Origin of the sequence: Mycobacterium tuberculosis complex sp. N0072, assembly GCF_030323725.1 — a bacterium.
GTDB classification, from domain to species: domain Bacteria; phylum Actinomycetota; class Actinomycetes; order Mycobacteriales; family Mycobacteriaceae; genus Mycobacterium; species Mycobacterium tuberculosis.
Genome location: NZ_CP040689.1, coordinates 4,251,215 through 4,308,885, shown reverse-complemented (window position 1 = coordinate 4,308,885; position 57,671 = coordinate 4,251,215). Strand labels below are relative to the sequence as shown.

The window sequence follows — 57,671 nt, the reverse complement described above, 5'->3', positions numbered from 1 at the left end:
ATGTTGTCCCCGACCGGACGTTGTCGCGCGTTCGATGTCGCGGCTGACGGGTTCGTGTCAGGCGAGGGTTGTGCCGTGGTGGTGCTCAAGCGGTTGCCGGATGCATTGGCCGACGGTGACCGGATCCTGGCGGTAATTCGTGGCACGTCCGCAAATCAGGATGGCCACACGGTCAATATCGCGACGCCTTCGCAGCCCGCACAGGTTGCGGCTTATCGAGCGGCGTTGGCTGCCGGTGGCGTGGACGCCGCGACGGTCGGCATGGTCGAAGCGCACGGCCCCGGCACCCCGATCGGTGACCCCATTGAATATGCAAGTGTCTCCGAGGTGTATGGGGTCGACGGCCCGTGCGCACTCGCATCGGTGAAGACCAACTTCGGACACACCCAGTCGACCGCCGGGGTGCTAGGGCTAATCAAGGTGGTTCTCGCTCTGAAACATGGTGTGGTTCCACGTAATCTGCACTTCACTCGGCTGCCCGATGAGATTGCTGGCATCACCACCAACCTCTTCGTGCCCGAGGTGACCACACCGTGGCCCACCAACGGTCGTCAGGTGCCCCGGCGGGCGGCAGTGTCGTCTTATGGGTTCTCGGGAACGAACGTGCACGCTGTTGTGGAGCAAGCTCCGCAAACCGAAGCCCAGCCCCACGCGGCGAGCACCCCCCCGACCGGCACCCCTGCCTTGTTCACGCTGTCCGCTTCCTCGGCCGACGCGCTGCGGCAGACTGCTCAGCGGTTGACCGACTGGATACAGCAGCACGCCGACTCCCTGGTGCTCTCGGATCTTGCGTACACGCTGGCGCGGCGGCGTACGCACCGGTCGGTGCGCACGGCGGTCATCGCGAGCAGCGTCGACGAGCTGATTGCCGGCTTGGGCGAGGTCGCCGACGGTGACACCGTTTACCAGCCCGCGGTGGGGCAGGATGACCGCGGGCCGGTCTGGTTATTCTCCGGGCAAGGGTCGCAGTGGGCAGCGATGGGCGCCGATCTGCTGACGAACGAATCGGTGTTCGCCGCGACCGTTGCGGAGCTAGAGCCATTGATCGCCGCGGAGTCCGGGTTCTCGGTCACCGAGGCGATGACGGCGCCCGAGACCGTGACTGGCATCGACAGAGTTCAGCCGACCATCTTCGCGATGCAGGTCGCGTTGGCAGCCACGATGGCGGCATACGGAGTGCGCCCGGGCGCCGTGATCGGCCACTCAATGGGTGAGTCGGCCGCGGCTGTGGTCGCAGGAGTGCTGTCAGCCGAAGATGGGGTACGCGTCATCTGCCGACGATCAAAACTGATGGCGACGATCGCCGGTTCCGCGGCGATGGCGTCGGTGGAGTTGCCTGCCTTAGCTGTGCAGTCGGAATTGACCGCTCTAGGCATCGACGATGTGGTGGTCGCCGTGGTGACCGCGCCGCAGTCCACCGTGATCGCCGGAGGCACCGAGTCGGTGCGCAAGCTGGTCGACATATGGGAGCGGCGAGACGTGCTGGCGCGGGCGGTGGCCGTCGACGTGGCTTCGCATTCGCCGCAGGTGGATCCGATCCTCGACGAGTTGATAGCTGCGCTGGCCGACCTGAATCCGAAAGCTCCTGAGATTCCCTACTATTCGGCGACGCTTTTCGACCCGCGCGAAGCGCCGGCGTGCGACGCGCGTTACTGGGCCGACAATTTGCGCCACACCGTGCGGTTCTCCGCTGCGGTGCGCTCGGCGCTCGACGACGGGTACCGAGTCTTCGCCGAGCTTTCGCCGCACCCGCTGCTGACCCACGCGGTCGATCAGATTGCCGGCAGTGTAGGCATGCCGGTTGCCGCGCTGGCCGGTATGCGGCGGGAGCAGCCATTGCCGCTGGGGCTCCGTCGCCTGCTGACGGATCTGCACAACGCTGGTGCGGCAGTGGACTTCTCGGTGCTCTGTCCCCAAGGCCGCTTGGTCGATGCTCCGCTGCCGGCGTGGTCGCACCGGTTCCTGTTCTATGACCGCGAAGGCGTTGACAATCGGTCGCCGGGTGGCTCCACGGTAGCCGTGCACCCGTTGTTGGGCGCACACGTGCGATTGCCCGAAGAGCCGGAACGCCACGCCTGGCAGGCCGATGTTGGTACCGCAACCTTGCCCTGGTTGGGCGATCACCGGATACACAACGTGGCTGCTCTTCCAGGGGCCGCCTACTGCGAGATGGCGTTGTCTGCGGCCCGTGCCGTCCTCGGCGAGCAGTCCGAAGTACGCGACATGCGCTTTGAGGCGATGCTGCTGCTGGATGACCAGACCCCGGTGTCCACCGTGGCAACGGTGACCTCGCCCGGTGTCGTCGACTTCGCCGTCGAGGCCTTGCAGGAAGGCGTTGGGCATCACTTGCGGCGTGCGTCGGCGGTGCTGCAGCAGGTATCCGGCGAATGCGAGCCGCCGGCGTACGACATGGCCTCCTTATTGGAAGCCCACCCTTGCCGCGTGGACGGTGAGGATCTGCGCCGGCAATTCGACAAGCACGGTGTGCAATATGGTCCGGCCTTCACAGGCCTGGCCGTGGCCTATGTCGCGGAGGATGCGACCGCCACAATGCTGGCCGAAGTCGCGCTGCCCGGCTCGATTCGTTCGCAGCAGGGCCTGTACGCAATCCACCCGGCCCTCCTGGATGCCTGTTTCCAGTCGGTCGGCGCGCATCCCGATAGCCAGTCGGTAGGTAGCGGCCTATTGGTGCCGTTGGGGGTGCGCCGAGTCCGTGCCTATGCTCCGGTGCGTACCGCTCGCTATTGCTACACGCGGGTGACCAAAGTCGAGTTGGTCGGCGTCGAGGCCGATATCGACGTGCTGGACGCGCACGGCACGGTGTTGCTGGCCGTGTGCGGACTGCGAATCGGTACGGGAGTGTCCGAGCGCGATAAACACAATCGGGTGCTGAATGAGCGCTTACTCACCATCGAATGGCACCAGCGTGAGCTGCCCGAGATGGACCCCTCTGGCGCTGGAAAATGGCTGCTGATCAGTGACTGCGCTGCCTCTGATGTGACCGCTACCCGGCTAGCGGACGCGTTTAGGGAACACAGCGCGGCGTGCACGACGATGCGGTGGCCACTGCACGACGACCAGTTGGCCGCCGCCGACCAGCTACGCGATCAAGTTGGTAGCGACGAGTTTAGCGGCGTGGTCGTGCTCACCGGGTCGAACACCGGTACGCCGCATCAGGGGAGCGCGGATCGCGGCGCTGAGTACGTTCGCCGGCTGGTGGGTATCGCTCGCGAATTGTCAGACCTTCCCGGGGCGGTGCCGCGCATGTACGTCGTGACGCGGGGTGCCCAGCGGGTGCTGGCCGACGACTGCGTCAATCTTGAGCAGGGCGGGCTGCGTGGTCTACTGCGGACGATCGGCGCCGAGCACCCTCACCTGCGTGCCACCCAGATCGACGTGGACGAACAGACCGGTGTCGAGCAGCTGGCACGCCAATTGCTGGCCACGTCGGAAGAAGACGAGACCGCCTGGCGAGACAACGAGTGGTACGTGGCGCGCTTGTGTCCGACCCCGTTGCGTCCTCAGGAGCGGCGCACCATCGTCGCGGATCATCAGCAGAGCGGCATGCGCCTGCAGATCCGTACCCCCGGCGATATGCAAACGATAGAGCTGGCCGCGTTTCACCGCGTTCCACCAGGACCAGGACAGATCGAGGTTGCGGTCCGTGCGTCCAGCGTCAACTTTGCCGATGTACTCATCGCTTTCGGTCGCTACCCCAGCTTCGAGGGACACCTGCCCCAGCTGGGCACGGATTTCGCCGGCGTGGTGACCGCGGTCGGACCAGGCGTCACTGACCACAAGGTTGGTGACCATGTTGGTGGCATGTCGCCTAACGGCTGCTGGGGCACATTCGTCACGTGTGACGCTCGGCTGGCCGCGACGCTGCCACCGGGCCTGGGTGACGCACAGGCCGCTGCGGTGACCACCGCGCACGCCACCGCCTGGTACGGACTGCATGAGCTCGCCCGGATTAGGGCGGGTGACACGGTGCTAATTCACTCCGGCACCGGCGGGGTCGGACAAGCGGCGATCGCTATAGCCCGCGCGGCGGGCGCTGAGATCTTCGCCACCGCCGGTACCCCACAGCGTCGAGAGCTATTGCGCAACATGGGTATTGAGCATGTCTATGACTCGCGCAGCATCGAGTTCGCCGAGCAGATTCGGCGGGACACTAACGGCCGGGGTGTCGATGTCGTGCTCAACTCGGTGACCGGCGCCGCGCAACTTGCCGGGCTGAAACTGCTCGCCTTCCGGGGACGGTTCGTCGAGATTGGCAAGCGCGACATCTATGGTGACACCAAGCTGGGGCTCTTTCCCTTCCGGCGCAACCTGTCCTTCTACGCCGTAGACCTGGGGTTGCTGTCTGCGACACACCCAGAAGAGCTGCGCGACCTGCTCGGCACGGTCTATCGCTTGACCGCAGCCGGCGAGTTGCCGATGCCGCAGAGCACCCATTACCCCCTCGTCGAGGCGGCCACCGCCATCCGTGTGATGGGCAACGCCGAGCACACCGGCAAACTCGTCCTCCACATCCCACAGACCGGAAAAAGCCTCGTTACCCTGCCTCCGGAACAAGCTCAGGTGTTCCGTCCCGACGGCTCCTACATCATCACCGGCGGCCTCGGTGGGCTAGGGCTGTTCCTGGCCGAGAAGATGGCCGCGGCCGGTTGCGGCCGGATCGTGCTGAATTCCCGCACCCAGCCGACGCAAAAGATGAGGGAAACGATCGAGGCCATCGCGGCGATGGGCTCTGAAGTCGTGGTGGAATGCGGTGACATCGCCCAACCGGGTACCGCGGAGCGGTTGGTGGCGACCGCTGTGGCCACCGGGCTTCCGGTACGAGGCGTGCTACACGCGGCCGCGGTGGTCGAGGACGCCACCTTGGCCAATATCACCGACGAGTTGCTGGCGCGCGACTGGGCGCCAAAGGTTCACGGTGCCTGGGAGTTGCATGAAGCAACCAGCGGACAGCCGCTTGACTGGTTCTGCTTGTTTTCGTCGGCGGCAGCTCTCACCGGCTCGCCGGGACAGAGTGCCTACTCAGCGGCCAACAGCTGGCTGGACGCCTTCGCGCATTGGCGGCAAGCTCAGGGCCTGCCGGCTACCGCGATCGCGTGGGGAGCCTGGTCGGATATCGGCCAGTTGGGGTGGTGGTCGGCATCGCCCGCGCGGGCTTCGGCATTGGAGGAAAGCAACTACACGGCGATCACTCCCGACGAAGGTGCTTACGCGTTCGAGGCGCTATTGCGCCACAACCGCGTCTATACCGGCTATGCCCCGGTCATCGGAGCCCCGTGGCTGGTCGCCTTCGCAGAGCGCAGCCGGTTTTTCGAAGTGTTCTCCAGCAGCAACGGTTCGGGCACAAGCAAATTCCGCGTCGAGCTGAACGAGCTGCCACGCGACGAGTGGCCGGCGCGGCTTCGGCAGCTGGTCGCCGAGCAGGTCAGCCTGATTCTGCGGCGCACCGTCGACCCTGACCGCCCGCTACCCGAGTATGGACTTGATTCGTTGGGCGCACTAGAGCTGCGCACTCGGATCGAGACCGAGACCGGAATCCGGTTGGCACCCAAGAACGTCAGCGCCACGGTGCGGGGCTTAGCGGATCACTTGTATGAACAGCTGGCGCCCGACGACGCTCCTGCTGCCGCGCTGTCGTCACAGTAAGAACGTTTCGCCGCATACGTATTCCGCACGCGCTGAAATAGGAGCTATTAGTGCGAATAGGACCAGTAGAGTTGTCAGCGGTCAAAGACTGGGACCCAGCGCCCGGCGTGTTAGTTTCGTGGCACCCAACACCTGCCTCGTGCGCGAAAGCCCTTGCAGCGCCGGTGAGTGCTGTGCCTCCCAGTTATGTACAAGCCAGACAAATTCGGAGCTTTTCTGAGCAGGCTGCCCGGGGGCTCGATCACTCGCGGCTGCTCATTGCGTCCGTTGAGGTGTTTGGTCACTGCGATCTGCGCGCCATGACCTATGTCATCAATGCGCACCTTCGTCGGCACGATACATACCGCAGCTGGTTCGAGCTTCGAGATACCGACCACATCGTTCGGCACAGCATCGCCGATCCGGCGGATATCGAATTTGTTCCGACCACACATGGCGAGATGACGAGCGCGGACCTGCGACAGCACATCGTGGCGACACCGGATTCGCTTCATTGGGACTGCTTCAGCTTCGGAGTCATTCAGCGAGCAGACTCCTTCACGTTCTATGCCAGCATCGATCATCTGCATGCGGACGGTCAGTTCGTAGGAGTCGGACTCATGGAGTTCCAGTCGATGTACACCGCGCTGATAATGGGTGAGCCACCGATTGGGTTATCGGAGGCTGGCAGCTATGTGGACTTCTGCGTCAGGCAGCACGAGTACACCTCGGCGTTGACCGTCGATTCCCCGGAGGTGCGCGCGTGGATCGACTTCGCCGAAATCAATAACGGAACTTTCCCGGAATTTCCGCTGCCCCTCGGAGATCCGTCTGTACGCTGCGGCGGCGACCTGCTCAGCATGATGCTAATGGACGAGCAGCAAACACAGCGATTCGAATCCGCCTGCATGGCGGCGAACGCTCGTTTCATTGGTGGCATGCTGGCTTGCATCGCCATCGCGATACACGAGTTGACCGGCGCCGATACCTATTTTGGAATTACTCCCAAAGATATCCGCACACCAGCCGACCTTATGACGCAGGGGTGGTTCACCGGGCAGATCCCGGTGACCGTTCCAGTCGCCGGATTGTCCTTTAACGAGATTGCACGAATCGCGCAGACCTCCTTCGATACTGGTGCGGATCTGGCGAAAGTGCCGTTCGAACGGGTCGTCGAATTGTCGCCGTCGCTGCGCAGGCCCCAACCGCTTTTTTCCCTGGTGAACTTTTTCGACGCACAAGTGGGACCGCTCTCGGCGGTGACGAAACTGTTCGAGGGCCTCAACGTTGGTACCTACAGCGACGGGAGGGTCACCTATCCGCTAAGTACGATGGTCGGTCGTTTCGACGAGACCGCGGCGAGCGTGCTATTCCCAGATAATCCGGTCGCTCGCGAATCCGTTACCGCATATCTGAGGGCAATTAGATCGGTGTGTATGCGCATTGCCAACGGTGGGACGGCGGAACGTGTAGGCAACGTCGTTGCGCTTTCCCCAGGCCGGCGAAATAACATCGAAAGGATGACATGGCGGTCTTGTCGCGCGGGTGATTTTATCGATATCTGCAATCTAAAGGTTGCGAATGTGACGGTAGATAGAGAAGCTTAGTGGTTGCGCACGTAAATTCGTCAGGTGACCGATCCCCTGCTGTCTCACTCGCCTCACAGCGACCACCACGGCTGGCGCTCAAGGCGGGCACGTGCGGAGCAGATGAGGAATGTGCGACGTCTTGATGCAGCCTGTCAGAACACCGAGACCCTCGACGAACTTACGATCGAAACCGCTTAGGCCAACCGGTGACGGGGGTGTCTTTCCGCGGCTAGGGCGCCTTATCGTCCGAAGGCCGTGGGTGGTGATCGCCTTCTGGGTCGCGCTTGCGGGTCTGCTTGCGCCGACGGTGCCGTCCCTGGACGCGATCTCCCAGCGGCATCCAGTGGCGATTCTGCCATCGGACGCCCCGGTGTTGGTCTCGACCCGGCAGATGACCGCGGCATTTCGTGAAGCCGGGTTGCAGAGCGTTGCGGTGGTGGTGCTCAGCGATGCCAAAGGGCTCGGCGCGGCCGATGAACGCAGCTACAAAGAGCTGGTTGACGCCCTGCGACGCGATACTCGAGACGTCGTGATGCTCCAGGACTTCGTCACCACACCGCCCCTGCGGGAGCTCATGACCAGCAAAGACAATCAGGCCTGGATCCTGCCGGTCGGCCTTCCCGGCGACCTGGGTTCGACCCAGTCCAAGCAGGCGTACGCCCGCGTCGCTGACATCGTCGAACACCAGGTCGCAGGCTCGACACTGACGGCTAACCTGACCGGGCCCGCGGCCACCGTCGCCGATCTGAACCTCACCGGGCAACGGGACCGCAGTCGCATCGAGTTTGCGATCACGATCCTGTTGTTGGTCATTTTGCTGATCATCTACCGGAATCCGATCACCATGGTGTTGCCATTGATAACAATTGGCATGTCCGTGGTGGTTGCACAGCGCCTCGTTGCAATAGCCGGCTTGGCGGGCCTCGGTATTGCTAACCAGAGCATTATTTTTATGAGCGGGATGATGGTCGGTGCGGGAACGGATTACGCGGTATTTCTGATTAGTCGATATCACGACTATTTACGGCAGGGCGCGGATTCGGATCAAGCCGTCAAGAAGGCATTGACATCCATCGGTAAGGTGATCGCCGCATCCGCGGCTACCGTAGCAATCACCTTTCTCGGGATGGTGTTTACCCAACTGGGAATTCTCAAAACGGTTGGTCCGATGTTGGGAATCTCGGTAGCCGTGGTCTTCTTCGCAGCTGTCACACTGCTACCCGCCCTGATGGTGCTGACCGGGCGTCGCGGTTGGATCGCGCCGCGCCGTGACCTCACCCGGCGCTTTTGGCGGAGTTCGGGGGTGCACATCGTGCGTCGGCCCAAGACTCATCTGCTCGCCAGCGCGCTGGTGCTGGTTATTCTGGCCGGCTGCGCAGGACTGGCCCGGTACAACTACGACGATCGCAAGACGCTTCCGGCTTCCGTCGAGAGTTCGATCGGGTATGCCGCGTTGGACAAGCATTTCCCGTCTAACCTGATCATTCCCGAGTACCTGTTCATCCAATCCTCGACGGATCTGCGCACGCCGAAGGCTCTCGCCGACCTAGAGCAGATGGTGCAGCGGGTGAGCCAAGTGCCGGGTGTCGCGATGGTCAGGGGCATTACCCGACCCGCTGGACGGTCGCTGGAGCAGGCCCGGACGTCCTGGCAGGCTGGCGAAGTCGGCAGCAAGCTGGATGAGGGTTCCAAGCAGATCGCTGCGCACACCGGCGACATCGACAAACTGGCCGGTGGAGCCAACCTGATGGCGAGCAAACTCGGCGACGTACGGGCCCAAGTTAACCGGGCCATATCCACGGTCGGCGGCCTCATCGACGCGCTGGCGTACCTTCAGGACCTGCTCGGGGGCAACAGGGTTCTCGGCGAACTGGAAGGCGCGGAGAAGCTGATCGGCAGCATGCGGGCACTCGGTGACACCATTGACGCGGATGCGAGCTTTGTAGCGAACAACACCGAGTGGGCAAGCCCGGTGCTGGGGGCGCTGGATAGCAGCCCGATGTGCACTGCCGATCCGGCTTGTGCCAGTGCGCGCACCGAACTGCAGCGTTTGGTCACAGCGCGCGACGACGGAACGCTGGCAAAGATATCTGAGTTGGCTCGACAGCTGCAGGCCACGCGCGCAGTGCAGACCCTGGCAGCCACCGTGTCCGGATTACGCGGGGCGCTGGCCACCGTCATCAGGGCGATGGGTTCACTGGGGATGAGCAGTCCTGGTGGTGTGCGATCCAAGATCAACCTGGTGAACAAGGGGGTCAATGATCTCGCCGACGGGAGCCGGCAACTGGCTGAGGGCGTGCAGTTGTTGGTCGACCAGGTGAAGAAGATGGGTTTCGGGTTGGGCGAGGCCTCGGCGTTCCTATTGGCAATGAAGGACACCGCGACCACGCCGGCGATGGCGGGGTTCTATATTCCCCCGGAGTTGTTGTCGTATGCCACCGGTGAGAGCGTCAAAGCCGAGACGATGCCGTCAGAGTATCGGGATCTGCTAGGCGGGCTGAATGTAGACCAACTCAAAAAAGTCGCGGCGGCCTTCATTTCACCCGACGGCCACTCAATACGGTATTTGATACAAACCGACCTGAATCCATTCAGCACTGCTGCCATGGACCAAATTGACGCGATCACGGCGGCCGCTCGAGGGGCGCAACCAAATACCGCACTGGCCGATGCCAAGGTGTCTGTCGTCGGATTGCCCGTCGTTCTCAAGGACACGCGCGACTACTCCGATCACGACCTCCGATTGATCATCGCCATGACCGTCTGCATCGTTCTGCTCATATTGATCGTTTTGCTGCGTGCGATTGTGGCACCGCTGTATCTGATCGGCTCGGTTATCGTATCGTACCTGGCGGCGCTCGGTATTGGCGTTATCGTGTTCCAATTTTTACTCGGTCAGGAAATGCATTGGAGCATTCCGGGATTGACCTTCGTTATATTGGTCGCGGTGGGCGCAGATTACAATATGCTGCTTATTTCTAGGCTGCGTGAAGAGGCCGTCTTGGGGGTGCGTTCCGGTGTCATCCGGACCGTGGCCTCAACAGGTGGTGTGATCACTGCGGCGGGTTTGATCATGGCTGCCTCGATGTACGGTCTGGTATTCGCCAGCTTGGGTAGCGTGGTTCAAGGTGCGTTCGTCCTAGGGACCGGGCTTTTGCTGGATACCTTCTTGGTGCGTACCGTTACCGTGCCCGCCATTGCCGTGTTGGTTGGGCAGGCGAACTGGTGGTTGCCGTCAAGCTGGCGGCCGGCAACCTGGTGGCCCCTTGGCCGACGCCGTGGCCGTGCCCAACGAACCAAACGTAAGCCGTTGTTGCCCAAGGAAGAAGAAGAGCAATCACCGCCCGACGACGACGATCTGATCGGTCTTTGGTTACACGACGGGCTCAGGCTTTAGGATCTCTTCGCAGTTGAGGGTGTGAGGTAGTCGGCGCGTCGTTGCCGGGGTAGGGGTCGAGGTCTTTCGATGATGGGCGGTTCCACGCTGCCCAAAAGGAAGACCTCGGCGTGTCTGCCCGAGGTCCGCCCTCAGTTCACGCTCGACGACGGGCGCCAACGGGCTGCCCCTCCGGGCGCACCAAGACGCCACCCAGGGCCTTCCCGATGGATTGGCGTCAGCAGCAACGGATTGGTGGGCCAGCAGCAACCGCCATCGTCGAAGACCTCAACCCCCTTTACACCCCCAACTGCGAAACGCCACCGTAGGTCGTGGACTTTATGGCTAGTGCTTCTTCCCTTTGGGTAGCAAACCCCGGACCATCGACAACGCCTTGTTGGCGCCCGGGCCCACGTTGGCCCCGCGGAGCGCATTTGTTGCTGCTGCCGTGGCGGCAGCGGTGCTGGTGGCGGCACTGGCCCCGGTGGTGCTGCCGATAGGGATGGCGATGGCAGGGGCGATGGCGGGGATACCGCGGATGCCCTGGACCAAATCACGCGGGTTCACAGCGGGTGCTGGTCCGGGCTGATAAGCCCTGTCAATTATGGGCCGCAGTGCGGCATCAACTGTTCCCGCCGCCTGCGGGGGCAGGCCCGCCATGTCCACCAGCGCCCGCACCAGAGGTAGCTGATCGGTCCGGATGAAGTAGGTCGTGGTCGTCGCACCCAAACTGTTCGTTGTCGTCGTAATGTCCCTAGGCGCAACGCGAGCTGGGTCCGAGAATGCGGTGGCGCTGTGGCCGTAGTATCCGCCCGCGGCAATCGCATTGAGGTCAGCGAGTAGGTTGCCCGGACGATTAGGCGGGTCAGAAAAAATGTCGTACTGGCCCACGATATTGATTGTGTCGTACTGGCTTTCCACTGGGGCCGGAACGGTGTAGTCGATGATCGGCACGTGGGTTCCCGGCCTAAACGCCCGCCAAAGAAGATTGTTAGGGTCGCCGGCCTTGATGAATGTGAGTTGCCCAGGGGGAGGAGCCGTCGGGTCATTCGCTAACCGTGCCTGCTCGCGGTCAAGCACGAGCGTGCCCTGTGATAACCCGGCCACGAAGATTGGCCCGTCAGTGCTGCGGATCGCCGCATCGAGATTGTTCGTCCCGGCACTGACAGAACTGCCGACGGTGGGCGAATTCAAGCCTGTGACAGGCCAAAAGCTGCCTGGATATGAAACGACGTGGCGGGTAGCGGTGGGGTTGTAGTAATTCGCGCCGATCTGAGGCTGCATCGCGGGATTGAAATGATAGAGCGACCTGAGTGGCCCGTACGGGGACGGTGCGGTACCGGGTACTATCAACGCAGTATCGGCCGAAGCGATTCCGTCGCCCAATATAGCTGCGCAAGCTAGCATTCCGCCCGCGATGGCCCCGACGAGCAGTTTGGTCACAGCGTCCCCTTTGTGTAGCGGCGGTACAGCGGCCGACCAACGCAAACCAGCAGCAATAGCAAACACGTTATCGTGCCTTACGGTCGCAACGCAGTCGGAGACGCCTGGACATTTCATGTGAGAGCTCTGCGTTAGGCAAGCCCGCCGCCGCCTACAGGTTGCTCAGGCCTAGCGTGAGCATCAGGCAACCTCCGGCGGCCACCAGCAACGCGGCGTCGCGGCGGCTACGGGACCGCAGCCATGATTGCAGCGCAGCCATGAACGCGCGGGTCTTACGCGGTGCTGCCAGGTAGCTGACGAGGGGGACTTCGGCCACTGTGAATGCCACCACGTTGAACGTAACGACAGCCAGTGCCTGTGTTGCCGGCGTAGCGCCGGAGGCAAGAATGGCGGCCATCGCGCCCATGTAGTTGGCCGAAGGCAGTGCGGCTCCTAGGCCACTCACCCCGGCGACATACAGCGAATCGCCCTGCAGAAAACAACGTGCACGCACAGCCAGCTTATGCGCACCACTTGGCGGTACCGACTCCCGTAGGACCCTGCCACCGTCGTCTCCGACGCGGGCGTGGGTAGCTCGCCGGACATGCTTGCCTATGACATTTGTGGTCAGCGCAAACGCGATAAGCAAGGCAATCAGCCCGGTCCCGATCTGTACCTCGGCCACACTGAAATGTCCGGCCAGCGGAGTGGCCCCGAGGACCACAAGCGTCACCATGGCCACGCCACCAGCCATCGTGTAACCACCGCACAAGAATGTGAGCAAATGGAGCAGCGGGCGGCGCCTGTTGAGCATGAGGACCACCAAACCGATCCGTACCGGCTCGCAGATCACCGAGAGCGCCAAGACCAGCACGGTGGACCACATGGTGAGCAACCGTACTCCGCCGCTGACGATTGTGGTCTGCGGAGCGTCGTCGGAGGAAATTACGCCCGCCGGTTTGAGTGTCACACCGTCTGGCCGTAGCTTACTTGCGTGCCCTGGCGGGGCTCGGTCCGAGTGCAGGAGGAATGAGTGTTTAGCATTACAACGCTCCGCGACTGGACGCCGGACCCAGGTTCGATTATCTGTTGGCACGCATCACCGACGGCGAAGGCGAAAGCCCGGCAAGCGCCGATAAGTGAGGTGCCGCCCAGCTATCAACAAGCTCAACACCTTCGACGTTATCGCGATCATGTAGCGCGCGGTCTCGATATGTCGCGCCTGATGATCTTCACCTGGGATCTACCTGGCCGGTGCAACATCCGCGCCATGAATTATCCGATCAACGCACACCTTCGCCGCCACGACACCTACCACAGTTGGTTTGAGTTCGACAATGCCGAACACATCGTTCGGCATACCATCGCTGACCCTGCAGATATCGAAGTCGTCCAAGCTGAGCATCAGAACATGACGTCGGCGGAGCTGCGCCACCACATTGCAACGCCGCAGCCGTTGCAGTGGGACTGCTTCTTGTTCGGGATTATTCAGAGTGACGATCACTTCACCTTCTATGCGAGTATCGCTCATCTCTGTGTCGATCCGATGATTGTGGGCGTCCTTTTCATCGAGATCCATATGATGTACTCCGCATTGGTGGGAGGCGACCCGCCGATCGAGCTCCCGCCGGCGGGCCGCTACGACGACCACTGTGTCCGACAGTACGCCGACACGGCCGCCTTGACGTTGGACTCCGCCCGGGTGCGCCGTTGGGTCGAATTCGCTGCCAACAACGACGGAACCCTGCCGCACTTCCCGTTGCCGCTCGGCGATCTATCGGTGCCCCATACCGGAAAGCTGCTTACCGAAACGCTGATGGACGAGCAACAGGGCGAGCGATTCGAAGCCGCCTGCGTCGCTGCGGGCGCCCGTTTTAGCGGTGGCGTTTTCGCCTGCGCCGCCCTCGCTGAGCGCGAGTTGACCAACTGTGAAACGTTTGACGTGGTAACGACGACTGATACACGTAGGACGCCGACAGAACTCAGAACGACGGGCTGGTTTACCGGGTTGGTGCCGATCACCGTGCCGGTCGCCTCAGGACTTTTCGATAGCGCCGCCCGTGTCGCGCAGATCTCCTTCGATTCGGGTAAGGACCTGGCGACCGTACCATTCGACCGCGTATTGGAGCTGGCACGCCCCGAAACGGGGCTGAGGCCGCCCCGGCCGGGCAATTTCGTGATGTCCTTTCTGGATGCCAGCATTGCGCCTCTTTCTACGGTCGCTAATTCCGATCTGAATTTTAGGATTTACGACGAAGGTAGGGTTTCTCATCAGGTCTCGATGTGGGTCAATCGGTATCAGCATCAGACCACAGTGACGGTATTATTCCCGGACAACCCGATCGCAAGCGAATCCGTCGCCAATTACATCGCGGCCATGAAATCCATCTATATCCGCACCGCCGACGGCACGCTCGCGACACTTAAACCAGGCACATGACACGTCGCTTGGATCGTCGCTGTGGCTTAAGTCTGGAGTGAGGCTGTGCCCCAGGGCAGTGCGAAAATCGCGCGCGAAACCGTGGGTTCACGTTCGGTGGAGGGCGAGCAACTCGTCCAGCAGTGCGATGAATTCTTTGGGGCGCGTGGGCGTGCAGGCTGGTTTCGGCCGCATCCCCGGTACGTCGAGGGTGACCAACGTCGACTTCAGCGGCCGGTACACGTCCAGTGGCAGCCAGCGGCGAAGGTCTGGCCTGCCCCAGATATTGAACCGGGCCATTAAAAAGCCCAGCGATTCAGCCTGATATCCGCGGATCTGGTCCAGTGGGATGACCTTGGCCGTGCCCGAAGGAAAATGATAGCGGCGCAGCGTGAGTGCAGCACGATCCAGCTGTACAACGCCGTCGTCGTAGAACTGCATCATGGCCGTGAACTGCGTAGTTGATGGCCCCGGGCGGTGAGGCAGCGACCGTCGTCCAGACGCCACTGCCAGCCGTGCAGGTTACAAGTGAGCGTGTTGCCTTCCACCACACCGAATTTCGATAGGTCGGCTTTGAGATGGGGGCAGCGGCGCTGGATCTCCCAACCGTTCAGGGTGATCGATGAGGAGTCATCGTGGGCCTCGGCGAACCAGCCGTCGGCGTAGGCGATGCGTTCGTCGGTCAGACACTTGAAGAACGTGTAAAGGTATTCGTTGTAGCCACCAACCCGCCATGCCCGAAATCGGGTGGATAAGAAGATGGTGTTGACCCAGTCGGGTTCGTTGTCGCGCAGCACCGTGCGCACCAGCTCCGGCGCGATCGCGAACCCGTAGCGGAACCTCTCGTCGGGAATCGGTTCTCGTACAGCTCTTTTCGGAAAGTCCAAAACAATGGTTTCGGGACCGATGGCGAGCTCGACCGGGTATCCGATGCCGTCGCAGATCTCGTTGCTTTGCAGCATGATCGGCTCGAACAGGGTGCGCAGCGGCTGCAGCAGTGGCTCGCCGGCGGCGGCGGCCCAGCCAGCCTTTTGCGCGGCGAGCACCGGCGCCATCCGGTCGGCATAGTCAGCGATGTATGCGGCTTTGTCGGTGGTAAAGATGGCCTCGACCTGTTCGGCGGGCAGTGGATGGCGCAATGAATTCAGGGTTGTACCAGTGAAATCCGCAGTCGAGCCGGGGATCATCAGCAGCCCGCCGTCCTGGCCGTGCGCCCGCATCTGATCCAGGAACACCATCTGGTCGGGGAAGATATTGGCCGGATCGCTACCGTCGTCGTTGAGGTGGCGCAGCTCGGGGGCTAAAAAGCATGGCGGCCCCGCCGACGGCACCACCCACGTCGCTCCCACCTGCGCGATGTACTGGCGAGCACGGTCCATCTGCCGTTGCCGCTTTTGGGCGCCGAACGCATCCTTCGCGCGCGGCGGCATGTCGTAGACCATCGGGTACCAGATCGCGCCCGAGTACTGCAGCATATGCACGTCGATGTGACCGAACTCCGATGCCAGCACGTCCAAATCGACCGGGCGGGCGTCGTTCATGTTGAAAGCCGTTGTTTCGCCGTCGGCAACGACTAGCGCCGAGTCGCCGATCGGACCGTCGGCGGGGGCCCGCAGTGCGATGATCATCACGTCGAGATCGCCGTTGGGTCCCCTCAGGCGGTGTTTGACCGAGTCGGTGGTTTCGAAGAACCGATGAAATCCTAACTTCTGCAACTCATTTCGCAGGTCGGGTACCGGAAAGTCGGGCAGCAGCACGACGGCGTCCTTGTTGACGTGCGCTCGTAGATTTTCCGCGTCGAAGTGGTCCTTATGTAGGTGCGAGACATACAGATAATCGCACTCACCCAAAGCGCCCCAGTCCAGCCCGCTGTTGTCGGGGAACGGAAACCAAGACGCAAAGTAGGCCGGATTGACCCAAGGGTCGCACAGGATGCTGCCGGCCTGGGTCTGGATCAGAAAGCCGGCGTGACCAACGCTTGTGACCTGCACAGCTACCTTTCGGAAGAGCTTACGAGCGCAAAGCGCAGCCTCGAGCTTAGCGTGAGCTGTCGTCTTCGGCCTGCCACAGCCGGCGGTAGTAGTCGATGCGAGCCGGGTCCGGCGCCACACCGTAGGCGGCGAAGAACTCGTCATCTCTGACCTGGCCCGGGTAGTCGGGAAAGTTCCATTGCAACGACAGCGTCGCGACCGCGAGGTCGGCCCACCGATCGGCCACACCGAGATTGCCGAAGTCGACGTGTCCGCAACAGCGGCCGGTGTCATCGAGGATGGTGTTGGGTGAGCACGCGTCGCCGTGACAGACGACCAACCGATCAACCGGCGGTGAGTCACCCAGTTCCGCGCGTCGCGCCGGGGCCAGCTTGGCCAGCCGGCTGGCCGTCGACCAGTCGAACGGACATGAGTGCACCGGCAAGCTGTCGTGCAGGGTGCGCAGCCCCGCACCCAGCGCCGGGACCGCGACCTGCGGGGACGCCCGCCAGCGCGGGTGCACCGCGGACAAGCCGGGCAGCGCATCGGTGTGCAACCAGGCCCAATCGCCGTCGACCCCGACACCCAGTACCCGCGGCACCGCCAGGTACGGCGCGGCCCAGCGCAGCCGCCGCGCCTCATTAGCGAAGTCGGCGGTACCCCTCCTGGCGACCTTGATGAACTCGCAGCCGGCGCCCATGCCGGAGTCCACCCGGAAGGTGACGCCGCCCAGTTCGTTGACCCACACCGCGCGCACCGGCCTGCCGACGGCAAACCGGGCAACGATCGCGGGCAGCGCGGGTGGCGATGAGGGGAAGGACACGGCTCACCTCTTTCGTCAATTTGGGTTTTCGCCACTTTGGGCGGCTTGCAGCCGGGACCACTAGGCTGAACTGCTGTGGAACCGGTATACGGCACCGTCATTCGGCTTGCTCGCTTGTCCTGGCGCATACAGGGTCTGAAGATCACCGTCACGGGTGTGGATAACCTACCGACCAGCGGCGGCGCCGTCGTCGCGATCAACCACACCAGCTACCTCGACTTCACCTTTGCGGGTTTGCCCGCCTACCAACAGGGCCTCGGGCGCAAGGTGCGGTTCATGGCCAAGCAGGAGGTGTTCGATCACAAGATCACCGGTCCCATTATGCGCAGCCTGCGCCACATCCCGGTGGATCGGCAGGACGGGTCCGCGTCCTATGACGCCGCCGTCAGGATGCTGAAGGCCGGCGAACTCGTCGGCGTGTACCCCGAGGCGACCATCAGCCGCAGCTTCGAGATCAAGGAATTCAAGACGGGGGCGGCCCGAATGGCGATCGAGGCCGGGGTCCCGATCGTTCCGCATATTGTTTGGGGTGCGCAGCGGATCTGGACTAAGGACCGTCCCAAAAAGCTGTTTCGCCCGAAGGTGCCGGTCACGATTGTCGTCGGTGAACGGATCGAACCGACGCTGCCCACCGCTGAACTGAACGGCCTGCTGCACTCCCGGATGCAACATTTGCTGGAGCGGGCCCAAGAACTGTACGGACCGCATCCGGCCGGCGAGTTCTGGGTGCCGCACCGGCTGGGCGGCGGCGCCCCGTCGCTTGCCGAGGCGGCCCGGTTGGACGCGCAGGAGGCGGCGGTTAGGGCTGCGCGCCGCGCTCAGCGAGCCCATCCCGCCGGGGCGCCGGAGCAGTGACCGATGGCGGAGCCGACCTATCGCGTCTTAGAGATCCTGGCCCAGTTGCTGGTGCTGGCCACCGGAACCCGGATCACCTACGTCGGCGAGGAGAATGTGCCCGACCAAGGCGGCGCCGTGGTCGCTATCAATCACACCAGCTATGTCGATTGGCTGCCGGCCGCGTTGGCCATGCATCGTCGGCGTCGCCGGATGAGGTTCATGATCAAGGCCGAGATGCAACGGGTGCGGTTGGTCAACTTCCTGATCAGGCACACCCGGACCATTCCGGTGGACCGGGGCGCCGGCGGTAGCGCCTATGCGGTGGCGGTGCAGCGGCTGCGCGAAGGGGAACTGGTCGGGGTCTACCCTGAGGCCACCATCAGCCGTAGCTTCGAGCTCAAAGGGTTCAAGACGGGGGCCGCCCGAATGGCCGCGGAAGCGGATGTCCCGATTGTGCCCGTCGTTGTCTGGGGTGCTCAGCGGATCTGGACCAAGGACCATCCCAGGCAGATAGGACGCGCCAAGGTGCCGGTCACGGTACAGGTGGGTCGGCCGCTGCGGGCCGCGGCAGGCATCGAACAGACCAACGCGGCGCTGCGTGAGTCGATGACCGCGCTGCTGTGGCAAGCGCAGGAGCGGTATCCGCATCCGGCTGGGGCGTACTGGGTGCCCCGCCGACTCGGCGGCGGCGCGCCAACGCTGGCCGAGGCGGCACGGATGGAGGCTGACGAGGCGGCGGCAAGGGCCGCTAGCCGGACACCGCATGAATCGCGGTAAGAGGTGAAGGAGAATACATGGCTGAGCCGTTCTTCCGGATGATGGAGATTCTTGTTCCGTCGATCGTCGCGGCCAACGGAAACAAGATCACATTCGAAGGCCTGGAGAACATCCCCGAACGTGGCGGCGCGTTGATCGCACTCAATCACACGAGCTACGTGGACTGGGTTCCGGCATCGATCGCCGCCCACCATCGGCGGCGGCGGCTGCGGTTCATGATCAAGGCCGAGATGCAAGACGTACGGGCGGTCAACTACGTGATCAAGCATGCCCAGCTCATCCCGGTGGATCGCAGTGTGGGGGCCGATGCGTACGCGGTGGCAGTGCAGCGGTTGCGGGCCGGGGAACTCGTTGGGTTACACCCGGAGGCGACTATCAGCCGCAGCCTCGAACTGCGCGAGTTCAAGACCGGAGCGGCCCGGATGGCGCTGGAGGCGCAGGTGCCGATTATTCCCATGATCGTCTGGGGCGCGCACCGGATCTGGCCCAAGGATCATCCAAAGAACCTGTTCCGCAACAAGATTCCGATCGTCGCGGCGATCGGATCGCCGGTGCGGCCGGAGGGCAATGCCGAGCAGCTCAATGCCGTGCTGCGCCAAGCGATGAATGCGATTCTCTACCGCGTACAGGAGGAGTATCCACATCCCAAGGGGGAGCACTGGGTGCCGCGGCGGCTGGGCGGCGGCGCGCCGACGGTGGAGGAGTCCAGGCAGCTCAGAATCGCTGAATTGGCGAAGCGGCGGCAAAAGCGCGGATACGACGGCGTGACCTCATCACGGCGCAGCCAAGTCGGCCCGCACTGACAAGCCAGCCAACTTTGAAACCGACTGTGCCGGCGCTCGTCGCGTGTGACGTCGACGGAACCCTGCTCGATGACGGAGAAACCGTCACCAAACGCACTCGCGACGCGGTGCATGCCGCGGTAGACGCCGGCACGCACTTCATCCTGGCCACCGGCCGGCCGCCGCGCTGGGTGCGACCCATCGTCGATGCCCTCGGCTTCGCGCCGATGGCGGTGTGCGCCAACGGCGCCGTCATCTACGACCCCGGGACCGATCGGGTGATGTCGGTGCGCACCCTGCCCGTCGACGCCCTGGCAACGTTGGCCGAAGTTGCGACCCGCGTCATACCGGGTGCGGGACTGGCGGTCGAGCGGATCGGCGAGCGCGCACACGACACGGCGACCCCCCAGTTCGTCAGCTCGCCGGGCTACGAGCATGCGTGGCTGAATCCGGACAACACCGAAGTGTCGATCGACCACCTGCTCAGCGCGCCGGCGATCAAACTGCTGATCCGTAAAGCCGGTGCTGCCAGTGCCGACATGGCCGCCGAACTGGCTAAGCATGTCGGTTTCGAGGGCGATATCACCTACTCGACCAATAACGGGCTGGTGGAGATCGTGCCGCTCGGTATCAGCAAGGCCACCGGTGTCGACGAGATTGCCCGGCCGCTTGGAATTTCCGACGCGGAGGTGGTGGCGTTCGGCGACATGCCCAACGACGTGCCGATGCTGCTGCGGGCCGGTTTGGGTGTGGCGATGGGTAACGCGCATCCCGACGCGCTGGCCGTCGCCGACGAGGTCACTGCACCCAATAGCGAGGACGGCGTCGCGCGGGTGCTGGAGCGCTGGTGGTCCTAGCATGGCCCACGTGACCCGGCGCCTTTGTGGCTCGGGAGTGCGTGACTGAGCCGGCCCCTCGCGCAGATTCGCGACGGGCGAACCGTGACCAGATGTGGTCCGAGATGGACGCCATCGAGGTGGATGAGCAGGTCGTGACCCGCGCGGCTGACCTGGCCCATGCGTGGCTACGACGCGGTGCACTGCGCATCGGCCGAGCAACTCGATGACGACGAGGTTGTGGCCGCGGCGGCAGATCAGCGGCTGCTAACCGCATGGTTGGAGCTTGGCATGGCAACCTACGACACCAACCAACGGGCCACGCCGCGCTAAGCCGCCGGTTTGATTGCCAGGGCGAGCTGTTGGGGAATGTAGTTGATCAGCAGCGGAGCCATTCCCATGAAGGGTGTGCCGAAAACGGTTACGGTGGTTGGGAAACCGGGAATAGGAACCGGAGCACCCGGGAAGCTGATCGTCGCGGTGACGGGATGCGGCGGCACGAGAATCCCGTCGAAAGGCAAGTGCAGCGTGATCCCGACCGTCGGGGGCAGAGGGGACGGGAGCCCCGTGGGCACCAGGATCGGCGTATCCAACACGGTTGCGCTGTTGAGGAAGCCGTCTAACGCGTGGGCCGGGGCGTCGATAAGCGCACCCACCGCCCCTAGGTAGTTGCCGGCCAACAGGGCCTGCTCGATGGTTTCCGCGCTCGTCGCAATCGCGTTCAGTGACGCGAACGGCGCACCCAATGTGGCGTAAGTGAGCACCAATGGCACCCCGAAGAAGGTGCTCAAAGTCCCGGCGGTGGTTGCGATATCGAACGAAGCGACCGCCTGGATGTTCGGGTTGGAGAGCGTCGTGAGCACGTTGGTGAAGTTCTGCGACATGTCTCGCAGGATGGAGGGGGGCATCAGGTTGGTGAAGTACTGCGCCTCTTGTGCCGGGATGGTCATGATGGTGAACAGATCTCCCAGCGGGCCCAGCAGCTTGGGTTTCGCGGTGACACTAATGGTGGTGCCCATTGTGCCGATCGTCACGTCGCTGGTGTCGAACCCGGTGACCAGAAGGTTTGTCATGGCCTTACCCAGGTTCGCCACCGCGGCGTTGTAGTCACCCACCAGAAGCTGTTGAAACGCTAGCTGAAGCTCCGCCGCAAGGTTGGGCCACCCGGCAATGACGCTGGTGACCCCCTGACCGACCGTCGTGGCGAATAGCTGGGCGAAGCCGATCTGCGAGCTAATAATCTGTTGGATGTAGTACGCCGCGTTGAAGGCCAGGAATTGCTGGACGGCCGCGTCGATGGCCGCTGGCAAATTCGCCACCAGGGCGGGGAAGTTCTGGACGGCGTTGGCGAGCGCCGCGGCGATCTGCTGCCAGTAAACCTGGTGGTTGGCGATGATCTGGCGGAGGAATGGGAACGGGTTGGCCGACCATGCGCCGTAGAGGGATTCCAGGTTGGTGGCCGTGTTGGCAACGAGTTGGCCGTATGCGCCGCCCGGAGCGGCGGCCGCGGCCGCGGAAACGGCGCGCTGTCCCGCCTCGATCTGACCGAACAGCTGCCCGCCGTTAGCGCTTTCGGTGTTGAGATACGCCGCCGCGCCGCGGTTCAACGTGCGTACGAACTCGGTATGAAACGCGGCCAGTTGGTTGCTCACGGTTTGAAATTCCTGGCCGTACCTGCCGAACAGCTGCGAGACAGCGATCGACACGTCGTCGGCGGCCGCGGCCGCCAGCCCGGTCGTGGGGCCCGCCGCCGCAGCGGTCGCTTCCCGAAGCGTCGAGCCGATGGCCGCCAAATCCCCCGCCGCAGCCGCCACGGCCTCCGGCACTGTGACCACGAACGACACGTTGTTCCTCTCGACTGGCCTGCGGCGACCCGGTGATCAGCCCGGCAAATGGAGCCTAATGGCACAGGGTGTCTATGCGCCGGCGATTCCGCGCCGCAAAAGCCAGAATGTGAAAAGTGCACACACATAATGTGAATAGTGCACACCCGCGACTCAGGTGATCGGATGCGTTGGCAGCGTGAAGTGTTCGGGCGGCACCGTCGGGCCGCTCGGGGGCCGCGTCGCCAGTGGCGTCGTGATCCCGTCGACGACTTCGGTGACATTACCGGTGAGGCGCTCGAAGTTCAAGGTTCCGTGTTGAAAGTTCTGCGTGATCTGCAGCGGCTCCTGGATCTCCGCGCTGGTCGGCAGTCCCAGCGGGCCGCGTTCGTAGCTCTGCGAAGCCCAGGCCTCATAGATTGCCCCCGTGATCGGCTGAGCGTCGGTCACCGGCGACCAATACATGGCGCCCTTAGCGAAGGTTGCATACCGCGCCCCATCCGCGGCGTCGGCCTCCGGCGAGGTCGGTGCACCCAGCGCGCTGTTCATGCCGCCCAACGCCTGCCAGCGCTGATAGATCGCGCCGCCTTCCAGCGCCTTGATCAGCTCCTCCGGCGGGTCGTTGAAATGTGCTGCGATGTCCCGGATCTCGTCCACCACAGCGTAGGCGGCGTTGCCCGGACAGTCGGTGTTGCCGACGTCGCGATGGGTGAAGATGGCGGGCAATCGCGCTATGGCGCCACCCGGAAACGTGGTGTACGAGCTACCCGCTGACTGCAGATCCACCATGCTCCTGGGATCGACGTCGTCCATGCCCAGCCGCCAGCCGAGCAGCCGGCCGACGGTTCGGATCTGGATCGGCGTGGGGGCCACATCGTCGAAGTTGCCGATCATGGCAACCCCCAGGTGTTGCGGTTGAATCCGCCGGTGTGGAACCCTTCGACCGGCTTGGTGAGGCCGCCGGCGCTACCCTCGAACACCTGGCCGTACTTGTCGACGAGGGCGTTGTACGCGATGTCACACCAGCCCAGGGTCTTGCTGTGGTAAGTGTAGATGGCTTTGACTATGCCGGCGGACTCCAGCGGAGAGTAGTCGTTGCTCCCCGCGGTGTGGTGGACCACCGCGGCACGAACCCCCCTGTCGTACTCCGGTGTTTCGCATCGCAGTGACTCGTCTGCGCCCCATTCCGCCCGGCTGATGATGGCCGGCGGCTGGCCTGCCATGGTGACTGCGGTTGGTGGCGTCCACTGCGTTCCGGGCGGCGCTTGCGGCGGCGAGATCAGGATCGCGGAGATGTTCTGCCCGAATGGCTGTTCCTTGGTGGCTGGACGGTATCCCAAACCGCTGTCGAGCAAGTCGTTGGGCGGCCGCCCCGCCGGCGGTTGAGTTATCGGTGCGTCGATCGGGCGAGTCACCGCGACCTGCACGGTGGTGGTGGTGCCCACGAACACCGGATCGGTGCTACGGGGACCCGGATTGAGTCCTCCAAGTTCCACGGACCCGTCGGTGCCCGCCGGATCGCGTGGTTCGGTTTCATACTCGGTCTGATACCACGGCCCCCAGTCACCGTCCGGGCGCTTGGCGCGCACACGAGCGGAGGTACCGGCCAGGTCGCCAGTCAACGCCACCAATGAAAACGGTGTGTCCTGGGTGAGTTCGCGTACCGTGACGCCGCCGCCGAGCCCGATCAGTGGCTGCTCGGCGAGCTGGGTGTTGGGCGTCGGCGATGGTTCATGGGAGCTGGCGGGTGGACGATTCGCTATCCACGCGACGATGACGACGGTCGCTGCCATCGCGGTGAGCAGCGTCGTCGGCGCGCGGGTGCGGGACGGCACCAGCTGATGTTACGTGTGTTTCTATTGGTATTAATGAGACGACACGGAATCGGTGCGATAAAACTCTCGAGAACACCTAGCGACCCTTAGGCGAGTAATTGTGACGGGCCGAAGCAATGACCGACGCCTTGGCCGCGGGTGCGTTTTCGGCCGACCCGGGGCTTAGGCGACCGGCACGGTGATTGGGTCCGTCGGTGGCACCGCCGCGGCCGCGGGGATGGGCGGGACCGGCGGGCTGGCTGCCGGCGCGGCCGCGCCGCCATTCTGGACGGCCTGCATGATCGACGGCATTAGCACACCTTTTAGCAGGTCGATAGCCTGACTGGCGCCCAACTCGTTGGCCACCTGCATCACGTCGTTGACGAGACCGCCGCCGCCGGTGGAGGTGGTGGCGGGGCTGCTCGGTATGGTCCCCAGTGTTGGATCACCGAGGATCGGATAGGTGCCGTCAGCCCCGGGATCCAATCCGACCGGCGTCGTAATCGGGATTTCGTTGGCGCCGCCCAGCGCGGGATCCAAACCCGTCGGGCTGGTCAATCCCGGCGTCGCCCCGGTCGGGCTGGTCAGCGCGGGGTTGGTGAGCGCCGGATTGGCCCCCACGCCGGGCGTTGGCGCCAGGGTGGTGCCGGGCGCGGCGAGTGATCCGGGCAGGGTTGGCGTCAGGCCCGGACTGGTAAGGGCAGGGTCGGTGAGGCCCGGGCTGGTCAATCCCGGGCTGGTCAATCCCGGACTAGTCAGGCCAGGACCGGTTAGACCCGTGCTGGCATCGCCGCTCCCGGTCAGGCTGGGCACCGGCGGTATGTTGATCCCGAACTGGGACAACCCCTGCGATAGCGCGGACATCAGCTCGCCGGGCAGGTCGGTCAACACCGCCGCCTGCTTGAATTCATGGTGCTCGGGCCGCTCGGTCGTTTCGGTTGATTCGTAGACAAGAAAATATGCACAAGGACTTGCAACTGCCAGGGCGGCGACCGCGCTCATGGCTGTCGAGAGCTTGCGTCGGCGTCGGTTCGGCACGGAAGTCTCCTCAATCTGGATTATGTGTGGCGCCGGGTTCGCCGGCTCCCGCGGTCGCGAGTGCATGGCATGAACCCACACGCTCGATGGTACGAGTGTGGTTGATGTGACTAGAGTGGTTATATCGAATCGTGAGGCAATCGCGACCAAACGACCTCCGGCCAACCACACTGGTCGGCCATGCGCACCTGCGGTGAAACCCGTTCGGGCCATGACCGCCACGAGCTGCCAAATCGGGTTTTGCCAGCAAGGTCGGTTACCCTATGCAACCGATGACCGCTCGTTTTGACCTTTTCGTCGTCGGCTCAGGATTCTTCGGCCTGACGATTGCCGAGCGCGTGGCCACCCAACTCGACAAGCGCGTGCTCGTCCTCGAGCGGCGCCCGCACATCGGGGGCAATGCCTATTCCGAAGCCGAGCCACAGACCGGCATCGAGGTCCACAAGTACGGTGCGCACCTGTTTCATACCTCTAATAAGAGAGTGTGGGACTACGTGCGGCAGTTCACCGACTTCACCGACTACCGGCACCGGGTCTTCGCGATGCACAACGGGCAGGCATATCAGTTTCCGATGGGGCTCGGCCTGGTATCGCAGTTCTTCGGCAAGTACTTCACGCCCGAGCAAGCCCGCCAGCTGATCGCCGAGCAGGCCGCCGAGATCGACACCGCCGACGCGCAGAACCTCGAGGAGAAGGCCATCTCGCTGATCGGCCGGCCGCTCTACGAAGCGTTCGTCAAGGGGTACACGGCCAAGCAATGGCAGACTGACCCCAAAGAACTTCCGGCCGCCAACATCACGCGGCTTCCCGTGCGCTACACCTTCGACAACCGGTATTTCAGCGATACTTACGAGGGTTTGCCGACCGACGGGTACACGGCGTGGTTGCAAAACATGGCCGCTGACCACCGCATCGAGGTCAGGCTGAACACCGACTGGTTCGACGTGCGCGGCCAGCTGCGCCCCGGCAGCCCGGCGGCCCCGGTCGTTTACACCGGCCCGCTGGACCGCTACTTCGACTACGCCGAAGGCCGATTGGGCTGGCGCACCTTGGACTTCGAGGTGGAAGTGCTACCGATCGGGGACTTTCAGGGCACCGCGGTGATGAACTACAACGATCTCGACGTCCCCTACACGCGCATCCACGAGTTCCGCCACTTCCACCCCGAGCGTGACTACCCAACGGACAAAACGGTGATCATGCGGGAATACTCCCGGTTCGCCGAGGACGACGACGAGCCATACTATCCGATCAACACCGAGGCTGACCGCGCCCTGTTGGCCACCTATCGGGCCAGGGCGAAGTCCGAGACCGCGTCATCGAAGGTACTGTTCGGCGGCCGGTTGGGCACCTACCAATATCTGGATATGCATATGGCCATTGCCAGCGCCTTGAACATGTACGACAACGTCCTCGCGCCGCATCTGCGCGACGGCGTCCCACTGCTTCAGGACGGCGCATGAGTGAACTCGCCGCGAGCCTGCTGTCTCGGGTCATCCTGCCGCGCCCAGGTGAACCCCTTGACGTGCGCAAGCTGTACCTCGAGGAGTCAACGACCAACGCCCGGCGCGCGCATGCGCCAACCCGGACCTCGCTACAGATTGGCGCGGAGTCCGAGGTGTCGTTCGCCACCTACTTCAACGCTTTCCCGGCTAGCTATTGGCGACGTTGGACGACGTGCAAATCGGTGGTGTTGCGCGTGCAGGTGACCGGCGCCGGGCGGGTAGACGTCTACCGGACCAAGGCCACCGGTGCCCGGATCTTCGTTGAGGGCCACGACTTCACCGGCACCGAGGATCAGCCAGCCGCCGTGGAGACCGAAGTGGTGCTGCAGCCTTTCGAAGACGGCGGGTGGGTCTGGTTCGACATCACCACCGACACCGCGGTCACCCTGCACAGTGGTGGCTGGTATGCCACCAGCCCCGCTCCGGGGACGGCCAACATCGCGGTCGGCATCCCGACGTTCAACCGCCCCGCAGACTGCGTCAACGCGCTGCGAGAACTCACCGCCGATCCGCTGGTGGACCAGGTGATCGGGGCGGTGATCGTGCCTGATCAGGGTGAGCGCAAGGTGCGCGACCACCCGGATTTCCCCGCCGCGGCTGCGAGATTGGGTAGTCGGCTCTCCATCCACGACCAGCCCAACCTGGGCGGTTCCGGCGGCTACAGCCGGGTGATGTATGAGGCACTGAAAAACACCGACTGTCAGCAGATCCTATTCATGGACGACGACATCCGCCTCGAGCCGGACTCGATTCTGCGGGTGCTGGCCATGCACCGGTTCGCCAAGGCGCCGATGCTGGTGGGTGGTCAGATGCTCAACCTGCAGGAGCCGTCGCACCTGCACATCATGGGCGAAGTCGTAGACCGGTCGATATTCATGTGGACCGCCGCGCCGCATGCCGAGTATGACCACGACTTCGCCGAATACCCGTTGAACGACAACAACTCCCGTAGCAAGTTGCTGCACCGGCGTATCGATGTCGACTACAACGGCTGGTGGACGTGCATGATCCCACGCCAGGTCGCCGAAGAGCTAGGACAGCCGCTGCCGTTGTTCATCAAATGGGACGACGCCGATTACGGCCTGCGGGCCGCCGAGCACGGGTATCCGACCGTCACGCTGCCCGGTGCGGCGATCTGGCACATGGCCTGGAGCGATAAGGATGACGCCATCGACTGGCAGGCCTATTTCCATCTGCGCAACCGGCTGGTGGTGGCCGCCATGCACTGGGACGGCCCAAAGGCGCAAGTCATCGGCCTGGTCCGCAGCCATCTCAAGGCAACCCTGAAACACCTTGCCTGCCTGGAATATTCGACGGTGGCAATCCAGAACAAGGCCATCGACGACTTTCTCGCCGGCCCCGAGCACATCTTTTCGATCCTGGAATCGGCGCTGCCGCAAGTGCACCGCATCCGCAAGAGCTATCCGGACGCGGTGGTGCTGCCGGCGGCCAGTGAGTTGCCGCCGCCGTTGCACAAGAACAAGGCAATGAAGCCGCCGGTGAACCCGTTGGTCATCGGCTACCGGCTGGCCCGCGGGATCATGCACAACCTGACCGCCGCCAACCCCCAACACCACCGTCGCCCGGAGTTCAACGTTCCGACCCAGGATGCGCGCTGGTTCCTGCTGTGCACTGTCGACGGGGCCACCGTCACCACGGCCGACGGATGCGGCGTGGTCTACCGGCAGCGCGACCGGGCCAAGATGTTCGCGTTGCTGTGGCAGTCGTTGCGCCGTCAGCGCCAGTTGCTGAAACGGTTCGAGGAGATGCGCCGGATTTATCGCGACGCGTTGCCGACGCTGTCCAGCAAGCAGAAGTGGGAGACGGCGCTGCTGCCGGCGGCAAACCAAGAGCCCGAGCATGGCTGAACGGGCGCCACGCGGCGAAGTCGCCGTGATGGTGGCCGTGCAGTCGGCGCTGGTCGACCGTCCGGGGATGCTGGCCACTGCGCGCGGACTCTCCCACTTCGGCGAGCACTGCATCGGTTGGCTGATCCTGGCGCTGCTGGGCGCGATAGCCCTGCCACGGCGCCGCCGGGAATGGCTTGTGGCGGGGGCGGGCGCGTTCGTCGCCCATGCCATCGCCGTGCTGATCAAGCGGCTGGTGCGGCGTCAGCGGCCGGATCATCCGGCCATCGCGGTCAACGTGGACACGCCAAGTCAACTGAGCTTTCCGTCGGCACACGCCACCTCGACCACGGCCGCGGCCCTGCTCATGGGCAGAGCCACCGGGCTGCCGCTACCGGTTGTGCTGGTGCCGCCGATGGCGCTGTCGCGAATACTGCTGGGGGTCCACTACCCCAGTGATGTGGCCGTGGGTGTTGCTCTGGGCGCCACCGTCGGGGCCATCGTGGACAGCGTCGGCGGGGGCCGGCAAAGGGCCCGGAAGAGATGAGCTCGGATGAGTGAAGATGTGGTGACTCAACCTCCGGCAAACCTGGTCGCCGGGGTGGTCAAGGCGATCCGCCCGCGCCAGTGGGTGAAAAACGTGCTGGTGCTGGCCGCGCCGCTGGCCGCGTTGGGCGGCGGTGTCCGCTACGACTACGTCGAGGTGCTCAGCAAGGTGTCGATGGCCTTCGTGGTGTTCAGCCTGGCCGCCTCGGCGGTGTACCTCGTCAACGATGTGCGCGACGTCGAGGCAGACCGGGAGCACCCCACCAAAAGGTTCCGGCCGATCGCCGCCGGCGTGGTGCCCGAGTGGCTGGCGTACACCGTGGCGGTGGTACTGGGAGTGACATCGCTGGCCGGTGCCTGGATGCTGACCCCGAACCTGGCGCTGGTAATGGTCGTCTACCTCGCCATGCAGTTGGCGTATTGCTTTGGTCTCAAGCATCAAGCGGTGGTGGACATCTGCGTCGTGTCGTCGGCGTATTTGATCCGCGCCATCGCCGGGGGCGTGGCCACCAAAATCCCGCTGTCCAAGTGGTTTTTGCTGATCATGGCATTCGGTTCGCTGTTCATGGTGGCCGGCAAGCGCTACGCCGAGCTGCATCTGGCCGAACGCACCGGCGCTGCGATCCGCAAGTCGCTGGAAAGCTACACCAGCACCTATCTGCGGTTCGTCTGGACGTTGTCGGCCACCGCGGTGGTCTTGTGCTACGGGCTGTGGGCTTTCGAGCGCGACGGCTACAGCGGGTCCTGGTTCGCGGTGTCGATGATTCCGTTCACCATCGCGATCCTGCGCTACGCGGTGGACGTCGATGGCGGCCTGGCCGGGGAGCCGGAAGATATCGCGCTGCGTGACCGGGTATTGCAGCTGCTGGCGCTGGCGTGGATAGCAACGGTTGGGGCCGCTGTTGCCTTCGGCTAGCCTCAAGCTCAACGTCCTCCCAGTCGGGGTGCTGCCCCGCCGGCCGGTGGTCGGGCGGGTCGGTCGGCCGGTGTTTCCGTATGAGCCCATGGTCCGGGTCAGCTTGTGGCTGTCGGTGACGGCGGTCGCCGTGCTGTTCGGCTGGGGGAGCTGGCAACGTCGCTGGATCGCTGACGACGGACTGATCGTCCTGCGGACGGTACGCAACCTATTGGCCGGCAACGGACCGGTCTTCAACCAGGGCGAGCGAGTCGAAGCGAACACCTCGACAGCGTGGACGTATCTGCTGTATGTGGGCGGCTGGGTGGGCGGGCCGATGCGCCTGGAGTACGTGGCGTTGGCCCTGGCCATGGTGCTTTCGCTGCTGGGAATGGTGCTGCTCATGCTGGGGACCGGCCGGTTGTACGCACCCAGCCTGCGGGGCCGTCGGGCGATCATGCTTCCGGCCGGGGCGCTGGTATATATCGCGGTGCCACCGGCCCGCGACTTCGCCACCTCCGGCCTGGAGAGCGGGCTGGTGTTGGCCTATCTGGGGCTGTTGTGGTGGATGATGGTCTGCTGGTCACAGCCGCTGCGGGCCCGCCCGGACAGCCAGATGTTCCTCGGCGCGTTGGCCTTCGTCGCCGGATGCAGCGTGCTAGTGCGGCCGGAATTCGCGCTGATCGGCGGGCTGGCGCTGATCATGATGTTGATCGCCGCGCGGACCTGGCGTCGCCGCGTGCTGATCGTGCTGGCCGGCGGATTCTTGCCGGTGGCCTACCAGATCTTCCGGATGGGCTATTACGGACTGCTGGTTCCGAGTACCGCGCTGGCCAAGGATGCCGCGGGCGACAAGTGGTCGCAAGGCATGATCTACGTGTCGAACTTCAACCGGCCGTACGCACTGTGGGTGCCGTTGGTGCTGTCGGTGCCGCTGGGATTGCTGTTGATGACGGCGCGCCGCCGGCCGTCGTTCCTGCGTCCCGTGCTGGCACCCGACTACGGTCGGGTGGCCCGGGCGGTGCAAAGTCCGCCGGCCGTGGTGGCTTTCATCGTCGGCAGCGGCGTGCTGCAGGCGCTGTACTGGATTCGGCAAGGCGGCGACTTTATGCACGGCCGGGTGTTGCTGGCGCCGCTGTTTTGTTTGCTGGCCCCGGTGGGGGTCATTCCTATTTTGCTGCCCGACGGTAAGGACTTTTCGCGGGAGACCGGTCGCTGGCTAGTCGGCGCGCTCAGCGGGCTCTGGCTGGGGATCGCGGGTTGGTCGCTGTGGGCGGCAAACTCGCCGGGCATGGGTGACGACGCCACCCGGGTCACCTATTCGGGCATCGTCGACGAGCGCCGCTTCTACGCCCAGGCCACCGGGCACGCGCATCCGCTGACCGCCGCGGACTACCTCGATTACCCGCGAATGGCTGCCGTGCTTACAGCGCTCAACAACACCCCGGAAGGGGCGTTGCTATTGCCGTCGGGCAACTACAACCAGTGGGACCTGGTGCCGATGATCCGGCCCTCGTCGGGGACCGCGCCGGGTGGCAAGCCGGCGCCGAAACCGCAGCACGCAGTGTTTTTCACCAACATGGGCATGCTAGGCATGAACGTCGGGCTCGATGTCCGGGTGATCGACCAAATCGGGCTGGTAAACCCATTGGCCGCGCACACCGAGCGGCTGAAGCATGCCCGTATCGGCCATGACAAGAATCTGTTCCCGGACTGGGTGATCGCCGACGGACCCTGGGTGAAGTGGTACCCGGGTATTCCCGGCTACATCGACCAGCAGTGGGTCACGCAAGCCGAAGCGGCCCTGCAATGCCCCGCGACTCGGGCGGTGCTTAATTCTGTGCGCGCCCCGATCACCCTGCACCGATTCCTCTCCAACGTGTTGCATTCCTACGAGTTCACCCGTTACCGCATCGACCGCGTTCCGCGCTATGAATTGGTCCGGTGTGGGCTCGATGTTCCCGACGGGCCCGGCCCGCCACCGCGGGAGTGAGGGGCAATGAGCGCGGGGGCAATACTGACAGCAAGATCACAATTGAGCCGGCACTAGCGGTCGACACATGCCCAGACACTGCGGAAATGCCACCTTCAGGCCGTCGCGTCGGTCCCGAATTGGCCGTGAACGACCGCCGGATAAGGGTTTCGGCGGTGCGCTTGATGCGGGTGGACGCCCGAAGTTGTGGTTGACTACACGAGCACTGCCGGGCCCAGCGCCTGCAGTCTGACCTAATTCAGGATGCGCCCAAACATGCATGGATGCGTTGAGATGAGGATGAGGGAAGCAAGAATGCAGCTTGTTGACAGGGTTCGTGGCGCCGTCACGGGTATGTCGCGTCGACTCGTGGTCGGGGCCGTCGGCGCGGCCCTAGTGTCGGGTCTGGTCGGCGCCGTCGGTGGCACGGCGACCGCGGGGGCATTTTCCCGGCCGGGCTTGCCGGTGGAGTACCTGCAGGTGCCGTCGCCGTCGATGGGCCGTGACATCAAGGTCCAATTCCAAAGTGGTGGTGCCAACTCGCCCGCCCTGTACCTGCTCGACGGCCTGCGCGCGCAGGACGACTTCAGCGGCTGGGACATCAACACCCCGGCGTTCGAGTGGTACGACCAGTCGGGCCTGTCGGTGGTCATGCCGGTGGGTGGCCAGTCAAGCTTCTACTCCGACTGGTACCAGCCCGCCTGCGGCAAGGCCGGTTGCCAGACTTACAAGTGGGAGACCTTCCTGACCAGCGAGCTGCCGGGGTGGCTGCAGGCCAACAGGCACGTCAAGCCCACCGGAAGCGCCGTCGTCGGTCTTTCGATGGCTGCTTCTTCGGCGCTGACGCTGGCGATCTATCACCCCCAGCAGTTCGTCTACGCGGGAGCGATGTCGGGCCTGTTGGACCCCTCCCAGGCGATGGGTCCCACCCTGATCGGCCTGGCGATGGGTGACGCTGGCGGCTACAAGGCCTCCGACATGTGGGGCCCGAAGGAGGACCCGGCGTGGCAGCGCAACGACCCGCTGTTGAACGTCGGGAAGCTGATCGCCAACAACACCCGCGTCTGGGTGTACTGCGGCAACGGCAAGCCGTCGGATCTGGGTGGCAACAACCTGCCGGCCAAGTTCCTCGAGGGCTTCGTGCGGACCAGCAACATCAAGTTCCAAGACGCCTACAACGCCGGTGGCGGCCACAACGGCGTGTTCGACTTCCCGGACAGCGGTACGCACAGCTGGGAGTACTGGGGCGCGCAGCTCAACGCTATGAAGCCCGACCTGCAACGGGCACTGGGTGCCACGCCCAACACCGGGCCCGCGCCCCAGGGCGCCTAGCTCCGAACAGACACAACATCTAGCGGCGGTGACCCTTGTGGTCGCCGCCGCTAGATGTTTCCTAAATCCCGTCCCTAGCTCCCGCCGCGGGCCGTGTGGTTAGCTACCTGACGGGCTAGGGGTTGGCCGGGGCGGTCTGACGCCGGGTGCACACAGCCTTACACGACGGAGGTGGACACATGAAGGGTCGGTCGGCGCTGCTGCGGGCGCTCTGGATTGCCGCACTGTCATTCGGGTTGGGCGGTGTCGCGGTAGCCGCGGAACCCACCGCCAAGGCCGCCCCATACGAGAACCTGATGGTGCCGTCGCCCTCGATGGGCCGGGACATCCCGGTGGCCTTCCTAGCCGGTGGGCCGCACGCGGTGTATCTGCTGGACGCCTTCAACGCCGGCCCGGATGTCAGTAACTGGGTCACCGCGGGTAACGCGATGAACACGTTGGCGGGCAAGGGGATTTCGGTGGTGGCACCGGCCGGTGGTGCGTACAGCATGTACACCAACTGGGAGCAGGATGGCAGCAAGCAGTGGGACACCTTCTTGTCCGCTGAGCTGCCCGACTGGCTGGCCGCTAACCGGGGCTTGGCCCCCGGTGGCCATGCGGCCGTTGGCGCCGCTCAGGGCGGTTACGGGGCGATGGCGCTGGCGGCCTTCCACCCCGACCGCTTCGGCTTCGCTGGCTCGATGTCGGGCTTTTTGTACCCGTCGAACACCACCACCAACGGTGCGATCGCGGCGGGCATGCAGCAATTCGGCGGTGTGGACACCAACGGAATGTGGGGAGCACCACAGCTGGGTCGGTGGAAGTGGCACGACCCGTGGGTGCATGCCAGCCTGCTGGCGCAAAACAACACCCGGGTGTGGGTGTGGAGCCCGACCAACCCGGGAGCCAGCGATCCCGCCGCCATGATCGGCCAAGCCGCCGAGGCGATGGGTAACAGCCGCATGTTCTACAACCAGTATCGCAGCGTCGGCGGGCACAACGGACACTTCGACTTCCCAGCCAGCGGTGACAACGGCTGGGGCTCGTGGGCGCCCCAGCTGGGCGCTATGTCGGGCGATATCGTCGGTGCGATCCGCTAAGCCAGGTGCCGATGCGAGCTGCCTGGCCGCTATCGGATGATCCTTGCGGCAGACGTGCACGACATCGCGACTCGGGCGAAGCCGCGTAGCGGGCCGGTACCGTAGAGGGAGTGCGGCAACGGGCGGGATGGCCGCGCTATCGCGCGGCGCGGGTGCACCCCTTTCGCGTGCGCTACCGACTCTGTTAGCAGGAGAACATGGCCAAGAACTCTCGGCGTAAGCGCCACCGAATCCTTGCCTGGATAGCGGCGGGCGCGATGGCGTCCGTCGTAGCGCTGGTCATCGTGGCCGTGGTGATCATGCTGCGCGGCGCCGAATCGCCGCCCAGCGCGGTGCCGCCAGGAGTTTTACCACCGGGGCCCACCCCAGCACATCCGCACAAACCCCGACCGGCCTTCCAGGATGCGTCCTGCCCCGACGTGCAGATGATCTCGGTTCCCGGAACCTGGGAGTCATCGCCGCAGCAGAACCCACTGAATCCGGTGCAGTTTCCGAAGGCGTTGCTGCTCAAGGTAACTGGGCCGATCGCCCAGCAATTCGCACCCGCCCGGGTGCAGACCTACACAGTTGCCTACACGGCCCAATTCCACAATCCGCTGACCACGGATAATCAGATGTCGTACAACGACAGCCGGGCAGAGGGCACCCGCGCGATGGTGGCAGCGATGACCGATATGAACAACAGGTGCCCGTTGACCAGCTATGTGCTGATCGGGTTTTCGCAGGGCGCGGTGATCGCGGGCGACGTGGCTAGCGATATCGGCAACGGCCGGGGACCCGTGGACGAGGACCTAGTACTAGGCGTGACGCTGATCGCCGACGGTCGTCGTCAGCAGGGGGTGGGTAATCAGGTCCCGCCTAGCCCGCGCGGCGAAGGCGCCGAGATCACCCTGCACGAAGTCCCAGTGTTGTCCGGGCTTGGTTTGACTATGACCGGCCCGCGGCCGGGCGGTTTTGGTGCGCTCGACGGCCGGACCAACGAGATCTGCGCCCAGGGCGACCTGATCTGTGCGGCCCCGGCACAGGCGTTCAGTCCCGCCAACTTGCCGACTACGCTGAACACCCTGGCCGGCGGCGCCGGCCAGCCGGTCCATGCTATGTATGCGACACCCGAATTCTGGAATTCCGATGGAGAACCGGCGACCGAGTGGACGTTGAACTGGGCGCATCAACTTATCGAAAATGCGCCCCACCCCAAACATAGGTGATATTTCCCCGAGGACGATGGACGCTAGGCGGCGGTCCACCGATGAACCGGGCGACTCGACACCGCCCCGCGTACGCTGATGGCGGCCTCGAACAGCGGTACCTTGTGATTTGGTCTGTCAGGCACCGGCCCTTAACATTAAGAGAAAACTAAGAGCATGTGCAGGACCCAGTCGGGTCAAAGCTGGCTGCAAACTGCGTTCGCCGACGTGAGCGCGGTAGGGGTTGATGTGCGCGGGTAACCCGTTGGCGGAGCCGACACCCGGTGGCCGCCGGCAGAGCCGGCCGAGATGTTTGTGACAGGAGAGAGTGGGATGGCGTACCACAACCCGTTCATCGTGAATGGAAAGATCAGGTTCCCAGCCAACACCAACCTGGTTCGTCACGTCGAAAAGTGGGCGAAGGTTCGTGGCGACAAGCTGGCCTACCGGTTCCTGGACTTTTCCACCGAACGAGACGGTGTCGCGCGCGACATCTTGTGGTCTGACTTCAGCGCGCGCAACCGTGCGGTGGGAGCCCGCCTGCAGCAAGTCACCCAGCCGGGTGACCGCGTCGCCATCCTGTGCCCGCAGAACCTGGACTACCTCATCTCCTTCTTCGGCGCCCTCTACTCCGGCCGCATTGCGGTGCCGTTGTTCGACCCGGCCGAGCCGGGGCACGTCGGTCGGTTACACGCGGTGCTCGACGACTGTGCCCCGTCGACGATCCTGACCACCACCGACTCCGCCGAAGGGGTCCGCAAGTTCATCCGGGCCCGATCGGCCAAGGAGCGCCCGCGCGTCATTGCCGTCGACGCGGTGCCCACCGAAGTCGCCGCCACCTGGCAGCAGCCCGAGGCCAACGAGGAAACCGTCGCGTACTTGCAGTACACGTCGGGTTCCACCCGCATACCGAGCGGCGTGCAGATCACCCATCTGAACCTGCCCACCAATGTGGTGCAGGTGCTCAATGCCCTGGAAGGACAGGAAGGCGACCGCGGGGTCAGCTGGCTCCCGTTCTTCCACGACATGGGTCTGATCACGGTGCTGCTGGCGTCGGTGCTAGGCCACAGCTTCACCTTTATGACGCCCGCGGCGTTCGTGCGGCGGCCCGGTCGCTGGATCCGCGAGCTCGCCCGCAAGCCCGGAGAAACCGGTGGCACCTTCTCTGCGGCGCCGAACTTCGCATTCGAACACGCCGCGGTGCGCGGTGTGCCTCGAGACGACGAGCCGCCGCTGGACCTGAGCAACGTCAAGGGCATCCTCAACGGCAGCGAGCCGGTGTCGCCGGCGTCGATGCGCAAGTTCTTCGAAGCATTTGCGCCGTACGGTTTGAAGCAGACCGCCGTCAAGCCGTCCTATGGGCTAGCGGAGGCCACGCTGTTCGTCTCGACCACGCCGATGGACGAGGTGCCCACCGTGATCCACGTGGACCGCGACGAGCTGAACAACCAGCGGTTCGTTGAGGTGGCCGCCGATGCACCCAACGCCGTCGCCCAGGTCTCTGCGGGCAAGGTCGGGGTCAGCGAATGGGCGGTCATCGTCGACGCCGACACGGCCAGCGAACTGCCGGACGGACAGATCGGTGAGATCTGGCTGCACGGCAACAACTTGGGTACCGGTTATTGGGGCAAAGAAGAAGAGTCCGCCCAGACCTTCAAGAACATCCTCAAATCGCGGATCAGCGAGTCGCGCGCCGAGGGCGCCCCAGACGACGCGCTGTGGGTGCGTACCGGCGACTACGGCACCTACTTCAAGGACCACCTCTACATAGCCGGCCGGATCAAGGACCTCGTCATCATCGACGGCCGCAATCACTACCCACAGGATCTCGAGTGCACGGCGCAGGAGTCGACCAAGGCGTTGCGGGTTGGCTACGTGGCGGCCTTCTCGGTTCCGGCCAACCAGCTTCCTCAGACAGTGTTCGACGACTCGCACGCCGGGCTGAAATTCGACCCCGAGGACACCTCCGAGCAGCTGGTGATCGTCGGCGAACGGGCGGCCGGCACGCATAAGCTCGACCACCAGCCCATCGTCGATGACATCCGGGCGGCCATCGCCGTCGGGCATGGGGTGACCGTGCGTGACGTCCTGCTGGTGTCGGCCGGCACGATTCCGCGAACCTCCAGCGGCAAGATCGGCCGCCGCGCCTGCCGTGCGGCCTACCTCGACGGCAGCCTGCGCAGTGGCGTGGGTTCCCCGACGGTCTTCGCCACTTCGGACTGAGGACCCATGGCTGACGTAGCGGAATCCCAGGAGAACGCCCCCGCCGAAAGGGCCGAGCTAACGGTCCCCGAGATGCGCCAGTGGCTGCGCAACTGGGTGGGTAAGGCCGTCGGAAAGGCACCGGACTCGATCGACGAATCGGTGCCCATGGTGGAGCTGGGTCTGTCGTCGCGCGATGCCGTCGCGATGGCCGCCGACATAGAAGACCTGACCGGGGTCACGCTGTCGGTCGCGGTGGCGTTCGCGCATCCGACCATCGAATCGCTGGCCACCCGGATCATCGAGGGCGAGCCGGAGACCGACCTAGCGGGCGATGACGCCGAAGACTGGTCGCGCACCGGCCCGGCCGAGCGCGTCGACATCGCGATCGTGGGCTTGTCCACCCGCTTCCCGGGCGAGATGAACACCCCCGAGCAGACCTGGCAGGCGCTGCTGGAAGGCCGCGACGGGATCACCGACCTGCCCGACGGGCGCTGGTCGGAATTCCTCGAAGAGCCGCGGCTGGCCGCGCGGGTCGCCGGGGCCCGCACCCGGGGCGGCTACCTGAAGGACATCAAGGGCTTCGATTCGGAGTTCTTCGCGGTGGCCAAGACCGAAGCCGACAACATCGACCCGCAGCAGCGGATGGCGCTGGAGCTGACCTGGGAGGCGCTCGAGCACGCCCGCATCCCGGCGTCGAGCCTGCGCGGCCAGGCCGTCGGTGTGTACATCGGCAGCTCCACCAACGACTACAGCTTCCTGGCGGTGTCGGACCCGACGGTCGCGCACCCGTATGCGATCACCGGCACCAGCAGCTCGATCATCGCCAACCGGGTGTCCTACTTCTACGACTTCCACGGACCGTCGGTCACCATTGACACCGCGTGCTCGAGTTCGCTGGTGGCCATCCACCAGGGGGTGCAGGCGCTGCGCAACGGCGAGGCCGACGTAGTGGTCGCCGGCGGGGTGAACGCGTTGATCACACCGATGGTCACCCTGGGTTTCGACGAGATCGGTGCGGTGCTGGCGCCCGACGGCCGGATCAAGTCGTTCTCAGCCGACGCCGACGGCTACACCCGCTCCGAAGGCGGCGGCATGCTGGTGCTCAAGCGGGTCGACGACGCCCGCCGCGACGGCGACGCGATCCTGGCCGTGATCGCCGGCAGCGCGGTCAACCACGACGGCCGGTCCAACGGCCTGATCGCACCCAACCAGGACGCGCAGGCCGACGTGCTGCGCCGGGCCTACAAGGACGCCGGCATCGATCCGCGCACCGTCGACTACATCGAGGCGCACGGCACCGGCACCATCCTCGGCGACCCAATCGAGGCCGAGGCGCTGGGCCGGGTGGTCGGTAGGGGCCGTCCGGCCGATCGGCCGGCGCTGCTGGGTGCGGTGAAAACCAACGTCGGGCACCTGGAATCGGCGGCCGGCGCGGCCAGCATGGCCAAGGTGGTGCTGGCGCTGCAGCACGACAAACTGCCGCCGTCGATCAACTTCGCCGGCCCCAGCCCCTACATCGACTTCGACGCGATGCGGTTGAAGATGATCACCACGCCCACCGACTGGCCGCGATACGGCGGCTACGCGCTGGCCGGGGTGTCCAGCTTCGGCTTCGGCGGCGCCAACGCGCACGTGGTGGTGCGCGAGGTCCTGCCGCGTGACGTGGTGGAAAAGGAACCGGAACCCGAGCCGGAACCCAAGGCGGCCGCCGAACCCGCCGAGGCGCCCACGTTGGCAGGCCACGCGCTGCGGTTCGACGAGTTCGGCAACATCATCACCGACTCGGCGGTCGCCGAAGAGCCGGAGCCCGAACTGCCCGGAGTCACCGAGGAGGCGCTGCGGCTCAAGGAAGCCGCGTTGGAAGAGCTTGCGGCCCAAGAGGTTACGGCACCATTGGTCCCGTTGGCGGTGTCGGCGTTTCTGACGTCCCGCAAGAAGGCGGCGGCCGCCGAGTTGGCGGACTGGATGCAAAGCCCGGAAGGCCAGGCCTCCTCGCTGGAATCGATCGGCAGGTCGTTGTCGCGGCGCAACCACGGCCGTTCCCGCGCGGTGGTGTTGGCCCACGACCACGACGAGGCCATCAAGGGCCTGCGCGCGGTCGCCGCGGGCAAGCAGGCGCCGAACGTGTTCAGCGTCGACGGGCCGGTGACCACCGGCCCGGTCTGGGTGCTCGCCGGATTCGGCGCCCAGCATCGCAAGATGGGCAAGAGCCTGTACCTGCGCAACGAGGTGTTCGCGGCGTGGATCGAGAAGGTCGACGCCCTGGTCCAAGACGAGCTGGGCTACTCGGTGCTGGAGCTGATCCTGGACGACGCGCAGGACTACGGCATCGAGACCACCCAGGTCACCATCTTCGCGATCCAGATCGCGCTGGGTGAGCTGCTGCGCCATCACGGCGCCAAACCGGCCGCGGTCATCGGCCAGTCGCTGGGTGAGGCCGCGTCGGCCTACTTCGCCGGCGGGCTGTCGCTGCGGGATGCCACCCGGGCGATCTGCTCGCGCTCGCACCTGATGGGCGAGGGTGAGGCGATGCTGTTCGGCGAGTACATCCGGTTGATGGCGCTGGTGGAATACTCCGCCGACGAAATCAGAGAAGTGTTCTCCGACTTCCCCGATCTGGAGGTGTGTGTCTACGCCGCGCCCACCCAGACGGTCATCGGCGGCCCCCCCGAGCAGGTGGACGCGATCCTTGCCCGCGCCGAGGCCGAGGGCAAGTTCGCCCGCAAATTCGCGACCAAGGGCGCCAGCCACACCTCGCAGATGGACCCGCTGCTGGGCGAGCTCACCGCGGAGCTGCAAGGCATCAAGCCGACGAGCCCGACGTGTGGGATCTTCTCGACGGTGCACGAGGGCCGCTACATCAAACCCGGCGGCGAACCCATCCACGACGTCGAATACTGGAAGAAGGGGCTGCGGCATTCCGTCTACTTCACCCACGGCATCCGCAACGCCGTCGACAGCGGGCACACCACCTTCCTGGAGCTGGCACCCAATCCGGTGGCGCTGATGCAGGTCGCCCTGACCACCGCCGATGCCGGGCTGCATGACGCCCAGTTGATCCCGACGCTGGCCCGCAAGCAAGACGAGGTCTCCTCGATGGTCTCGACCATGGCGCAGCTGTATGTGTACGGCCACGACCTGGACATACGCACGCTGTTTAGCCGCGCCAGTGGGCCGCAGGATTACGCGAACATTCCGCCGACCCGGTTCAAGCGCAAGGAGCACTGGCTGCCCGCGCACTTCTCCGGCGACGGCTCGACGTACATGCCGGGCACCCATGTCGCCCTGCCGGATGGGCGGCACGTCTGGGAGTACGCGCCGCGGGACGGCAATGTGGACTTGGCCGCGTTGGTCAGGGCCGCCGCCGCCCACGTGCTTCCGGACGCGCAACTGACCGCCGCCGAGCAGCGCGCGGTGCCCGGCGACGGCGCCCGGCTGGTGACGACGATGACCCGTCACCCCGGCGGCGCCTCGGTGCAGGTGCACGCCCGCATCGACGAGTCCTTCACGCTGGTCTACGACGCCCTGGTGTCCCGAGCGGGGTCCGAATCGGTGTTGCCCACCGCGGTGGGTGCGGCGACGGCGATCGCGGTTGCGGACGGGGCGCCTGTCGCGCCGGAAACGCCCGCCGAAGACGCGGACGCCGAGACGCTTTCGGACAGCCTGACCACCCGTTACATGCCGTCCGGCATGACCCGATGGTCGCCTGATTCCGGTGAGACCATCGCCGAGCGGCTGGGCCTGATTGTCGGGTCTGCGATGGGCTATGAGCCCGAGGACCTGCCGTGGGAGGTGCCGCTGATCGAGCTTGGCCTGGACTCGCTGATGGCGGTGCGCATCAAAAACCGCGTCGAGTACGACTTCGACCTGCCACCGATCCAGCTGACCGCGGTGCGCGACGCCAACCTCTACAACGTGGAGAAGCTGATCGAATACGCGGTCGAGCACCGCGACGAGGTGCAGCAGCTGCACGAGCACCAGAAAACCCAGACCGCTGAGGAGATCGCGCGGGCCCAGGCCGAATTGCTGCATGGCAAGGTGGGCAAGACCGAGCCGGTCGACTCGGAAGCCGGGGTTGCGCTCCCGTCGCCGCAAAACGGCGAGCAGCCAAACCCGACAGGGCCCGCGCTCAACGTCGACGTGCCGCCGCGGGACGCTGCCGAGCGGGTCACCTTCGCCACCTGGGCGATCGTCACCGGCAAGTCCCCGGGCGGCATCTTCAACGAGCTGCCCAGGCTGGACGACGAGGCCGCGGCCAAGATTGCGCAGCGGCTTTCCGAGCGCGCCGAAGGCCCGATCACCGCCGAGGACGTGCTGACGTCGTCGAACATCGAGGCGCTGGCCGACAAGGTGCGCACGTATTTGGAGGCCGGGCAGATCGATGGGTTCGTCCGCACCCTGCGGGCGCGGCCCGAAGCAGGCGGGAAGGTGCCGGTGTTCGTGTTTCATCCGGCCGGCGGCTCGACGGTGGTGTACGAGCCGCTGCTGGGCCGGCTGCCGGCGGACACCCCAATGTATGGCTTCGAACGGGTCGAGGGGTCGATCGAAGAGCGTGCACAGCAGTACGTGCCGAAGCTGATCGAGATGCAGGGCGACGGGCCCTATGTCCTGGTGGGTTGGTCGCTGGGCGGTGTGCTGGCCTACGCGTGCGCGATCGGTTTGCGGCGGCTGGGCAAGGACGTGCGGTTCGTCGGGCTGATCGACGCGGTGCGCGCCGGTGAGGAGATCCCGCAGACCAAGGAGGAGATCCGCAAGCGCTGGGACCGCTACGCCGCCTTCGCCGAGAAGACGTTCAACGTGACCATCCCGGCGATCCCGTACGAGCAGCTCGAGGAGCTCGACGACGAGGGCCAGGTCCGGTTCGTGCTGGACGCCGTCAGCCAGTCCGGTGTGCAGATCCCGGCCGGGATCATCGAACACCAACGCACGTCGTATCTGGACAACCGGGCGATCGACACCGCCCAGATCCAGCCGTACGACGGGCATGTCACCCTCTACATGGCCGATCGCTACCATGACGACGCGATCATGTTCGAGCCCCGCTACGCCGTGCGCCAGCCGGACGGCGGGTGGGGCGAGTACGTTTCCGACCTCGAGGTGGTGCCGATCGGTGGCGAGCACATTCAGGCCATCGACGAGCCGATCATCGCCAAGGTGGGCGAACACATGAGCCGCGCGTTGGGGCAGATCGAGGCCGATCGAACAAGTGAGGTAGGCAAGCAGTGACCGTCACCGAGCCGGTTCTGCACACCACCGCCGAGAAGCTGGCGGAGCTGCGCGAACGCCTGGAGTTGGCCAAGGAACCCGGCGGTGAGAAGGCCGCCGCCAAGCGCGACAAGAAGGGCATCCCGAGTGCCCGCGCCCGCATCTACGAGCTGGTCGATCCGGGTAGCTTCATGGAGATCGGAGCGCTGTGCCGCACCCCCGGTGACCCCAACGCGCTCTACGGGGACGGCGTGGTCACCGGACATGGCCTCATCAACGGCCGGCCGGTCGGCGTGTTCTCGCACGACCAAACCGTGTTCGGCGGCACCGTCGGGGAGATGTTTGGCCGCAAGGTGGCCCGGCTGATGGAGTGGTGCGCGATGGTCGGCTGCCCGATCGTCGGCATCAACGACTCCGGCGGCGCCCGCATCCAAGACGCCGTCACCTCGCTGGCCTGGTACGCCGAGCTGGGGCGCCGCCACGAACTGCTCAGTGGGCTGGTGCCGCAGATCTCCATCATTTTGGGCAAATGCGCTGGGGGAGCGGTGTATTCGCCGATCCAGACCGATCTGGTGGTGGCGGTGCGCGACCAGGGTTACATGTTCGTCACCGGCCCCGACGTCATCAAGGACGTCACCGGTGAGGACGTCAGCCTCGACGAGCTGGGGGGCGCCGACCACCAGGCGAGCTACGGCAACATCCATCAGGTGGTGGAGTCCGAGGCCGCCGCATACCAGTACGTGCGGGACTTTCTGTCGTTTCTGCCGTCCAACTGCTTCGACAAACCGCCGGTCGTCAACCCCGGGCTGGAACCCGAAATCACCGGCCACGATCTGGAACTCGACTCGATCGTGCCGGACTCGGACAACATGGCCTACGACATGCACGAGGTCCTGCTGCGGATCTTCGACGACGGCGACTTCCTCGACGTCGCTGCCCAGGCCGGGCAGGCGATCATCACCGGCTACGCGCGGGTGGACGGGCGGACCGTTGGTGTGGTGGCCAACCAGCCCATGCACATGTCGGGGGCGATCGACAACGAGGCGTCCGACAAGGCCGCACGGTTCATCCGGTTTAGCGACGCGTTCGACATCCCGCTGGTGTTCGTCGTGGACACACCGGGGTTTTTGCCCGGGGTGGAACAGGAAAAGAACGGGATCATCAAGCGCGGTGGGAGGTTCTTGTACGCGGTGGTCGAGGCTGATGTGCCGAAGGTGACGATCACCATCCGCAAGTCCTACGGCGGTGCCTACGCGGTGATGGGGTCCAAGCAGCTGACCGCCGACCTGAACTTCGCCTGGCCCACCGCGCGCATCGCGGTGATCGGCGCCGACGGGGCCGCGCAGTTGCTGATGAAGCGTTTCCCGGACCCGAATGCGCCGGAGGCGCAAGCGATCCGGAAGAGCTTCGTCGAGAATTACAACCTCAACATGGCGATCCCGTGGATCGCCGCCGAGCGCGGGTTCATCGATGCCGTCATCGACCCGCATGAGACCCGGCTGCTGTTGCGCAAGTCGATGCACCTGCTGCGGGACAAGCAGCTGTGGTGGCGGGTGGGCCGCAAGCACGGCCTGATCCCGGTCTAGCTGGGTAGCGCGAGCAGACGTAAAAGCCCCCATTTCGGGCTCTACTGACTGATCTGTGGGTGGTTGTGTCGGCCTGGCAGGGTGGGGCGGTGGCCGGCGAGGGCGAGCATGGCTAGGGCGATGAGGGCTTGTGGTGAGCGGAATCCGAACGCGATCCGGGTCAGTAGGCGGATCTTGGTGTTGGTGGATTCGATCAGGCCTTGGGATAGGCCGTGGTCGAGGGCGGCGTCGATGGCCACCCGGTGGCGTTTGATGCGGGCGGCAAGCTCGACGAATACCGGGATGCGACAACGCTGGGCCCAGGAGATCCACCGGTCCAGGGCCTGTTTACCTTCCTCGCCCTTGACCGAAAACACATGCCGCAGGCTCTCTTTGAGCAGGTAGGCGCGATACAGACGGGGATCGGTCTTGGCGATCCAGGCCAGTTTGGCGCTTTGGCGTTCGGTGAGGTCCTCGGGGTTCTTCCACAGCGCGTAGCGGGCGCCCTTGAGCCGCCGTGCCCGCTCGCGGCCCGGACGTGGTGCGGCGTTCTTACCGGGCCGGCCCCGGCCCCACTTGGGTTCGGTGCGCGCGATCGCCCGTGCGTCGTTCCAGGCTCGGCGCCGCTCGACGTCGAGCGCCTCGGTGGCCCAGGCCACCACATGAAACGGATCGGCGCATTGAATCGCATCCGGGCAGCGCTCGGTGACCACGTCAGCGATCCAGTCCGCGGCATCGGCCGAAACGTGAGTAATCTGGGCGGCCCGCTCAGCGCCCAGGGCATCGAAGAACAAGCCCAGGGTGGCTCGGGGCGGCCCGGGGCGGCCCACACCAACCGGCCGCTGTCGTGATCGACGACCACCGTCAGGTACCGGTGGTGGCGCTTGTAGGAGATCTCATCGATACCGATGCGGCGCAAGTTCGCGAACCGGTCAATGCGCTTTTCGGTGTCGGCCCAGACCCGGGCCACGATCGCCCCGACGGTGCGCCAGGCGATCCGCATCAACTCGCACACCGCGGTCTTCGAACACGCCACCGCCAGCCAGGCCACCGTGTCATCGAAAGCATACGTGTGCCCGGCATGATGACGCGCCCACGCCACCGCCACCACCGTCGGCCCATGGGTGGGGCAGTTCACCCGCGGCGCCTCGGCCTCCAAGAACACCTCGACGGTGCCCCAATCCAGACTGCGCCATTGGCGCAGGCCCGCACCGCGGTCATACCAGGACGCCTTGCGACCGCAGCGACCACAGCGGCGCAACACTGCACTTCGTGGCCGCACCCGGGCGATCACCCGCGCACCGTCTCCGGCGTCATCCTCCTCGAATTCGATGTCCTCAATCACGGTGCGCTTGTCGACACCCAGCAGCGCACGAAATAGCCTCACATTGCGCACGTCGTTGTCGGCTCCTTGTGTTTCTGATCCTTGACAAGCCAGAAACCTTAAGCCACAACGACGTGCGCCTACTCAGGACACAAACTCACCCACGGAAGTGTCAGAAGAGCCACGAATTGGGGGCTTTTACGTCTGCTCGGCAGTGAACGCGCCCGCCACGAGTTCGTCGAAACGCTGCAGCGCCTCATCGCAATCTGCGTCGATACCGCGCAGCGGGCCTTGGTCGGCGAGATACCGGCGCGCGTACAGGCGGGCGACGAGTGCCTTGCGGTCGGTGCCGCGGGTTGCCCGTTCCCAGGCGGCCTGCTCGGTGAGCAACGCGCCGGCGTAGACGTCGCCCATGAATTGGGCCAGCGGGAACAGCCGCGCCTCGGCCAGCTGCCTGTCGAGTTTGGTCCAAGCGGTGATCGCCGCGTCGAGGTCCTCAATGCGGCGCGAGACCAGCCGCGTGGTGTCGTCATCGTCGGACACCGACACCGCATCGCGCAGCCGCGCCAACAGTGTCTCGTGAGCGCGCGTCTGCTCGATCCCGCGCCGCACATCCAGACACAGGATGTTGTCGGGGCCCTCCCAGATCGTGTTGACTTGCGCGTCACGCAGCAACCGGGCCACCGGCCAGGTCTCGATGTAGCCATTGCCGCCGTGGATCTCGATCGCATCCGATGCCACGGTGATCCCGAGCCGGCAAGTCTTAAGCTTGGTGACCGGCACCGCGATACGTTGCGGCAGGCATCTGGGCTGGCGGTGGTTCGCCGCTCCGAAGCCGTCGAACACCATCGCCAGCGCGGCTTCCACATCAACGACCATTTCGGCCAGCTTGCGGCGCATCAGCGGCTTGTCGATGAGCGCCCCACCGAATGCCCGCCGCTGCCCGGCGTAGCACAGCGATTCGACCAGCGCGCGGCGCGCGTTGCCGAGGGCGAACGAGGCGGTGCCCAACCGCAATCTGTTGGTCAGCTCCATCATGCGGGTGAGTCCCTTGCCGTCGGACGGGCCCGCGTCAGCGCTCGGTTCGCCGGACAACAGAAAGGCTTCGGCGTCGACGAACTCGATTTCACCGGAGGCGACAGAGCGGGTGCCGAGCTTGTCCTTCAGCCGACGGATACGCACGCCGTTGCGGGAACCGTCACGGCGCGTCCGTAGCACGAGGAAGGTGGCCACACCTCGAGTCGAGTCAGGCGCCCCCTCGGGCTTGGCCAACACCACGAACGCCTCCCCGGCGCAGTTGGACGCAAACCACTTGAAGCCGTTCAGCAGCCACACGTCGCCGCTGCGGGTGGCCGTCGTCTCCAGAGCTCCCAGATCGGAGCCGCCCGCACGCTCCGTCAGCAGCTGCGCGGCCTCGCCGTCCCACTCGCCGGAATTGAGTTTGCCTAGGACGAATTCGCGCACATCGGGTGGCGCGTAGGCAGTCACCAGCGACCGGACCATGTTGCCGCCAGTGGCGAGCGCGCAAGCCATACCGATATCGGCCTGGTTGAGCAGATAGTCGGCGGCGAAGAGTGCCAGCGACGGCTTGACGCCGGCCCGTGCCGCGTCGTCGCGCACGGCTTGTCGCGCCTCGATGACGGCGCGCTTGGATTGGATGAACGATTCCGGCAGCACTACCCGGCTGATGTCATGCCCCCACCGGTCGTAGCGTTCGAGCCGCGGGGGGTTGCGGTCGGTTTCCTCGGCCCAACGCGTCACTGGCCCGCCCGTCAGCTCACCAATGCGGGTCAGATGGGGTTCTGCGAACGCCAATTCATCGGGTCGTAGGTAATAGGCCATGATGAACTGCAGGGTCGGATCCGTGAGGTACCAGTTGAGGCCCATGGCCCCGCGATAGTTTTCCGTTTGGTAGCGCTGCGCCTTTTCAGGGGTCGAGAAGGGCAGCTTGTCCACGGCCTCTAGGTCGTACTCGGGCATGCCGCGACCCTATTGCATAGGTTTTATATATGTCTAGCTCTAGGCAGCTATCGTCGAACGGGGCGCTACCGCTAACGGATCAGAGGGCGAAGACCTGGCCGTCCCGCGCGATGGTGGTCATGCCCGAGTAATTCTTCTTGATCTTGTCGAGCCACTGCGAGTCGGGTAGGTCGTCAGGGGCGTAGTGGCTCAGGATCAATTGTTTGGGCTTGGCCGCTGCGGCCACCTCCCCCACCTGCTCTGCGGAGGTGTGTGAGTTCACCAGATAGTTCGGGGGGAAAGCGTTGCCAAAGTAAGCCGTATCGAGGCTGAACACCGCCTCGTGGACCAGAATGTCAGTGCCTTGAGCGAGGGTAATCAGGTTGTCGGACTTAGTGGTGTCACCCGAGAAGGTAACGGACACACCCGATTTCTTCAGATCGAAGCGGAATCCGAACGCTGGGTAGACGTCGTAGTGGGAGACCAGCGTTGCGGTGACGGAAACGTTGTCGTCCGATGCGACCGAGAACGGGCTCATCTTTGGCGCTCTGTTGCGGTAGTCCGATCCTGGTGGTAGCCCGATCTCCGTGACTTTAACCAGGTCCGCAACGTTGTCAATGCCGTAGTCGCGGATGAAGATGTTGCTGGTGTAAGCGAACGCTCGATGCAGCGCTTCGGTGGCCGCGGCAAGGCCCGGTGTCGGGTTGGCGGGGTTGACGGTGGCTGGATTCGGGTTGCCGACTTCACTTGGCGGCAAACCCCCAGCTGGGCCCGGACCATAGACCAGGACCGGCGCTCGACCGGGTGGGGCAAGGAAGCCACCGGAGAGAAAGAAGTTGTAGTAGTCGACGATGTGGTCGGTGTGCAAGTGGGTGATAAACATGGCTTTGAGATCGTCGAATTGCAGGCCCGCGTTGGTGAATGCGTTCAGCGAGCCCAGGCCGCAATCGATCACGTACAGATCGCGGCCAATTTTCAGCACCGACGAGATTCCTACTCTGCTGGGCGTAGGCGGCGGGCCGGCGGCCACCCCGAGCGTGATCAGCGCATTGTCGGGCAACCGGGGTGATGATGGCTGAGGAGACTTTTGTGGACTGCACGCCGACGCGCCCAACACCCCTGCGCCGACGACGGCTAACCCTGCCGCAGTCAGGGCGGACCGCCTCGTTGCGGCTGCGCGCCGTTCGTGTGTGCCAACATGGCCGGCCTGGTGCATACCGAGCAGCATAGGAGGCCTAACTGATGGGGCCGTCTAATGACGAACATCGTGCCGCTATCGACTGCGGAGCCTGACGCTATGGACCAATTCGGATCTTGCCCGGTGACCACAGGCCGCTGCGGGTCGCGGTGCCCAACTCGAGCTGGGCGGGAGGGGCATCGACCAGGGTGTCGAACTTGCGCAGGGAACCCCAATCGCGGGCCCAGTCGCGGGACAGGTAGGTGGCCATGACGTGGGCCCGCAGCAACAGGTCGGTGATCCCGAGCAGGCCGCCGTTAGTGCCGTCTTCCCACGTGTCGGTGTCCAGCTTCTTAGCCGAGTAGTCCGGTGTGATGCGGAACTTCGGGATTTCGGCGATGCCATTGGCGTGCAGCATCGGCTGCTGGCACGGGAAGGCCAAACCGACCGCCCAGTCCAGCAGCACCGGCTGCGTCGAGCCCACATATTCCTGCAGTGAGCGCAGGTCCGGTACCCGCGGCGGGGTCACCGCGATCCAGTCCTCCGGTGTCAGCGACAGATCCTCGGCCACCACCCGGACCGCGACGGCATCGGCGGGCATCTTTGCTCGGGCGAAGCGCAGGTTGCGCCACGCCTTGGGCTGCTCTCCGTATAGGTCGTCGGGCACCATCCGCCCGGCGGGTACCAGCGCTCCGGGTCCCGGCATGGCGTATTCGAGCACCACAGTCTGCCCGGGGGTGTACCCGTGCAGCACGCTGTTGCCGGCGATCTTGCCCGCGGCGGTCACCACGACCAGCGGATGCCCGTCGTCCGGCTTAGGCAGGAGATACCACGCCGAGACGAGTGTGCTCTGTTGCTGTGCGCCGGTGGTGTAGGTGCCTGCCAACGGTACCCGGGCGGGATCGAGCCCATAGGGCAGCGGCACCGTAGAACCATTGATGCCAGGACTCGTCAGCTTGGTCGGCGCATCCCAGTCGTAGTCGGTGCCGGGCTGGTTGGGTTTCATCACGATCGCCTCGGCCACCGTGTGTTCCGGTACGCCGTTGGGCGTGAAGCCGACCGGGTTGACTCCACCCAGCGGGCCCAAGGGGCCCCAAGAACCCGAATCGCCGTCCAGCGGCTTCATGAAACCCGCATTGGTATCAGGCTCGACGAGTACGTCGTCGGCCAGTCCGCAGCCGCCGACAAACGCCCGCACGTTGGACCAGCCGTTGGAGTAGGTCGGGTACTGTCGCACGATCCCGGCCACCATGGACGCGACGAACACCGCCGCCATGAAACCGGCCACGATCGGTACCGGGGCTGTCGTCAGCGCGCGGATCAGCCGCCCTTCGCCGGCGCCGCGGGGCGCGAAGTGCAGCCAGGCCGCATAGCCGGCGGCGATCGCAAACAGGGCGAAAAAGATTGTGCTGACTGTGATCCCGTCGATCTTCGGCATCGCGCTGTTGAACGGCACACCGTAGCTGGAGACATACCACCAGCCGTTGGTGGTGGCCCAACACAACGCCAGCAGGAAGAATAACGCCGCCAGGAACGCCATCCGGTTGCGCGACCAGCGCAGCACCGATGGGGATACCAACACCGTCGTCAGCGCGGCCATCGCCGCCCCTACGGCGGCGAACAGCCCGAAGTGGTGCACCCACTTGGTGGGCGTGAACATCAGGAAGAACATGGTGCCGAAGATGACGCCCATCAGCCGCCACGCCGGTCCGCGGGCCACGCTGGGAATTCGCTTGCGCCGCAACATGATGAACACCGCGGTGAACAGGCATAGCGCGGTGATCAAAAAGCCGAAGCGCCGCGACAGCGAACCGTCGACGGTGGGCAGGATGAGGTAGTAGTAACGCAGGTTCTCGGTATACCACGCCTGGCTCGGCCCGATTTTGGCGCGAACCCTGGTGGCTTCCAACACCGTTGACAGGGTCTGGTCGGCGAACACCACGGTCAGGATGACGGTGCCGGCGGCCAGCATCGGCGACACCAACGGCAACGTGCCGACCAGGCGATGACGGCGCACCAAGATCCGCAGCATCGGGCGGCCGCCGGCCACCAGCGCGGCCACCGCGATCAGGCCGGTGGGCTGCACACCCAGTGTGAATGCGGCGGTAACGACGGCCAGCGCCGCCGGTGTGAGCCGGCTGTACCGCATGGACCGCTCGATCAGCACATAGGTGACCAGCGAGCCGAGCGCGATGATGCCCTCCGGCCGCAGGCCGTTGTTGAACGGCATCCACGCGGTCAGCAAGACCATGGCCGCCGCCCAGTAGGCGGGTTTGCTGGCCGCCACCGCCGGCCCGAGGCGGGGCAGCACCTCACGCGACAGCAGCAGCCAGCACACTAGCCCGGCGGCCAGGTCTGGCAGGCGCATCCACAGACTGGCGTCGCTGACATGGGTCATCAGCGCCAGCAGGTTGTAATACCAGCCGAAGGGATCCTCCGGGCTGCCGAACCAGCGGAAATAGTTGGACATGTAGCCGGCGTGGTCGGCGACTCGGGCCATGCCCAGGATGTAGCCGTCGTCCGACGAATTCGCGCCGATGACATGCCAGAGCAGGAAGCCGAATATCACCACGGCGTCGGTCAGGGTGAAGGTGCGCCAGCTTGCCGGAATCAGCCGGCGCATGCCGCCCGGCGACGATGCAGGCCGGAACGGCCTGAGGAGGAGCTGGGCAATTGAGCCCCGCCCGTCCAACTGGTCCAGGCGCCACAACGCGATCAGTGCGACGACGGTGGCCACGATCGCCCCGATGATCGCCAGCAGTTTCAGCGTGGTCGGCCGGGTGGAGAACCGGGTGTCGATGGTCGCCGAGACCGCCAGCCCGGGCGGCGCGGGCCCGGTCAGGTCGGTGAACACCCCGACAATCTGCGGGCGCAGGTTGGGGTCGGGGAAGCCGCTGCGCAGCGGCGCGCCCGACGGGTCCTTGAGCCCGACGAAGTTGGCGAAGGTGCCGGCGTGGGTAGAGGTGACCTCGATGCGTTGACACTGCGGGGACGTCACCTGCTCGCGCGGCACGGACAAGATCACCACGTTGCGGTCGGTGACGTCCACGCGCTGGGCGCTGACGACGACGAACAACGCCTGCAAATTGGCGTCCTTGCCTTGCTTGGGTGCGGTGCCCAGCACCACCCCGCCCGCGGGTGGCATGGCGCGCACCACGTCGCACGGCACGGTGGCGGTAAAGTCGACCGGCGTCAGCGAGATCAGCGGGGCGGTCACGCTGCCCAGTTGCCCCCGCTGTGGCCAGTCGAGCATCGCGGTGGTCTGCACGACGGGCAGCAGCGGCGTCGCCACCGACAACACAAAGCCAATCAGCCCGGCGATGGTGGCCACCCAGCGCGTCCCGCGAGCAGACGCAAAAGCCCCCAAAATCGCCCGATTTGGGGTGCTTTTGCGTCTGCTCGCGCACTGTGTCATGGCAGCGCCCTGATCGGTCCTGGCCGACCCCAGCCGGGCACAGTGATCACGCCCTCCTCGACAACGGCGTCTGGAGCCTGATCGGCCGGCACCAGCCGGTGGTACTGCTCCACCGATCCCCAGTCGCGATACCAGTCCCCACGCAGGTACGTGGCGATCGTCGAGGTGCGCAGCAGCGCCTGGGTGAACAGGAACGGACCGCCGGTCGAGCTGGACTGCCATAGGTTCGACGACGCCGCCGTCTGCTTGTGGTCCGGCAGGATCCGGTACTGCGGAAGCTCGGCAATGCCGAGATGCTCGGAAAACGGTCGCTGGCAGGGGAAGTTGGCTGCGGTCGCGATGTCCATCAACACCGGTGTCGCTGACCCGATCAACCGCTGCAGAGATTCCAGCACCGGAACCCGGGGCGGGGTGAAGGCGAACCATTGCTCAGGGCTCAGGTTCGGGTCATAGGCGACAATGCGCGCCACGTCGGCCTCCGGCGGCGCCCAGGCCAGCGGAAACCGCAGATTGCGCCACGCGGGTTGCGGTCCGATGTCGATCGAAAATACCTGCCCCAGTGGCTGGATGCGGCCGTCCGGGCCGGTGACGCCCCACTGCAGTTTCAGGGACTGGCCGTAGATGAAATCGCCGTCCTCCTTGTAGGACCAGATGGCGCCGGCCGCGGAAACCACCACCAGCGGCCGGTCCGGGCTGCGGGGCGGTAACTGGTACCAGGCCGAGGTGGCCGTGGCGGCCAGGTTGTTCTCCCCGTAGCTGCCCATCACCGGGGTACGTGCCGGGTCCAATCCGAACGGCAGCGCCGCGTGCGACCCGTTGATCCCGACCGGGCCCTTCCCTCCGGCGGTGCCCGCGGAGTCGGTGATGGCGGCGTTGGGTTTGTTGGGCGACGCATCGGAGTTGACCAGCCCGGGTTTGGAGACCACCGGGTCGGACTTGAGGTCCTCGCCCACGCCCTCGGGTTTGAAGCCGACGGGACTGATACCGCCCAGCGGTCCGTCCGGTCCGAACGCCTGGCCCGGAACCGGTTGCAGCATGCCGGCATTGGGGTCGGGCTCGGCCAGCACGTCGTCGGCCATCGCACAGCTGGACAGCCCGGTGCTGAGCGCGGTCAGGTTGGCCTTGGCGGTGGTGTAAAGCGGGTAACGGAACACCGCGGCCTTGGCCATCGAGCCGACTTCGCCTGCGACCATGATCACCGCGACCACCAGCAGTGGCGTAGAGGCCAAGATGCGGTTGCGCCGGTTGTCTTTGACTTCGGTGTGCCCGGCGTAGTCCATCCGGAAGTGATACCAGGCTGCCAGCAATCCGGTGAGGATCGACAGCGTCAGAAACATCGACGTCACCGGGTGGCTGGCGATGACGGGCTGGATGTCATACCACGGCACCCCGTAGTTGCCGACGTAGAACCACCCGTTGATGCCCGAGGTTGCCCACGCCAGCACGAACAGCAACGCGGTCACGTACAGCGTGAGGTTGCGTCGACTATGTAGACCGATGCGGGCAAAGGTGAACGCGGTGACCGCACCCAACACCCCGGCCAGCCCGGCGAATGCGCCGAACTGCACGGCCCACTTGGTTGGCGTGAACGTGAGCAGCAGCAGGCCGACCGCCGTAGTGCCGATCAGTCGCCAGGCCGGGCCGCTGGCCAGCCCCGCCACCCGGCCGCGCCGCAGCAGCACGAACAGCACCCCGAACAGGCAGAACAGCAACACCAGCACCGCGAACCGGCGGGACATCGACCCCTCAACGTTGCTCTCCACGGTAAGGAAGTAGTAGCGCAGGAAGTCCTGGTACCAGGCGATGGTCGGGCCGACCTTGTACTTGATGCGTGCCGATTCGGCCACCGTGGCCAGCGTCTGGTCCCGAAACACCACCACGGTGATCAGCGACAACGCCGCGGCCAGCACCGCCAGCGGCGCCAGCAGTCCATCGGTCGCCCGGCGGCGCCGGATCCTCTGGGCGATGGCGCGCGCACCAGTCAGCAGCGGGGCCAGCGCGATCAACCCCTGCGGTGCCAGCGTCGCGGTAAGCGTCGCCACGATGATGGCTACCGCGGCCGGGGCCAGCCGTCCGAGCGCGATCGACCGTTCCACCAACACCCACGTGACCAGCACACCCAGCGCGATCAGCGGCTCGGGACGCAGGCCGTTGTTGAACGGCAGCCAGGCGGACAGGAACACCGCACCAGCGGTGAACACAGCGACCCGGTTGGACGCCAGCCCGCCCGGGCCCGGTCCCAGCCGCCGCAGCACGAAACGGCTGACGATCAGCCAGCAGGCGATTCCGGCCAGGGTGGCGGGCAGGCGCATCCAGACGCCGGCGGTGCTCACCGCCGCCAGCTGGGCAAGCACCGATGTATACCAGTCGAACGGCGCCTCCGTCGTGCCGAAATACCGGTAGTAGTTGGCTACATAGCCGGCCTTCGGGGCGACCCGGGCGACGGTCAGAAGGTAGCCGTCATCGGACGAGGTGGCGCCGATGACATGCCAGAGCAACAAGGTCGCGATCACCGCTGCGTCAGCGAGCCGGCTGGCGAATCCGACCCGCACCCGCGGGCGATATCGGGTCAGCCAGTCGCGCAGGGTGCGGCCCCTGCTGAGCCGGTCCAGCGCGGCCAGCCCCACCATGGCTACCAGGACCGCCAGCACGCCGAGGAGCATCATGGCCTTCTTGAGCGCGCCGGGCGTCGTGATAAACCGAGTGTCGATGTCGACGCGGGCCGACAGCCCGGGCTGCGCTCCGACCTTCAGGTCGGTGAAGATGCCGCCAACCTGTGGCTTCTTCTCCGGCGGCAGGGTCCCGGCGCCGCCGGGTATACCCATAAAATCAGCGCCCGCGCCGCCGGTATCGGCCCAGATATGCAGCGCGCTACAGCCTCCCGCTGCGATCGTGGAGCGGGCCGCCACCGCGGCCACCGAGTCGCGGAACGCCACGACGACCGTGTCCTGGTTGGCGCGGACGAACAGCCCGGCCTTACCGGTATCCACGCCACCGGCCGGCAGTGTGGACAGCACCAGGCCGCCGTTGGCGGGCAGCGTGGCGATGGCCGAGCAGGGGATCGAGATGTCCAGCGCGCGTGGCGCCCCGGATACCAGAGGGGCGGTGATCTGGGTGATGTTGCCGTCGGCGGTGCTGCCCTGCGGCCAGAAGATGGTCGCGGTGGTTTGGTTCACCGGAAGCAGCGGAACGATGCCGCACAGCAGCAGACCCGCGATTCCCGAGACGACGGCTGCTAGGCGTGCGATCCGGTGAGATCGCTCATTACCGTCGTGGGGCACGAGGCTCGATGGTAGGCGACGCGGTTAAGGGCGGTGAGGATGCGGGGCCGCGGAGGTTGTCGCCGAGTCGGTGGCCACGGCACTTCTAGCCGCGGCGCAACGGCGCCGGACTCCACAGCCCGCTGCGAGTCACCGTTCCTAGGTTCAGATCAGCGGGCTGGGCGTCGGGGTAGTAAGGCGTCAACCGCTGTAACGCGCCCCAGTCCCTAAACCAGTCGTCTTTGAGGTAGCTGGCCACCGTGGTTGCGCGCATCAGCAGCTCGGTGATGCCCAGCGGGCCACCGCCATTGTGATCCATCACCGGTGAGTTGGCTTCGGCGCCGAACCGGTCCGGCAGGATCCGCCACTTGGGTGTCTCGTCGACGCCGTATTGGTGGCCGAACGGGCGTTGGCAGGGGAATGCCAGCCCCACCAGCCAGTCCAGGAACACCGGATCCGCTGCGCCCACCACGTTCTGCAGCGTGCGCACCCGCGGAATCCGCGGTGGTGTGAGGGCGATCCAGTGCTGCGGCGCCAGATCCTGGTCGTCGGCGACCAACCGGACCTGGGTGGCGGTGCTCGGGATGGCGGACAGTGGTGCGCGCAGGTTACGCCAGGCCGGCGCGGCACCGACGTCGGCGAATTCCATCGACCCACCGTGGTGTCCGGCGGCCGCTTGCTCGTCGGTGGCCCACTGCAACCGGACCTCGCGGGAGTCGAATCGCCCGGCCGCCGTCACCACCAGCAGCGGCGCCCTGTCCCGCTGCTCGTTGGTGGGCAGCCGGTACCAGCCCGACCGCAGCATGGCGGGCACCTGCACGCCGGCTCGCCAGCTGCCCAGCACCGGTGTACGGGCCGGGTCCAGGTTGTAGGGCAGCCGGGCGCGGGAGCCGTTGATTCCCGGTGCGGCCGTGGTGCCCCCTTCGGTGCCGGGTTCGCTGCCGGTGATCAGCCCGTCGTCGTTGAGGAAACTGCGATCCCCTGGACGTTCCATCACCGGGTCGGCGGTGACGTCGGCGGGAATGCCGTTGGGTGTGAAGGCTTCAGACAGGCCGGCTCCCAGGGCGTCGGCCAACGGCGCGGTCACCGGCGCCAGCATGCCTGCGTTGGGATCCAGCTCCACCAGCACGTCTTCGGCCAGCCCGCAGGTCTTGCCGGCCAAAGCCTGTAGGTTAGACCGGCCAACCGACCACGCCGGGTACTGGGAAATCATCGCCTGGGTCAGCGATACCACCTCGAAAAGCACCAGCAACCACGTGGCAATTGCCAACGGGGACTGGACAATTCCGGCTAGTCGTGCCCTAAACCGGGTTGGCCTGGCTGTTCGGCGCCCGTCACCGTTGGCGACGAAGTGGAACCATGCCGCTAGCAGCAGCACCAGCACCGTCAGCTCGAGGAGTGCGGTGGTAAGCGACCATCGCCACTTCGGAAACGAGTTCGACCATGGCACACCGAAGTTGGACACGTACCACCAGCCGTTGACACTGGCGAACGACAGGGCCAACACGAAGACCACCACGGCGGCGAACACGGTCCGGTTCCGCCGCGAGCGCATCGCAGCGCCCGTCACCGCGACCGCGGCAAGCGCCCCCAGCGACCCGGCCAACCCCGCGAACACCCCGAAGTGATGGGTCCACTTTGTCGGGGTGAACATCATCGCGAGGAAGGAAATGATCGTGATGCCGATGATGCGGCGGCTCGGTCCAGCAGCGGTACCTGGAATGCGGCCCTTACGTAACGACATTGCCACCGATACCGCGAGCGCCAGCACCAAGGCCAGCACGGCGAAGCGGCGGGCGATCGAGCCGTCGGGGCTGGCCATGAACAGCCGCTCGTAGCGGATGTGTTCGTCGAACCACTTCAGGCTGGGCCCTACGGCACGCTTGAGGAGGTTGGCCTGGATCTCGCCCGCGAAGGTCTGATCACGAAAGATCGGGATCGCGGTGACGGTGGCCGCGGCCAGGATCGGCGCCACCAGTGGTAGCACGCCGAACCGCCTGGAACGCCGGTGCAGGATGGTCCGTAGCGGCCCGATCGCGACCAGCAGCG

At 65.2% G+C, this 57,671-nt stretch carries 32 protein-coding genes and 2 pseudogenes (2 of these 34 running past the window's edge); 20 read left to right on the top strand and 14 right to left on the bottom strand.

The features are described from left to right. The 3 genes from pks2 to mmpL8 all read left to right on the top strand — a co-directional run. A protein-coding gene (gene pks2, locus FF952_RS20135; protein ID WP_003905168.1) for a phthioceranic/hydroxyphthioceranic acid synthase crosses the window boundary here: on the top strand, positions 1-5,664 show its 3' portion. The gene continues 717 nt to the left of window position 1, outside the view; 5,664 of the gene's 6,381 nt are visible here — the last part of the coding sequence; its start codon lies beyond the left edge, outside the window; the stop codon is at positions 5,662-5,664. Between the two features lie 50 nt (positions 5,665-5,714). Beyond that, positions 5,715-7,250, top strand: coding sequence for an acyltransferase PapA1 (gene papA1, locus FF952_RS20130; protein ID WP_003899711.1), 1,536 nt, complete (start codon positions 5,715-5,717; stop codon positions 7,248-7,250). A 109-nt stretch (positions 7,251-7,359) separates the two neighbouring features. Then, complete coding sequence (gene mmpL8, locus FF952_RS20125) at positions 7,360-10,629, top strand: sulfolipid-1 RND transporter MmpL8 (protein WP_003908351.1); 3,270 nt, start codon at positions 7,360-7,362, stop codon at positions 10,627-10,629. Between the two features lie 324 nt (positions 10,630-10,953). Here the strand turns inward: mmpL8 and chp1 are convergent, their stop codons facing one another. Continuing rightward, entirely contained in the window at positions 10,954-12,168 is a 1,215-nt protein-coding gene (chp1, locus tag FF952_RS20120) for a sulfolipid-1 biosynthesis membrane-anchored acyltransferase Chp1 (protein WP_003902749.1), read from the bottom strand. 34 nt (positions 12,169-12,202) lie between these two features. Beyond that, entirely contained in the window at positions 12,203-12,916 is a 714-nt protein-coding gene (sap, locus tag FF952_RS20115) for a sulfolipid-1 biosynthesis transporter Sap (protein WP_003420848.1), read from the bottom strand. Between the two features lie 147 nt (positions 12,917-13,063). On the opposite strand from sap, the gene papA2 reads away from it, so the two are divergent. Next, positions 13,064-14,470 carry a trehalose-2-sulfate acyltransferase gene (gene papA2 / locus FF952_RS20110; protein ID WP_003905166.1) on the top strand — a complete coding sequence of 469 codons (1,407 nt, stop codon included), beginning with the start codon at positions 13,064-13,066 and terminating at the stop codon, positions 14,468-14,470. Positions 14,471-14,557: 87 nt separating this feature from the next. Here papA2 and FF952_RS20105 read toward each other — a convergent pair whose 3' ends face one another. Genes FF952_RS20105 through FF952_RS20095 form a run of 3 tightly spaced genes read right to left on the bottom strand, consistent with a single transcriptional unit; the run spans position 14,558 to position 17,242 of the window. Further along, entirely contained in the window at positions 14,558-14,893 is a 336-nt protein-coding gene (locus FF952_RS20105; RefSeq protein ID WP_003420840.1) for a hypothetical protein, read from the bottom strand. Continuing rightward, entirely contained in the window at positions 14,890-16,440 is a 1,551-nt protein-coding gene (locus FF952_RS20100) for an MBL fold metallo-hydrolase (protein WP_003905165.1), read from the bottom strand. The genes FF952_RS20105 and FF952_RS20100 overlap by 4 nt, the downstream gene beginning before the upstream one ends. Positions 16,441-16,486: 46 nt before the next feature. Beyond that, positions 16,487-17,242: an aminoglycoside 3'-phosphotransferase gene (locus FF952_RS20095; RefSeq protein ID WP_003420830.1), complete on the bottom strand. Its 756-nt coding sequence runs from the start codon at positions 17,240-17,242 to the stop codon at positions 16,487-16,489. 75 nt (positions 17,243-17,317) lie between these two features. Here FF952_RS20095 and FF952_RS20090 point away from each other — a divergent pair, with 75 nt between their 5' ends. From FF952_RS20090 to FF952_RS20070, 5 genes are all read left to right on the top strand, one after another. Next, on the top strand, positions 17,318-18,097 hold the full coding sequence (locus FF952_RS20090) for a lysophospholipid acyltransferase family protein (protein WP_003420827.1): 780 nt from the start codon (positions 17,318-17,320) through the stop codon (positions 18,095-18,097). Between the two features lie 3 nt (positions 18,098-18,100). Next, positions 18,101-18,856 (top strand): lysophospholipid acyltransferase family protein, encoded by a 756-nt coding sequence (locus FF952_RS20085; RefSeq protein ID WP_003420824.1) that lies wholly within the window; start codon positions 18,101-18,103, stop codon positions 18,854-18,856. Positions 18,857-18,873: 17 nt separating this feature from the next. After that, complete coding sequence (locus FF952_RS20080) at positions 18,874-19,659, top strand: lysophospholipid acyltransferase family protein (protein ID WP_003420820.1); 786 nt, start codon at positions 18,874-18,876, stop codon at positions 19,657-19,659. 14 nt (positions 19,660-19,673) lie between these two features. Next, a complete protein-coding gene (locus FF952_RS20075; RefSeq protein ID WP_003420817.1) occupies positions 19,674-20,495 on the top strand; it encodes a Cof-type HAD-IIB family hydrolase in 822 nt (273 codons plus the stop codon). Between the two features lie 159 nt (positions 20,496-20,654). After that, positions 20,655-20,807 carry a PIN domain-containing protein gene (locus tag FF952_RS20070; RefSeq protein WP_003420812.1) on the top strand — a complete coding sequence of 51 codons (153 nt, stop codon included), beginning with the start codon at positions 20,655-20,657 and terminating at the stop codon, positions 20,805-20,807. Here FF952_RS20070 and FF952_RS20065 read toward each other — a convergent pair. The 3 genes and pseudogenes from FF952_RS20065 to FF952_RS20055 form a co-directional block, all read right to left on the bottom strand. Beyond that, complete coding sequence (locus FF952_RS20065) at positions 20,804-22,318, bottom strand: PE family protein (RefSeq protein ID WP_003905162.1); 1,515 nt, start codon at positions 22,316-22,318, stop codon at positions 20,804-20,806. The genes FF952_RS20070 and FF952_RS20065 overlap by 4 nt on opposite strands. Before the next feature lie 153 nt (positions 22,319-22,471). Beyond that, positions 22,472-24,132, bottom strand: a pseudogene (locus FF952_RS20060) (N-acetylmuramoyl-L-alanine amidase). A gap of 162 nt (positions 24,133-24,294) precedes the next feature. Further along, complete coding sequence (locus FF952_RS20055) at positions 24,295-25,149, bottom strand: exported repetitive protein (RefSeq protein WP_003420801.1); 855 nt, start codon at positions 25,147-25,149, stop codon at positions 24,295-24,297. Between the two features lie 263 nt (positions 25,150-25,412). On the opposite strand from FF952_RS20055, the gene glf reads away from it, so the two are divergent. From glf to FF952_RS20000, 11 genes are all read left to right on the top strand, one after another. After that, a complete protein-coding gene (gene glf / locus FF952_RS20050) occupies positions 25,413-26,612 on the top strand; it encodes a UDP-galactopyranose mutase (RefSeq protein WP_003420798.1) in 1,200 nt (399 codons plus the stop codon). Next, the gene (gene glfT2, locus FF952_RS20045) at positions 26,609-28,522 is read left to right on the top strand and encodes a galactofuranosyl transferase GlfT2 (protein WP_003900761.1); all 1,914 of its coding nucleotides are present in this window, start codon (positions 26,609-26,611) and stop codon (positions 28,520-28,522) included. The genes glf and glfT2 overlap by 4 nt, the downstream gene beginning before the upstream one ends. Then, positions 28,515-29,048, top strand: coding sequence for a phosphatase PAP2 family protein (locus FF952_RS20040; protein WP_003899705.1), 534 nt, complete (start codon positions 28,515-28,517; stop codon positions 29,046-29,048). Before glfT2 ends, FF952_RS20040 begins: the two co-directional genes overlap by 8 nt. A gap of 6 nt (positions 29,049-29,054) precedes the next feature. Next, positions 29,055-29,963: a decaprenyl-phosphate phosphoribosyltransferase gene (locus FF952_RS20035; RefSeq protein ID WP_003420788.1), complete on the top strand. Its 909-nt coding sequence runs from the start codon at positions 29,055-29,057 to the stop codon at positions 29,961-29,963. Further along, positions 29,938-31,935 (top strand): terminal beta-(1->2)-arabinofuranosyltransferase, encoded by a 1,998-nt coding sequence (gene aftB, locus FF952_RS20030; protein ID WP_009936680.1) that lies wholly within the window; start codon positions 29,938-29,940, stop codon positions 31,933-31,935. Before FF952_RS20035 ends, aftB begins: the two co-directional genes overlap by 26 nt. A gap of 294 nt (positions 31,936-32,229) precedes the next feature. Next, positions 32,230-33,246, top strand: a complete 1,017-nt coding sequence (gene ag85A / locus FF952_RS20025) for a diacylglycerol acyltransferase/mycolyltransferase Ag85A (RefSeq protein ID WP_003900759.1) — start codon at positions 32,230-32,232, stop codon at positions 33,244-33,246. Between the two features lie 179 nt (positions 33,247-33,425). Beyond that, a complete protein-coding gene (locus tag FF952_RS20020; protein ID WP_003420783.1) occupies positions 33,426-34,325 on the top strand; it encodes an esterase family protein in 900 nt (299 codons plus the stop codon). Between the two features lie 197 nt (positions 34,326-34,522). After that, positions 34,523-35,533 carry a phospholipase gene (locus tag FF952_RS20015; RefSeq protein WP_003420779.1) on the top strand — a complete coding sequence of 337 codons (1,011 nt, stop codon included), beginning with the start codon at positions 34,523-34,525 and terminating at the stop codon, positions 35,531-35,533. A gap of 312 nt (positions 35,534-35,845) precedes the next feature. Further along, positions 35,846-37,735 (top strand): long-chain-fatty-acid--AMP ligase FadD32, encoded by a 1,890-nt coding sequence (gene fadD32 / locus FF952_RS20010; protein WP_017351216.1) that lies wholly within the window; start codon positions 35,846-35,848, stop codon positions 37,733-37,735. A gap of 6 nt (positions 37,736-37,741) precedes the next feature. After that, positions 37,742-42,943, top strand: coding sequence for a polyketide synthase Pks13 (gene pks13, locus FF952_RS20005; RefSeq protein WP_003902557.1), 5,202 nt, complete (start codon positions 37,742-37,744; stop codon positions 42,941-42,943). Continuing rightward, complete coding sequence (locus FF952_RS20000) at positions 42,940-44,508, top strand: acyl-CoA carboxylase subunit beta (RefSeq protein WP_003420767.1); 1,569 nt, start codon at positions 42,940-42,942, stop codon at positions 44,506-44,508. The genes pks13 and FF952_RS20000 overlap by 4 nt, the downstream gene beginning before the upstream one ends. A 41-nt stretch (positions 44,509-44,549) precedes the next feature. On the opposite strand, the pseudogene FF952_RS19995 reads toward FF952_RS20000, so the two are convergent. The 6 genes and pseudogenes from FF952_RS19995 to embC form a co-directional block, all read right to left on the bottom strand. Next, positions 44,550-45,883 (bottom strand): annotated as a pseudogene (locus tag FF952_RS19995) (ISL3-like element IS1557 family transposase). A 126-nt stretch (positions 45,884-46,009) separates the two neighbouring features. Beyond that, positions 46,010-47,791, bottom strand: a complete 1,782-nt coding sequence (locus tag FF952_RS19990; protein ID WP_003900757.1) for a DNA alkylation response protein — start codon at positions 47,789-47,791, stop codon at positions 46,010-46,012. A gap of 79 nt (positions 47,792-47,870) precedes the next feature. Beyond that, on the bottom strand, positions 47,871-48,998 hold the full coding sequence (locus tag FF952_RS19985; protein ID WP_003420646.1) for an MBL fold metallo-hydrolase: 1,128 nt from the start codon (positions 48,996-48,998) through the stop codon (positions 47,871-47,873). 67 nt (positions 48,999-49,065) lie between these two features. Then, on the bottom strand, positions 49,066-52,362 hold the full coding sequence (gene embB, locus FF952_RS19980; RefSeq protein WP_003420644.1) for an arabinosyltransferase EmbB: 3,297 nt from the start codon (positions 52,360-52,362) through the stop codon (positions 49,066-49,068). Beyond that, entirely contained in the window at positions 52,359-55,643 is a 3,285-nt protein-coding gene (gene embA, locus FF952_RS19975) for an arabinosyltransferase EmbA (protein WP_031654057.1), read from the bottom strand. Before embA ends, embB begins: the two co-directional genes overlap by 4 nt. An 85-nt stretch (positions 55,644-55,728) precedes the next feature. Next, on the bottom strand, positions 55,729-57,671 hold the 3' portion of the coding sequence (embC, locus tag FF952_RS19970; RefSeq protein ID WP_003908335.1) for an arabinosyltransferase EmbC. The gene runs 1,342 nt beyond the window's last position; 1,943 of the gene's 3,285 nt are visible here — the last part of the coding sequence; its start codon lies off the right edge, out of view — the gene reads right to left on this strand; its stop codon occupies positions 55,729-55,731.

Bases quoted from the DNA above. Each gene is read 5' to 3' on its own strand.
- glf (WP_003420798.1), top strand. From the start codon at position 25,413: ATGCAACCGATGACCGCTCGTTTTGACCTTTTCGTCGTCGGCTCAGGA.
- FF952_RS20020 (WP_003420783.1), top strand. From the start codon at position 33,426: ATGAAGGGTCGGTCGGCGCTGCTGCGGGCGCTCTGGATTGCCGCACTG.
- pks13 (WP_003902557.1), top strand. From the start codon at position 37,742: ATGGCTGACGTAGCGGAATCCCAGGAGAACGCCCCCGCCGAAAGGGCC.
- mmpL8 (WP_003908351.1), top strand. From the start codon at position 7,360: ATGTGCGACGTCTTGATGCAGCCTGTCAGAACACCGAGACCCTCGACG.
- ag85A (WP_003900759.1), top strand. From the start codon at position 32,230: ATGCAGCTTGTTGACAGGGTTCGTGGCGCCGTCACGGGTATGTCGCGT.
- FF952_RS19990 (WP_003900757.1), bottom strand. From the start codon at position 47,791: ATGCCCGAGTACGACCTAGAGGCCGTGGACAAGCTGCCCTTCTCGACC.
- FF952_RS20040 (WP_003899705.1), top strand. From the start codon at position 28,515: ATGGCTGAACGGGCGCCACGCGGCGAAGTCGCCGTGATGGTGGCCGTG.
- FF952_RS20070 (WP_003420812.1), top strand. From the start codon at position 20,655: ATGCGTGGCTACGACGCGGTGCACTGCGCATCGGCCGAGCAACTCGAT.
- fadD32 (WP_017351216.1), top strand. From the start codon at position 35,846: ATGGCGTACCACAACCCGTTCATCGTGAATGGAAAGATCAGGTTCCCA.
- embB (WP_003420644.1), bottom strand. From the start codon at position 52,362: ATGACACAGTGCGCGAGCAGACGCAAAAGCACCCCAAATCGGGCGATT.
- FF952_RS20085 (WP_003420824.1), top strand. From the start codon at position 18,101: ATGGCGGAGCCGACCTATCGCGTCTTAGAGATCCTGGCCCAGTTGCTG.
- FF952_RS20015 (WP_003420779.1), top strand. From the start codon at position 34,523: ATGGCCAAGAACTCTCGGCGTAAGCGCCACCGAATCCTTGCCTGGATA.
- chp1 (WP_003902749.1), bottom strand. From the start codon at position 12,168: ATGAAATGTCCAGGCGTCTCCGACTGCGTTGCGACCGTAAGGCACGAT.
- FF952_RS20035 (WP_003420788.1), top strand. From the start codon at position 29,055: ATGAGTGAAGATGTGGTGACTCAACCTCCGGCAAACCTGGTCGCCGGG.
- FF952_RS20080 (WP_003420820.1), top strand. From the start codon at position 18,874: ATGGCTGAGCCGTTCTTCCGGATGATGGAGATTCTTGTTCCGTCGATC.
- FF952_RS20105 (WP_003420840.1), bottom strand. From the start codon at position 14,893: ATGATGCAGTTCTACGACGACGGCGTTGTACAGCTGGATCGTGCTGCA.
- FF952_RS19985 (WP_003420646.1), bottom strand. From the start codon at position 48,998: ATGCTGCTCGGTATGCACCAGGCCGGCCATGTTGGCACACACGAACGG.
- sap (WP_003420848.1), bottom strand. From the start codon at position 12,916: ATGTGGTCCACCGTGCTGGTCTTGGCGCTCTCGGTGATCTGCGAGCCG.
- glfT2 (WP_003900761.1), top strand. From the start codon at position 26,609: ATGAGTGAACTCGCCGCGAGCCTGCTGTCTCGGGTCATCCTGCCGCGC.